45 protein-coding genes and 2 pseudogenes (1 of these 47 running past the window's edge) are annotated in these 57,671 nt (G+C 32.6%); 18 read left to right on the forward strand and 29 right to left on the reverse strand.

What is annotated here, in order from left to right:
* A pseudogene (locus ACJJV4_RS01160) lies at positions 1-1,388 on the reverse strand (hypothetical protein); the annotation flags it as partial.
* A gap of 325 nt (positions 1,389-1,713) precedes the next feature.
* Here ACJJV4_RS01160 and ACJJV4_RS01165 point away from each other — a divergent pair.
* A complete protein-coding gene (locus ACJJV4_RS01165) occupies positions 1,714-2,760 on the forward strand; it encodes a pentapeptide repeat-containing protein (protein ID WP_405291274.1) in 1,047 nt (348 codons plus the stop codon).
* Positions 2,761-2,823: 63 nt separating this feature from the next.
* Here the strand turns inward: ACJJV4_RS01165 and ACJJV4_RS01170 are convergent, their stop codons facing one another.
* The 4 genes from ACJJV4_RS01170 to ACJJV4_RS01185 all read right to left on the reverse strand — a co-directional run bounded on the left by ACJJV4_RS01170 (position 2,824) and on the right by ACJJV4_RS01185 (position 6,142).
* Positions 2,824-3,735 carry a peptidoglycan DD-metalloendopeptidase family protein gene (locus ACJJV4_RS01170; protein WP_405291276.1) on the reverse strand — a complete coding sequence of 304 codons (912 nt, stop codon included), beginning with the start codon at positions 3,733-3,735 and terminating at the stop codon, positions 2,824-2,826.
* A 130-nt stretch (positions 3,736-3,865) separates the two neighbouring features.
* The gene (locus ACJJV4_RS01175; RefSeq protein ID WP_405291278.1) at positions 3,866-5,128 is read right to left on the reverse strand and encodes a mechanosensitive ion channel family protein; all 1,263 of its coding nucleotides are present in this window, start codon (positions 5,126-5,128) and stop codon (positions 3,866-3,868) included.
* Positions 5,128-5,418 carry a DUF3817 domain-containing protein gene (locus ACJJV4_RS01180; RefSeq protein ID WP_405291619.1) on the reverse strand — a complete coding sequence of 97 codons (291 nt, stop codon included), beginning with the start codon at positions 5,416-5,418 and terminating at the stop codon, positions 5,128-5,130. The genes ACJJV4_RS01175 and ACJJV4_RS01180 overlap by 1 nt, the downstream gene beginning before the upstream one ends.
* A gap of 106 nt (positions 5,419-5,524) precedes the next feature.
* On the reverse strand, positions 5,525-6,142 hold the full coding sequence (locus ACJJV4_RS01185) for a YqaA family protein (protein WP_405291280.1): 618 nt from the start codon (positions 6,140-6,142) through the stop codon (positions 5,525-5,527).
* A gap of 257 nt (positions 6,143-6,399) precedes the next feature.
* Between ACJJV4_RS01185 and ACJJV4_RS01190 the strand changes: the two genes are divergently transcribed.
* On the forward strand, positions 6,400-8,544 hold the full coding sequence (locus tag ACJJV4_RS01190; RefSeq protein WP_405291282.1) for an ATP-binding protein: 2,145 nt from the start codon (positions 6,400-6,402) through the stop codon (positions 8,542-8,544).
* A 291-nt stretch (positions 8,545-8,835) separates the two neighbouring features.
* Here ACJJV4_RS01190 and ACJJV4_RS01195 read toward each other — a convergent pair whose 3' ends face one another.
* The 6 genes from ACJJV4_RS01195 to ACJJV4_RS01220 all read right to left on the reverse strand — a co-directional run bounded on the left by ACJJV4_RS01195 (position 8,836) and on the right by ACJJV4_RS01220 (position 16,845).
* Complete coding sequence (locus ACJJV4_RS01195; protein ID WP_405291284.1) at positions 8,836-9,759, reverse strand: sugar kinase; 924 nt, start codon at positions 9,757-9,759, stop codon at positions 8,836-8,838.
* 8 nt (positions 9,760-9,767) lie between these two features.
* A complete protein-coding gene (locus ACJJV4_RS01200) occupies positions 9,768-10,778 on the reverse strand; it encodes an SPFH domain-containing protein (protein ID WP_405291286.1) in 1,011 nt (336 codons plus the stop codon).
* Between the two features lie 124 nt (positions 10,779-10,902).
* The gene (locus ACJJV4_RS01205) at positions 10,903-11,580 is read right to left on the reverse strand and encodes an NUDIX hydrolase (protein WP_405291288.1); all 678 of its coding nucleotides are present in this window, start codon (positions 11,578-11,580) and stop codon (positions 10,903-10,905) included.
* Positions 11,581-12,123: 543 nt separating this feature from the next.
* Entirely contained in the window at positions 12,124-13,380 is a 1,257-nt protein-coding gene (locus ACJJV4_RS01210) for a purine-cytosine permease family protein (RefSeq protein ID WP_405291290.1), read from the reverse strand.
* 1 nt (position 13,381) lies between these two features.
* Entirely contained in the window at positions 13,382-14,422 is a 1,041-nt protein-coding gene (locus ACJJV4_RS01215) for a hypothetical protein (protein WP_405291292.1), read from the reverse strand.
* An 83-nt stretch (positions 14,423-14,505) separates the two neighbouring features.
* Entirely contained in the window at positions 14,506-16,845 is a 2,340-nt protein-coding gene (locus ACJJV4_RS01220) for a TonB-dependent receptor (protein WP_405291294.1), read from the reverse strand.
* 193 nt (positions 16,846-17,038) lie between these two features.
* Here ACJJV4_RS01220 and ACJJV4_RS01225 point away from each other — a divergent pair, with 193 nt between their 5' ends.
* Positions 17,039-18,265, forward strand: coding sequence for a hypothetical protein (locus ACJJV4_RS01225; RefSeq protein ID WP_405291296.1), 1,227 nt, complete (start codon positions 17,039-17,041; stop codon positions 18,263-18,265).
* Between the two features lie 537 nt (positions 18,266-18,802).
* On the opposite strand, the gene ACJJV4_RS01230 is transcribed toward ACJJV4_RS01225, so the two are convergent.
* The 5 genes and pseudogenes from ACJJV4_RS01230 to ACJJV4_RS01250 form a co-directional block, all read right to left on the reverse strand.
* Positions 18,803-19,930: an alkene reductase gene (locus ACJJV4_RS01230; RefSeq protein WP_405291621.1), complete on the reverse strand. Its 1,128-nt coding sequence runs from the start codon at positions 19,928-19,930 to the stop codon at positions 18,803-18,805.
* 312 nt (positions 19,931-20,242) lie between these two features.
* Positions 20,243-20,842, reverse strand: coding sequence for a DUF6642 family protein (locus tag ACJJV4_RS01235; protein ID WP_405291298.1), 600 nt, complete (start codon positions 20,840-20,842; stop codon positions 20,243-20,245).
* A gap of 141 nt (positions 20,843-20,983) precedes the next feature.
* Entirely contained in the window at positions 20,984-21,211 is a 228-nt protein-coding gene (locus ACJJV4_RS01240) for a hypothetical protein (RefSeq protein WP_405291300.1), read from the reverse strand.
* A gap of 188 nt (positions 21,212-21,399) precedes the next feature.
* On the reverse strand, positions 21,400-21,810 hold the full coding sequence (gene lexA / locus ACJJV4_RS01245) for a transcriptional repressor LexA (RefSeq protein WP_405291623.1): 411 nt from the start codon (positions 21,808-21,810) through the stop codon (positions 21,400-21,402).
* 6 nt (positions 21,811-21,816) lie between these two features.
* Positions 21,817-21,999 (reverse strand): annotated as a pseudogene (locus ACJJV4_RS01250) (helix-turn-helix domain-containing protein); the annotation flags it as partial.
* Positions 22,000-22,157: 158 nt separating this feature from the next.
* On the opposite strand from ACJJV4_RS01250, the gene ACJJV4_RS01255 reads away from it, so the two are divergent.
* Both ACJJV4_RS01255 and ACJJV4_RS01260 read left to right on the forward strand, forming a co-directional pair.
* On the forward strand, positions 22,158-23,420 hold the full coding sequence (locus ACJJV4_RS01255; protein ID WP_405291302.1) for a putative DNA modification/repair radical SAM protein: 1,263 nt from the start codon (positions 22,158-22,160) through the stop codon (positions 23,418-23,420).
* A gap of 7 nt (positions 23,421-23,427) precedes the next feature.
* Positions 23,428-24,192 carry a TIGR03915 family putative DNA repair protein gene (locus tag ACJJV4_RS01260; protein ID WP_405291625.1) on the forward strand — a complete coding sequence of 255 codons (765 nt, stop codon included), beginning with the start codon at positions 23,428-23,430 and terminating at the stop codon, positions 24,190-24,192.
* A 512-nt stretch (positions 24,193-24,704) separates the two neighbouring features.
* Here ACJJV4_RS01260 and ACJJV4_RS01265 read toward each other — a convergent pair.
* Positions 24,705-27,197 carry an ABC transporter permease gene (locus ACJJV4_RS01265; RefSeq protein WP_405291627.1) on the reverse strand — a complete coding sequence of 831 codons (2,493 nt, stop codon included), beginning with the start codon at positions 27,195-27,197 and terminating at the stop codon, positions 24,705-24,707.
* A 44-nt stretch (positions 27,198-27,241) separates the two neighbouring features.
* The gene (locus tag ACJJV4_RS01270; RefSeq protein ID WP_405291304.1) at positions 27,242-27,931 is read right to left on the reverse strand and encodes an ABC transporter ATP-binding protein; all 690 of its coding nucleotides are present in this window, start codon (positions 27,929-27,931) and stop codon (positions 27,242-27,244) included.
* Positions 27,932-28,058: 127 nt separating this feature from the next.
* Between ACJJV4_RS01270 and ACJJV4_RS01275 the strand changes: the two genes are divergently transcribed.
* Entirely contained in the window at positions 28,059-28,700 is a 642-nt protein-coding gene (locus ACJJV4_RS01275) for an arylesterase (protein ID WP_405291306.1), read from the forward strand.
* Positions 28,701-28,770: 70 nt separating this feature from the next.
* Here ACJJV4_RS01275 and ACJJV4_RS01280 read toward each other — a convergent pair whose 3' ends face one another.
* Positions 28,771-28,947 (reverse strand): adenylosuccinate synthetase, encoded by a 177-nt coding sequence (locus ACJJV4_RS01280; protein ID WP_405291308.1) that lies wholly within the window; start codon positions 28,945-28,947, stop codon positions 28,771-28,773.
* Positions 28,948-29,183: 236 nt separating this feature from the next.
* Between ACJJV4_RS01280 and ACJJV4_RS01285 the strand changes: the two genes are divergently transcribed.
* Positions 29,184-29,564 carry a Fur family transcriptional regulator gene (locus tag ACJJV4_RS01285; protein ID WP_405291310.1) on the forward strand — a complete coding sequence of 127 codons (381 nt, stop codon included), beginning with the start codon at positions 29,184-29,186 and terminating at the stop codon, positions 29,562-29,564.
* Between the two features lie 72 nt (positions 29,565-29,636).
* Here the strand turns inward: ACJJV4_RS01285 and ACJJV4_RS01290 are convergent, their stop codons facing one another.
* The 3 genes from ACJJV4_RS01290 to ACJJV4_RS01300 form a co-directional block, all read right to left on the reverse strand.
* Entirely contained in the window at positions 29,637-30,782 is a 1,146-nt protein-coding gene (locus ACJJV4_RS01290; protein ID WP_405291312.1) for an efflux RND transporter periplasmic adaptor subunit, read from the reverse strand.
* Between the two features lie 10 nt (positions 30,783-30,792).
* Entirely contained in the window at positions 30,793-35,127 is a 4,335-nt protein-coding gene (locus tag ACJJV4_RS01295; protein WP_405291314.1) for a CusA/CzcA family heavy metal efflux RND transporter, read from the reverse strand.
* A gap of 77 nt (positions 35,128-35,204) precedes the next feature.
* Entirely contained in the window at positions 35,205-35,603 is a 399-nt protein-coding gene (locus ACJJV4_RS01300) for a hypothetical protein (protein WP_405291316.1), read from the reverse strand.
* 264 nt (positions 35,604-35,867) lie between these two features.
* On the opposite strand from ACJJV4_RS01300, the gene ACJJV4_RS01305 reads away from it, so the two are divergent.
* The 8 genes from ACJJV4_RS01305 to ACJJV4_RS01340 all read left to right on the forward strand — a co-directional run bounded on the left by ACJJV4_RS01305 (position 35,868) and on the right by ACJJV4_RS01340 (position 43,108).
* Positions 35,868-36,482: a TetR/AcrR family transcriptional regulator gene (locus tag ACJJV4_RS01305; RefSeq protein ID WP_405291318.1), complete on the forward strand. Its 615-nt coding sequence runs from the start codon at positions 35,868-35,870 to the stop codon at positions 36,480-36,482.
* 1 nt (position 36,483) lies between these two features.
* Positions 36,484-37,731, forward strand: coding sequence for a TolC family protein (locus tag ACJJV4_RS01310; RefSeq protein WP_405291320.1), 1,248 nt, complete (start codon positions 36,484-36,486; stop codon positions 37,729-37,731).
* Between the two features lie 13 nt (positions 37,732-37,744).
* Positions 37,745-38,647, forward strand: a complete 903-nt coding sequence (locus ACJJV4_RS01315) for an HlyD family secretion protein (RefSeq protein WP_405291322.1) — start codon at positions 37,745-37,747, stop codon at positions 38,645-38,647.
* A 34-nt stretch (positions 38,648-38,681) separates the two neighbouring features.
* Positions 38,682-39,140: an OsmC family protein gene (locus ACJJV4_RS01320; protein WP_405291324.1), complete on the forward strand. Its 459-nt coding sequence runs from the start codon at positions 38,682-38,684 to the stop codon at positions 39,138-39,140.
* Between the two features lie 6 nt (positions 39,141-39,146).
* Positions 39,147-40,049, forward strand: a complete 903-nt coding sequence (locus tag ACJJV4_RS01325) for an ABC transporter ATP-binding protein (protein ID WP_405291326.1) — start codon at positions 39,147-39,149, stop codon at positions 40,047-40,049.
* Complete coding sequence (locus ACJJV4_RS01330) at positions 40,049-40,777, forward strand: ABC transporter ATP-binding protein (protein WP_405291328.1); 729 nt, start codon at positions 40,049-40,051, stop codon at positions 40,775-40,777. Before ACJJV4_RS01325 ends, ACJJV4_RS01330 begins: the two co-directional genes overlap by 1 nt.
* The gene (locus ACJJV4_RS01335) at positions 40,774-41,880 is read left to right on the forward strand and encodes an ABC transporter permease (RefSeq protein ID WP_405291330.1); all 1,107 of its coding nucleotides are present in this window, start codon (positions 40,774-40,776) and stop codon (positions 41,878-41,880) included. The genes ACJJV4_RS01330 and ACJJV4_RS01335 overlap by 4 nt, the downstream gene beginning before the upstream one ends.
* Before the next feature lie 106 nt (positions 41,881-41,986).
* Positions 41,987-43,108, forward strand: coding sequence for an ABC transporter permease (locus tag ACJJV4_RS01340; RefSeq protein ID WP_405291332.1), 1,122 nt, complete (start codon positions 41,987-41,989; stop codon positions 43,106-43,108).
* Positions 43,109-43,286: 178 nt separating this feature from the next.
* Here ACJJV4_RS01340 and ACJJV4_RS01345 read toward each other — a convergent pair whose 3' ends face one another.
* Entirely contained in the window at positions 43,287-44,255 is a 969-nt protein-coding gene (locus ACJJV4_RS01345; protein ID WP_405291334.1) for a phosphotransferase, read from the reverse strand.
* A 3-nt stretch (positions 44,256-44,258) separates the two neighbouring features.
* On the reverse strand, positions 44,259-45,239 hold the full coding sequence (locus tag ACJJV4_RS01350; RefSeq protein WP_405291336.1) for a nucleoside hydrolase: 981 nt from the start codon (positions 45,237-45,239) through the stop codon (positions 44,259-44,261).
* Between the two features lie 445 nt (positions 45,240-45,684).
* Here ACJJV4_RS01350 and ACJJV4_RS01355 point away from each other — a divergent pair, with 445 nt between their 5' ends.
* The 3 genes from ACJJV4_RS01355 (at position 45,685) to ACJJV4_RS01365 (ending at position 49,098) form a co-directional block, all read left to right on the forward strand.
* Positions 45,685-46,545, forward strand: a complete 861-nt coding sequence (locus tag ACJJV4_RS01355) for an outer membrane beta-barrel protein (protein WP_405291338.1) — start codon at positions 45,685-45,687, stop codon at positions 46,543-46,545.
* 299 nt (positions 46,546-46,844) lie between these two features.
* On the forward strand, positions 46,845-47,261 hold the full coding sequence (locus ACJJV4_RS01360; RefSeq protein WP_405291340.1) for a DUF6789 family protein: 417 nt from the start codon (positions 46,845-46,847) through the stop codon (positions 47,259-47,261).
* A gap of 91 nt (positions 47,262-47,352) precedes the next feature.
* Positions 47,353-49,098 (forward strand): thiamine pyrophosphate-dependent enzyme, encoded by a 1,746-nt coding sequence (locus ACJJV4_RS01365; RefSeq protein WP_405291342.1) that lies wholly within the window; start codon positions 47,353-47,355, stop codon positions 49,096-49,098.
* 259 nt (positions 49,099-49,357) lie between these two features.
* Here the strand turns inward: ACJJV4_RS01365 and ACJJV4_RS01370 are convergent, their stop codons facing one another.
* The 5 genes from ACJJV4_RS01370 to ACJJV4_RS01390 all read right to left on the reverse strand — a co-directional run.
* The gene (locus tag ACJJV4_RS01370) at positions 49,358-50,695 is read right to left on the reverse strand and encodes an ATP-binding protein (protein ID WP_405291344.1); all 1,338 of its coding nucleotides are present in this window, start codon (positions 50,693-50,695) and stop codon (positions 49,358-49,360) included.
* A gap of 171 nt (positions 50,696-50,866) precedes the next feature.
* Positions 50,867-52,369: a phage tail sheath family protein gene (locus ACJJV4_RS01375; RefSeq protein WP_405291346.1), complete on the reverse strand. Its 1,503-nt coding sequence runs from the start codon at positions 52,367-52,369 to the stop codon at positions 50,867-50,869.
* A gap of 196 nt (positions 52,370-52,565) precedes the next feature.
* Positions 52,566-53,801, reverse strand: a complete 1,236-nt coding sequence (locus ACJJV4_RS01380; protein ID WP_405291348.1) for a hypothetical protein — start codon at positions 53,799-53,801, stop codon at positions 52,566-52,568.
* Positions 53,785-56,517, reverse strand: a complete 2,733-nt coding sequence (locus ACJJV4_RS01385) for a DUF2339 domain-containing protein (protein ID WP_405291350.1) — start codon at positions 56,515-56,517, stop codon at positions 53,785-53,787. Before ACJJV4_RS01385 ends, ACJJV4_RS01380 begins: the two co-directional genes overlap by 17 nt.
* Positions 56,518-56,761: 244 nt before the next feature.
* Positions 56,762-57,671, reverse strand: partial view of an LLM class flavin-dependent oxidoreductase gene (locus ACJJV4_RS01390; RefSeq protein ID WP_405291352.1) — the 3' portion only. Its footprint extends 98 nt past the window's final position; the window shows 910 of its 1,008 coding nt (coding positions 99-1,008); the start codon falls outside the window, past its right edge; the stop codon is at positions 56,762-56,764.

Genomic DNA, 57,671 nt, shown 5'->3' on the forward strand with positions numbered 1-57,671 from the left:
GAAGCATTAACTGAAAGACCTGCTGTAGATGAAAATGTTCCACCAGCTAAACCAGTAATTGTAGGCGTAGGGTCTGTGCTATCCACACAATAAGCTGCAGCGTCATAACTAAATGAAGCATCATCTAAAGTATTTATTGTAACAGAAGCCGTTTCTGATCCATTACATAAACCAGGAGTATTATAAGTTACAGTATAGGTTCCGGGTGTGGAAGCTGATACATCAATAGAACCAGTAGAAGCATTTAAAGATAATCCTCCTGAAGATGTAAAAGTTCCTCCAGAAACTCCAGTGATTGTAGGAGTAGGGTCAGAACTATCAGCACAATAAGCAGTAGCGCTATAATTAAAAGAAGCGTCTTCACGCGGCGTGGTTGTAATTGTTACAGTACCGCATGAGCCTGCAGTAGCGCAGCCACCTTCTCCTCTAACATAATAGGTTGTACTTGGTGGGGTTGGTGTTACAATAATATTTGAGCTTGTTGTTGTGCCAACTAGTGTGCCTCCACAAGACCCTGTATAGACATGCCATGTTGTGGCATCATTCAAATCACCAGAAATACTTAGTAAAGCACTATTTCCGTCACAAATAGTTCCCGGAGCATAATTAATGGTGGGTATATCTGGCTCTGTACAAGGTACTGTAACGTTGAATGTAGTTGAAGATATTAGAAAAGGCACAACATTATCAAACTCCCAATTTGAAAGATTCATTATAGCAGCTAGAATTGTAGCTTTATCACCTGTATGCAACGATGTAGGCCTATAACGTGCGTTATCAACTTCACTTTGAGCACCTCCATTTGGAAAAAGACCTAAAGCGTTTGTACCATTAGTTAAACCGCTTGGCAAAAGTGAGTTTGAGCTACTAGTACTAGTACTCCAAGCATTTCCGGGAGATCCCATTACACCCCAATTTGCATTTATACCAGCCACGAAATCAGTAGCTGTAGGTATTCCTGTAGATTGATAAATAAAAAGATTATCTCCTGCAGATCCCAACATATTTCCTCCTGCTGGGTTAATGGCTCCGGTGCTAGAAAGGGACGCTATTCCGTTGCCTGTAGTTGTGTAAGTTATTGATGAAGAAGGATCTACTGATATTTCTTCTCCAGCAACAAAAGGGGAAGTAACAGCAAATCGAATAGTTGATTCATATGGTTCTAATGAGCTTCCATTCCAAGCTTCGTCTGTAATGTAGAATTCTGTTCCCGTTGCTAGTTCTACTAAAGTTACAAAAGAAAAAGTTTCATCATCCATTTGGATTCTAGTAAAAGCTATATCACCTTCAGTTAGCACAGTTTGAGAAAATACCGGCAAACTTGTAAGTGACAAAGTAAAAAATAACAATGTTATTTGTAAAAACTTTAATGTGTAATTGTTTTTCATTATTTAAATTTGGTTATGGTTAATAAGCGACAAACATAATATATTTTTAAACATGATAACGGTAAATAATGTGTTTAGTCGATTAAATAAGTAGAAACACCTATGTAAAAGTGTATTTCATCGATTTTAATGTTGTTTTATGGATTTTGAATATTTTTGTAAAATAAAATCAACACAGTGGTTTGTTATAGCTATTCTCTAATGCTTTCAAGAAAAAATCAAGCAAAAAGATATAGGTTTTAATAAATTAGAATAAATTCCTATTTAAAATTAAAGCATTAAATTTGTTTTCAATCGGAAAAGAATAAAACCCCAAATTTATCGAATGAGTGAACATATTGATGATTTATTACGAGAAAACGCACGTCTTAAAGCAGAACTAGAAAAAATTAATAGTAAAAAAACACTATCTAATAAACGTGGTATTTTTAAGTTTGTTGGAACTCTAATTGCTGGAAAAAACTTAAAAAAAAGCATCTATAATTCTATAAACGAATTTAATGAACAGCGTAAAATATCAATAGATACCACATCTAACCTCATTGCTAGTTTAATAAGGCGCATTACCCGAATTGGTGTTATTGGTTTATTGGTAGCCATATTGCCAACTACTTTAATGTTTTACCAAAACAATTTATTAAAAATTCAGAATAGTAAAATAGAAACCCAAACACATTTAGCCGAAGCTTCTCGACGGTCTACTCAAATGTTTATTATGGGCGAAGTTTTAAGCGATGTTAACATTGAACTAAAAAACAGCGGATCTTCAAGACTATCTAATACTTTGGCTGGCAGAATTATAGGGTTAAGCCGTGCCATGAAACCTTATCGATACATGGTAGGCGATAAGCTTATTAATGAGCCTATAAGTCCTGAGCGTGGCCAATTGTTAATCTCGCTATGTAAAAGTAAAATTGCACCTTCATTTTTTGTAGACGAAATTCTACAGGAAAGTGATTTTACCAAATCGGAATTAATTGATGCGAAGTTAAGAGGTGCTACTTTAAGAGATATTAATTTGAATGATGCCAATTTATCAGGATCCGACTTAATGAATGTCGATTTGCAAAATGCAAGTTTAAAGAACACTAATTTATCGTATGCAGATTTGGATGATGCCAATTTAATTAATGCGAATTTAGAAGGCGCTAATTTAAAAGGAGCCTTTTTAATTAGAACCAATTTAAAAGGCGCAAACTTGAGTGGTACTATTTTAGATAGTGTAAAAGTTGATAGAGCCGATTGGCTTGTGTATATTAAAGATAAGCTTAAAATTAAAGGAGCTACAGATTTATTCGAAACTTATAAAATAGATAGTGTTTATTATTATAAAACGTCAAAGCTTAAAAAACCAATGGTATTAAGACGATAATAGGCTTTTTTCATATAAAACAAATCCGATATATTTACAAGAACAAGAATGGTTTGGAGTTTTTTAGAGACTCACAATTAGCTTTTGTCCAATTTTTAAAAGGCTTGTTTTTCTTATGGAATTGGTTTTACATAGTCTAGTAACCGAAATTCGATATTTACTAGAAATACCAGAAAGCGTATCACCACGACCTACAACATGTATTTTTTTTCTGTTATCTCGCTCTTGGCTTGCAACGGCTATAGATTGGGAGGTTAAAAGTTCTAATTCACTCTGTAACTTAGAAGTATGATAGCGAGACGTTACCCATTTTTTTGTAATCCATAAAGTTTTGTTTCTTACAGCATTGCTTTCCGAAAAGTCGAACAAATATTCTGGGTTTATGTAATTCCCTTTATAGCTTACAACTAGATGTAAATGGCTGCCTCTTGCATTACCAGATTTGCCGCCAATACCAATGGCATCACCGCTTTTTACCGTATCGTTTGCTTTAACGATATATTCCGATAAATGGGCGTATGCCGTTTCTAAACCATTAAAATGACGCACAATAACGGTTCGGCCATGCCCAGAACTGTATCTCGCAAACCTTACTATACCAGCAAACATAGTGCGCACTGTATCGCCAGTTACCAAATCGATATCAATACCTTTATGCGGTCTACCTCTTCGCCAGCCGTAGTGCGAGGTAATCACCTTTTTGCCATCGATAGGTGAGGTGTATGTGCTATCGGCAAATGTAACTTCAAAAGGTTGAATTTTAACATCATTTCTATAGGGATCAAAATTGATGGTGTCCCATTTTTCAGCAATAACAGTGGCTTCTAACTTAGCCTTTTGTCGTTTATTGTTTATTTTATATTCAGTATATACGTTGGCTAAAGAGTCTAATTTATGTTTTATTCCTGATGTGTTTTGAGCATTAATGGTATTAAAAACACAAAAGAAACATAGAAGAGAAAATACTTTTGTCATGAAATAATATTGACTTTTAAAGCGCTATTTAATATCTAATAGCGTTTTTTAATTTTTTAAATAGAAATAGCTTTTTAAGCGGTAACCTTCCTTTTAAACTAAAAATGATTGAAAGGCTTATTACTTTAAGTTATTTGGTTTCTGGTCGTTCTAGTTTAATAGAGCCATGACTAGGTAACTCAAAAATCTCTAAATCAAAATAGGGTAGAGCAGCAATAAGATGATCAAAAATATCCGACATAATATACTCGTAATTCTCCCAACGTTTATCACTACTAAACGCATAAATTTCTAATGGAATACCTTGAGTCGTTGGTGCCAATTGGCGCGCCATAATCATCATATCTTTATTTACCGCAGAGTGTTGTTTTAAATAGGTATCAATGTATTTTCTAAAAACACCTAAATTACTTAAGTTTCTTCCGTTGAGTAATAAGTTTTTGTCAACATTATTAGAACTATTGTAAGCTTTAATATCTGATTGTCTACCTTCTAGATACGAGGTTATAATATGAATGCCTTTTAGTTTTTCAACATCAGCATCGGTTAAATATTTAACACCGGTTTGTTTAATATATAAAGCACGTTTAATACGTCTTCCTTCAGAATTCGTCATACCACGCCAGTTTTTAAACGAATCGGAAATTAAAGCATAAGTTGGTATTGTTGTTATGGTTTTATCGAAGTTTTGCACTTTTACGGTGGCTAAGTTAATTTCAATAACATCACCATCTGCACCATATTTTTCAAAAGTAATCCAATCGCCAATGCGCACCATATCGTTAATAGATACTTGAATACTGGCAACAAAACCCATAATAGTATCTTTAAAAACAAGTATGATTACAGCAGAAATCGCACCTAAGCCCGTAAGGAATTTTATAAACTCAATACCGGTTATTATGGCAATGGCCGACATAATACCGCCTAGCCATGAAAAAATCATGAAAACCTGTATGTAACTATCAATAGGTTTGTCTTTAAAACGTGGTAAGGTTTTTAAATAGTCTTTAAGCGCATTTAGTGAGCTTCTAACAATCCATAGAATTAATATAATGGCAAATACCTCTAAGCCTCTTTCAAAAACATCTTCAAAACTTGGGAAATCGGCAAATACTTCAGGCACAAACCTAATGGCGATTAATAAAGGTATAATGTGTGCAATATTGCGAGGTACTTTATTGGCAACCAGTAAATCGTCGAAGTTAGATTTTGATACCGAAGCAAACTGAGCAAAGGTTTTTACTAGTATTTTTCGTGTAATATAATCTACAACAAACACCAAAATTAACAACGCAACCAACAAGGCTAGCATGTTTAAATACTTTGCAGAATTCTCAGAAAAACCATTTAATATTAAATAGTCAAATAGTTTATGTTTTAAACCATTCATTAAACAGATGGTTTTAAAAGTTTACTTTCCACGTAAAACGTTCCGAAAGGAATAATGGAAGCTACAAGAACAACCATAAAAGTTTTGTTTGTCCATTTCATCTCACTTTTAATCAAAAAAGCCAAAATAATATATAAAATAAAAAGCATACCATGTGGCATACCTAACATTTTTACATATTCAGGATTTCCGGAAATATATTTTATTGGAGTTGCAATAAACAATAAAAGAAGATACGATACACCTTCTAAAAAGGCTACAATTCTGAAAATATTTAAAAATGAAAACATACGATAAATTTTCCAGCAAAAATAAGGTACTAAACTTGTAATACCTTCATAATAATCGTTAAAAATAAGATACATTTCTTTAATTTAAAAGAAGGTAAGCAGTTGTTTATAGTGCACTAAAAATAATAATGCCATAGAGTGCAAAACGGATAAACCTAAGCGAACCAAAAAGCATAACATTTTTAAAAGGGAATTCAATAATACCAGCAGCTAAACAAGCTATGGAAAAGGGTAGAGGCAATACAGCACCAACCATAATTAAAAAACCACCCCATTTTTTTGAGTTTTTAAGTTGCTTTTCCATTTTAACCTCAATATAATTGTGTACCGAAGGTATTTTGGTAATGGTGCGTCCCATCCAATAAGAAACTAATCCACCACCATATGATAAAACGGCTAAAAGACTTAAATAAAACCACGGACTATACATTTTTCCGGCCCAGGCAATAAAAATTTCTGGAGGCACTAACCCCAAAAGGGTTTCGGACACAAAAAAGAAACTTAAAACACCATAAGCAGGTAAAATTTCTGTTAAATGCGTTAGTGTTTTATTAATATCAAAAAAATGATTTACCACATAAACCAAAACTACAATACCTATAATATAGGGCAAAGCCTTTTTAACAGCTTGCCATACAAAGCTGTAAAACCCTGTGTAAGAGTAGTATTGATGTAAAAGCTGAAATTTAGATTTCTTAGCTTTAGATTTTGGATCCGGTTTCATTTTTGATAAAATTTTGGGCTGACAAATATAAGGTTATTTTCTTAGTCGAAGTATAGTTGTGAACGTTACAAGCTATATTTAACATTTATTTTTTTTATTAATAAAGCTAAAATAATGCCAAAAGCACTTAAATATCGTTGAATAGATAATAAGCGTACAAAAACCGATAATTAATTGGTTCGTAAGATAATATGTCTGTATTTTTGCATTTTTAAATTTATATCAATATCTTAACAATTAAATTAAACTGGCCTAGCTTGAATAAAATTGTACTCGCCGTCCTTATAGTGTGTCATTCTTTTCTTGGCTATAGTCAGGAAAGCAGTTACGCAGAAAAAATTGTCGATAGTATTGATGTTCTAATCAAACTAGCCGAACAGCATAACTTTGGTTCTAACTTTGAAAAAGCCTTAGAGCATTCTATAGTTGCCGTAAAATTAGCTAATATTTCGGGTGTAAAAGAAGACCAGGCTGATGCTTACAATAGTTTAGCAACAACTTACCAGATGTTAGGCGATGATACGAGTTCGGAAAAATACTTTTTACTTACTTTAAAATTTGGAAGGGAATTAAATGATGATTTTATAATCTCTTCAGCATTAAATGGTTTAGGGAATATCTATTCTAAGGACGAAAAAACTTTAGATCTTGCCATTACATATTACGACGAAGCTTTTACATATGCTGAGAAAATTGGGGAGCCAACCAATATTTGTGCTTGGTATTTAAACATGGCTAGTTTGTTTTTAGATTTTAATAAAACGGACGACGCTTTACCTTATTTGAATAATGCCTCTGAAAATTTAGAAGCATATCATATTAATGAGTCTATTTATTTAGCAACTTTATATTATTTAAAAGGACTTTACAATAAACAGAAAAACGAATATTCTGAAGCACTCACAAATGCAGAACAAGGTATTAATATCTCTAAAAAAGCCCTGTTATACCCAGAATTGATTGATACTTACAATTTACAGTATGAAATATTTGAGCTGCAGCATAATTATACAGCAGCTATTGAGGCCTTAAAAAACAAGCAATTTTATAAGGATTTAAGTTTTAACACCGAAAAACGTCTAAAATTAGAAGAATTAAACGCACAATTTAAGTTTAGCGAATACCAAAAAGAAATTACGCAAGCCCAATTAGAAACTGAAACCTCTAATGCTAGAAATAACATTATTACAGCTATTGTGGTATCTTTTGTATTGTTTTTTCTTTTAATGCTTTTTCTTGTTCATTCCTTTAAAGAACGCCAAAGACGAAAAGATATTAACGATGCTAAATCTAAAACCGAACATTTAACCAATTTAAAATCGGAATTATTAACCAACATAAGTCACGAGTTACGAACACCGTTGTATGGAGTTATGGGCATAACGTCTATGCTTTCCGATGATGACACCTTGGGTGTTGAGCATAAAAATTTAATTAATTCTCTACAATTTTCGGGTAATAGATTACACGAACTGGTAAATAAAATATTAAGAATTACCGAAATAGAATCCGATAGGGTAGCGGAGAAAAAAACAATTATTAATTTACATGTTTTGATAAGCGACTTAGTAAAATCGCTTAATTATTCTGCCAAAGAAAAAGATAACGAGCTGGTTTTAAACATGCCTGCAGCTATCGATAATTTGTATTATATAGATAGCTTAAAACTCACCGAAATTTTAGATAATTTAATATCTAATGCTATAAAATTTACAGATAAAGGTCGCATCGATGTGAGTGTAGAGCTTTTAAATACCGATGGCGATGTCGATTATTTAGAATTTAAAATAGAAGATACGGGTATTGGTATTGCCAATGAAAACCATATGCTAATATTCGAGAATTTTAAACAAGCCATAGAAGAAAACACCTCGTTTGGTTCTGGTCTGGGCTTATCTATTGTAAAAAACCATGTAGAAACGCTAGGCGGAAGTATTAAAGTAGATAGCGCACTTGGTTTGGGTAGTGTGTTTTCGTTTGTTTTACCATGTGAAATTGCTACACCAGAGGTGATATCTAAAAGTACGCTAAATAATAAAAAGAAACCTTTAAAGGTTTTAGTTGTTGAAGACAATAGAATTAACCAAATGATAACTAATAAACTTATTGTATCTATTGGACATATTTGTATTATTTCTAATAATGGTTTAGAAGCTGTAGAACGTTGTAAAACGGACGATTTTGATTTGGTACTTATGGATATCAATATGCCATTAATGAATGGTTTTGAAGCTTCAAAAACTATAAAATCGTTTAAACCAAATACCAATATTGTGGCATTAACGGCATTAGAAATTAGTGAAGTTAAAGAACAATGTAGACAAGTAGGTATGACAGGCATTGTAAATAAACCTATTGGAAAAACCGAACTCAAAGATATTATACAAATGAACGTGGCTTAATTAAGAAGCGTTACTATCTAAATCTGTTGATTAAAAATTATAGTGATATGAAGATTTAGAGTATGAGTTTAAATATTCTATTTTACATAATATTAATTATAGTACAAATATAATATATGAGTAAAACAGCGAATAGAACTTTTCAACGCCAAAATAAAAGCTAACCTTTTTGCGCTGTTTTGAAAATCGCGTATTCGATAAAATACCAATACATTTTCAACTTCTTCTGTTTGTCCTTTGTATAAATATTTGTAGGAATAGTTTTGAGGGAAAACCGTAAATATTAAAACTTTATATAACTAAATTTGCTTTCTCATCTGCAATCCCAATTTCTACAATACTCCCAGAATTGAAGTTTAAAAAATCAGATTCAACACCATCACTAAAAATGATTCCTTTAGTAGGCATATTTGATTCAATTTTTAATTTTTTGTTACTTGTAATTATTCCATAACCAATATTGGTTTGTGACATTTTACTCATAAACGGTTCTCTTACTACAAAAACAAGTTTGTTATCGTTCCAATCTAGAGTAGTTCCGCAATCGTTTATATCACTATTATAATATTCACTTATATTATTTGCCATATTAAAAATAGAACTTAACCAACCTGTAGAACCCGCTCCAGTTGAAATTATTATTCCGCTAGAAGATTGTTGCTCTTTTTGACCATTAAACTCTATACTATATCTTGAAGAAACATGAGAATCTGCTCCAATATAAAAATCATTAAAAGCTAAAAGTACTTGACCATCGTTTAAGGTAGCTTTAGCCATAGTAACTTGTTTTATTTCATAACTATCTTTGATAACATTTTTCAAAATGCTATTTAAGTCTTTAGGAGAGTGTTTTAATAGAATTCCATCATAACGCTCGATATCTGGATTAATGCCAATAATTGGTAATCCATTTACGTATTTAGCTGTATTTGCAACCAATCCATCTTGACCAATAACTAAAACTAAATCATTTTCTGTAAAAATGTATGTTGGCAAAAACGAACGATTTATAACTTTATATTTAAGAATTCCATTTATAGAATTCTTAACCTTTGAAAGTGATTCATAAAAAGTGTTGTGTTCAAATTCAAAAAACTCGAAGTCTCCATCTGAACTCTCAATATAAAACTTGGCTTGAGCTTTGGAATTAAATCTTTCAATTAATTGCTCAAGTCTAGTTTTATCTCTTATTATTATAACTCTTTCAAATTTCATTTTTCTTATTATTTACTTTTAACAATAGACTCTAATAAATCTGGAGAAATATTAAGATTCCCAATTTTATCAGCATTTTCAGCCAGTTCTCTAAAAGCTAATGCGATATTATTACTTGGATCATTTCCGTTATTACTAATTGCCATTAGTGTTTTCCAGTCCAACTCTTTATATGGCTTTAGATTAGCATTCAATACATATTCCTTAACGTCAGCTTCTTTCTTTTCATTGGTAACTTGGATATCAATAAGTTCTTTCTTTTGTTCTTCTAAAGAAATACTTGATGTCATTTCCATTTCTTTTAGCTTTTGTCCATTTTCTTGCTTCACAACATCTGTTTCCATTTTCTTTTCTACAATTTGCTTTTGCTTCTCTTCTACTGCAATTTCAGTATTTAACTCACTTTCCTTTATTATTCTTTCTTGCTCTACAGCAAAATTTCTACGTTCGTATACAGCTTGATCAGCTTCTTTTTGTAAAGATTCTCTTGTTTGAGCTTCTAAAGCTCTAGCCATTTCAGGATTTGGTGTGACACCAAGTATATTTACACTTAACACTTCTAAACCTAACATCTGCACAGTTTTAGACTTTTGTACACTTGTGAAGATTTCTTTTTCAATCTCTTCTAATTGTCTTAAAGCTTCTTTTAGATTTAATCGTTGAATAATTGAAGCACTTGCAGTTTGAGCTTCATTAATTATTCGTTGTTGAATCTTCTCATAATCATTTTTTATATACTGTTTTTTCTTATTAACTGTAAAATCTAATGTTTCAGCAATCTGCTTTGGATTATCAATTTTATAAGTTATTTGTCCTTGCAATGTAACCTCTTGATAATCTTTGGTAGTTTCATTAAATACAAATTGAAAATCATTACTTGGAACAGGAATAGAGACAATTGATGAGTTTGGAGAAAAGTAAAAGAATGATAATCCTCTACCCTCCTTCTTTATCTTTCCGTTTTTGTAATGAATTACATAATTCATTGAGTCGAATTTGATATAGTTTATTCCTAACATAATATTGAGTTTTAATTAGTTATTTGCGTAATTATAACACAAATGTAAAATGAATAAAACTATCTACCAAATATATTTTGCGTTATTTTTACACAAATACATTTTTTATCTGTATATCAGTTGTTTATATTTCGAAAATTATTCCTTCCTTTTTGAGTTGGAAGTATCTTTTTTGATTAAACTGGAATAAATTGGCAGGTCTTCCAGAGCCTTTTGATACTTTTTCGTCAAGCTCATCTAATACATTTAAACCAACAATTTTCTTTCGGAAATTGCGTCTATCAATTTCTCTACCTAAAAGTGTAGTATATAATTTTTCTAAATCAGAAAACGGGAATTTTTTGTCAAGTAGTTCAAAACCTATAGGCTCATAGGTTATTTTTCCTTGTAATCTTTCTACAGCAGTTTTTAAAATTTCTTTATGGTCAAAAGATAATTTCGGTAAGTCATTAATATTAAACCATTGTGCTTGTTCAGCATCAGTTGAGGCATATAGTTTAAATGCATTTGGACGGACTAATCCAAAATAAGCTATTGACACTACTCTACCTCTTGGATCTCTATCAGGTTTTCCAAATGTGTAAAGTTGTTCAAGGTAATTAATCTTAATTCCTGTTTCTTCAAACAATTCTCTATCAACTGCATCTTCCAAAGATTCATCGTTTTCAACAAATCCACCTGGTATTGCCCATTGACCTTGGAATGGATCATACTTCCTTTTAATTAATAACACAGATATATTTCCTTCTTCATATCCAAATACAACTGCATCTACAGAAAGTTTAATTGATTGCTTACTCATTATGTGTAGTTTATACGCAAATATATAAAATAAAATGTATTATTAATCATTTCATTCCACACACATTTCACTACTCACCTATCGTCGTTTCGTAAAAAGCGTGTTCCATTAACATTGTAGAGAAAGTTTTTAGAAGAAAAAAATAAGAAAATGTAGTAGTAACAACTTTCGCTTTTAACCAAAGCTCAAGTTACATAACGCAGAACATTATAGTACAAATGTAATATATGAGTAAAACAGCGAATAGAACTTTTTCTGTTCTATTTTACATAAATGCAGATATAGCGCCTTTAGGTCTATATCGTCAGCATTTATGTAACAGCTGTTTTACGACCTAGATTTCTTTATTTGAATAAGCTATGCTTAAAAAAACAAAGGTTCTTTCATAAATTGAATATTTATTACAAATCATTAAGTAATTATTTTTTAAGCAATTCTCAGCGATTAGTATTTCTAGGAATATTTACAAAATTACCCAATTGTTTTGACCAAAATTATATTAGGCCGAGCAAAATAATGAAGTTTTATATACATAATAGTAGATTAGAAAATGCGCTTCCTTTCTAAAAGAACATAGATTAATCCACCAAGAAGAAATGAATCTATAAAATACGCATGCGTTAATTGAAAAACTTCTAAATATGTAAATAGCGTAATAATTGAACTTAAGACCCAACTAATTAAAGCAGAAGACTCCCATTTGTTTATATCCTCAAGATTATATTTTTGCTTTTTGATCCAAAAGAAATGAATAAAATATATTGAAGAAATTGATGGTGCTAATATGCCTAGGAATTCCAGAAAATCAAATAGATAGGTAGCAAACCCTAATAATGCCAATATTGTACCGAATATACTAGAAGCAATAGCAACTTTTTTGAAGGTCCAGCTTTTATTGATTGTACTAAACGTTAAGCTTGCGGAATATAAATTGGTAGCGTTTGTGCTCCAAGTCGCTATAAACAATAATAAAAAAGCAGGAATTACCAAATTGTACTGCTCCATAATTTTAATAATATCAACTTCGCCAGTTTGTATAGATGGTACAGCACTTAGAATATAGGCTAAAGGTGTACCTATAGTTAAACCCAATACTGAAAATAAACTTTGTTTATCTGTTTTTATAAATCTCGAAAAATCGGCCATTAACACAGGAAATAAAACAGCAGCACCTATTAAAATGGACGTTGCTTCAAAAAGTGTCATTGAATTTTCTTTTGGAACATAGTCGAAAAGTTGCGATAGACTCTCTAAATCTGCTACAGATAGATAAAATACATACCCTAAAAACGCTGTTAAAATTGGAATAGAGATATTGGCAAGCTTTTCAATACTGCGTAAGCCGAAAACTGTTGTAACGGTTATAAACAGACTGGTTACAATAATGATAAGCTCCTTTGATACAACAACATCAAAAGTACTTATTGAAGTATCATATATGGCAATTGCTAATAACTCTATGGCTACGGCAAACCAACCAATTAATGTAACACCGAAGATAAAATTGACAATTTTAGCTCCATATTCTCCAAAACTAAAATGAAGAATCATGTAAGTTGATAACCGAGATCGATTACCAATTAATGTGGTTGCCATACACATTAAAGTCAAAACAAATGTGGAAATACCAAATGCTATAAGCGCTTGCTTAAGACCTAGATTGAGTGCAATTTCTGAACCTAAAAATAATGTGGAAACTGATAACCCTGTACTCGCAATAATGAACCCAACAACCCAACCAGACACAAAGTCTTTTGGTTGTACTTTTGTGGTTGTGTATTGATTTTGGTCTTCTGCCATTTTAATTAGTTAATAAGTTATTTACCAAGGGTACCAAATCTGGATGACATACGACACCATTGTCAAAAATTTGAATGTCGTCTAAATATATAGAAACATTAGTAACCACACCATCAAAATGCGATTTTGCCTCTTGACCATAAGGTGGCATATCCATTGCACTAGTGTGACCAAACCCAAAGTCTACTCCACCCCAAATACGTTCGTCTTCACAAAGTTCGCCCGTTATGTTTTTTATTCCTGGATTTAAGCCAAACATATTATGAGATATTTTATACATGTTTTCATCATCAAATGATGCTAAATACGATTTAAAATCTTCGACTCCATTTTCTCCGTTTACATCTATAATTGAGCCATTTTTCATGGTAAACTGTATTTGACCATCTCTAGGCGCTCCTTCCAAAATATCAAAAGCGATGGTCCCGTTCATGCTGCCTAATTTAGGAACTATATTTATAAATCCAGGAGCTGTACCAAACTTTGGCATCGAAAAATCGCCGTCATCAATATCGAATGCATAATTAAGATCTATATCGTAAGATACATTTGTACCATTATTACTTGTAATATGAACCTTTTTACAAGCCATTGCCATGTCTCTAACTTTACTTAAAAGAGATTTAAGTAATTGGATATCAAAACCGGTAAACATTCTATCTAAGGATTCGATACTAGAGTCTGCGATAATTAAATATCTTAATTTATCGTTTTCTTTAAATGCTGTTTCCCAGATATCAGAGTATAATATTACAGTAGATTGTGCTTCAATCCATACATCTACTTTACAAAGCGCTGCTGTTAATGCTTCTGCTGGCCAATCTTTCATACCTGCTTGTCCGCTTTGCTCTGCTTTTGGCATCCACATTACTAATGGTATTCCGCCAGCGGCTGTGGTTGCTTCAGCTAATCCATCTATTGTTTCTCTGCTAGAACCAGTATCTGCGGTAATTGCTACAGTTTCACCTGGTTTTACTTGAAACATAGTTTCAATTAATATTTTTGAAAAACGTGTTATTAATAATTGTTTATCTGTTGTCATAAATATGTTAAAAAATGAGGGAATGATTCGGCATTCCCTCTAATATTAAAAACTTAAGTTTACTATTTATCGATTATAATATTTTAAAATGTAATAGAAATTGAGGTACCTACAGACAATGGTTGTCCTCTCCAAGCAACATCATCAGGGCTTCCAACAAATTCTCCTGGAGAAAATTCTTTATAATAAAGTTTATCTGTTAAATTTTTTCCCCAAATATCTAGTTTCCAGTTTTTATACGCTAATCCAATTCTTGCACCTAATAAAGAATATGCATCTGTAGTAAATGAATTTCTATTGCTTTCATGCCAATACGTTTTTCCAGTTGTGTCTAAGTTTAAAAATCCATTAAATTTTAATTCTTCGTTTATTTTAAAAGAAGATTCTAGACCAATACCAAAATTATCAACCGGTACAAAAGGAGTATGATTACCATTGTATACTGTGTTATCCGTTGTATCACCATTCTCACCACCAGCTTTACCTCCATCTATTATTTCCGTATTGGTGTATCCATAACTTGCAAAAACATCTAAATAGTTAGTAAGGCGTAAGCGAGATTCTAGCTCAAACCCAACAAATTTGCTATCATTATAATTGTAAACACCAGCAATAAAAGTATCTAAATCCAAAATATATTGTTGTTGATTATCCATTCTGGTAGTAAATATAGAACCGTTAAAAATAAAGCGATCATTCCACGATGTTGTTTTAAAACCTAACTCATAATTTTCTGAGATTTCATCATTAAACTCTCTATTAAAAAGCCCCGTTGCCTGTGCATTATAACCACCAGTTCTATAACCTTTGCCATAGTTGGCATAAAAAAGCACTTTTTTTGTAGCTTGATATGATAATGATACTTTTGGTTGAAATACGTTATTATCTCTAGAAGATGCTGTTTCAAATAGCGTATCGTCTTGACTAAATTTGTCTATATCGTATCTAAAACCAGCAGAGACAGTTAGTTTGTTTGTTAATTTATAATCTGCAAACCCGAAAAGTGCAATTGTTTCTATTGTATTTACATAGTCGGCAACAGGGTAAGGATCACTTTCAAAAGTTCCGTTTTCAACAAGGTCCTTTTCTGTGTTTTGATAAAAGCCTCCTAAACTCCAATCAAATTTTGAATTGGTGTTTTTATTATTTAATCTAATTTCTTGATTAAAAGTTTTTGTTTTAGTTACTCTATTCTGTGTAAATAAATCGAAATCTAAAAAGTCTAAATCTCCATTCATTGTCTTTTCAACTTTATTGAATGACGTAATACTTTGAATACTCATGTTTTCGAATGAATATTCCATTTTTATGTTTCCATAATTGTTGATCATATCCGATCGTCCTAATACATCTGCAACAATTATATTGTTATCTTCAGTAGGATTTGGATCCATAATACCTCCAGGAAATTCACCTTCAAAGCCAATTGGGTTTACAGAATAATAAGCAGCACCTCCATCTAAATCAAAATATTGATAAGTCCCGGTTATACTAAAATTATTAGAAATTCTTGCTTTAATTTGCCCTCTTAAATTAAGGTCTGTTCTAAAATCTACTTTTTCATTTAAAAAGTCGTTGGTTAATAAACCATCAAAATCTTTATATTGAGTAGAAAATCGATAAAATATTTTATCCTTTTTTAAAGCTCCAGAAGATATAAATTGAGCCTCTTTTTGGCCTCCATTTCCAAAGCCCAATTTTACTTTATTGGACATTTTATTTGTAGGCTCTTTTGTGTAGATATTTACAGCACCACCTATTGCATTTTTACCATACAAAGCACCTTGAGGTCCTTTAACCACTTCTATTAATGCTAAATCATATAATTCCTGACTTAATAAACTTGGGTCTGGAATAGTGACACCATCAATTACAAATGCTAAAGGAGCATCTCCTCCTCTAACCTGAGAAATACCTCTAATAGTTATAGTATTTAAACCTATTTCTTGTGAAGTATTAAACTTTAAATTGGGCACTAAAGCAGAAAAAGAACTAACATCGGATATTCCAGCACTTTCAATGCCTTCACCATTTAATGCTGTTACAGATTCTGGTGTTATTTGAATAGAAGCTGTTCGCTTTCTTGATTTACCCATAACACCTGTAAATCCTTTAATAGTAACCTCGTTTAAAGATTCTGCAGATTCATTAAGTTGAATATTTATTAGATATTTTTCTCCTGTTTTAATTTCCTGTGTTTCAAAACCTAGGTATGAAAACACTAAAACAGCCTCACTAGATTCTACTGAAAACTCGAAATTTCCATTAAAATCACTTATAACACCTCTTGTAGTGCCTTTTTCTAATATACTAACTCCGGGAAAGGGTTCTCCTCTTGTATCAGTTACTTTTCCAGATATGTTATTTTGTGCAAATCCGATACTTGCAACTAGTAATAATAACAATAAAATGCTTTTTTTCATGGTATGATTGAATTAATTAGTTTCACTAAATTAGTTTGATGTAAATTAATTCTTATTAATTTTAATTATTAAAAATATTTTTAATAATTTTAATATTATTTTAGGAATTTTTTAAAACATCTAAAAGAATGATAAAAATATAGCTGAAAGACACCAGTAAGCTGCATGAGATGCTAAAATCAAGTAAAGACATATGAAAACAAAATCAGGAGCACTAGTTCTAACTTCAGAGTATTTTAAAATTATTTTAGATGAAGTACATGTGAAATTTAAGAAAAAACATAAGTTAACTAAGCTTCCTAAAACATTTCAGCTATACGGTTATGGGGCTTTTGATGAAAACAAACCCAGTTTAAAACATGATTTCGAAGCTATTGGTTCTGAGTTTATTAACGGTAAATATTTATATGATAAATCTCGTGATTTAGAAAAAGGGAAAGCGACCATCAAATTAAATGAATACTATAAATCTATTATTCTATTGTATATAGGTTATGAAGATTTTGAATTTTTTCTAGATAAGTATAAATTATCTGAAGAAGAAGTTAAGAAACAGCTACTATTAATAAATGATGATTCAGCTAACTCAACTTATTATTATTTAAACTATTTTTTTGGTGAAGAAGATATCATTCTAAAAGGTCAAACTATTATTTCTAATAATTGGACTAAAATTCAACATGTATTTATGTATCCTCAAGAGGATGGTTCTTTAAAAGAACATTATAGTCATGGAACTATTGTTAGTCAAGGTGATACCATTTATATTAGAACAAAAACCCTATCTAGTGGTAGATATATTAATGGTTCGAGCGAAATATATTATATAGGACACCAAGAACCATCAAATATTAACTATTTGGTGGGAACCTATAGCAATTTTGATGTTTATTCCAATACGGTCGCTGGGCGCTCCATCTTAGAAAAATGTGAATCAAGACAGGCTATGGAAGAGAAATCGAAAGACTTCAACATTCCATCCTATATAGCCTTAGAAATTAGAAATAAGCGAATTATTAATAACAGTAAAGTTCCAAAACATTATTTAGAGTTATCTGATAAAAGTCCGTTTGCATCTATTTATGCAAAAATACCTGGAACATATGTACTAACATTCAATTTGGAAGATAATTTTACAGAAGTCATTAAATTTAAAGTTTTAGCTTCAAACTATAAGATAATTACGCTAACAGAAAATGTATATATAGAAAAAGATAGGATTGAACTTTTAAATAAGGGAACGGTTATTAATTTTAGGTTTAACTTTTCGGGCATTATTGCAATGGAAAGAGTCAATATCTATTTTAAAACCTTTTATCTAAAAAATGAAAAATTAATTCAAGACGGAGTTTTTAGTGGTATTGACAATGAAAATAGATTGGTAAATGGTACAGTAACTATTAATTATACAGGTAGCTAATTAATTCATTCCAGACACCTTACGCTTCCCTTCTGTGTCGTCGCATAAAAAGAGTGTTTATTCACAAGGTTAATATTGTTTTAGAGGATTTTATGCATCTCGTATTTCGATGTCATGAACATTGCAGAAGAAACTTTTAAAAATATTCTTTTTAAAGAAACTGTAGTAACAACTTGCACTTTTATCCAAAGCTCAAGTTACATTACGCAGAGCATTATAGTATATTTTGAATCAATTAGCATAAATACGCTTTTTAGGGATATTTACTATAATTACAGAAATATGTAAAGTTTGATAAAGCATTGCACTCAAGTGTAATAAACCAATAAAACAGTATCTATGCAACTACTGTTTTAGGAACGAGTTAAAATAAAAACAGGTATAAGCCTGTAGACTTGTACCTGTTTTTCTATGCAAAGCCATTTTAGCTTGCTTCATTAAATTATAAACAGAAATTTAATACCATAAGTTAATCTCAAATCTATAATATGCTGTAAAATTATGGACATCGCTAATTTGCGACTGCCATAATTTTTTCTAACTATTGCTTTCTATATTGTTTAATTCTGGAGTTACTCTCGGGTAGTCGGTATATCCTTTGGAGCCTGGAACATAAAAGGTATCGGTGTCCCAATCGGCCATTTCTTTATCGAGCGCAAAACGTTCTACCAAATCCGGATTTGAGATAAATAATTTACCAAAGGCTACTAAATCTGCATAACCTTCCTCTAAAACAGTATTGCCAGAAGCTTCATCAAAACCAGCATTAATCATTAATGTACCATGGTAAAGTGGTCTAAAATGTTCTGCAATATGTTCTACTGCATAAGACACATCCGAAACATCATTAAAGGGTTCCGATAAGTGGATATATGCTAAATTATAATCATTTAATTTTTTTATAATGTACTCGAATGTCGGTATCGTTTCTTCATCCATTTCCATTCCAAAAATACCGTGTAATGATGGGTTAAAACGCACGCCAATTTTCTTTTCTGCTATTACTTCTTTTATAGCGTCTAAAACTTCAAAGAAAAAGCGGGCTCTATTTTCAATACTTCCACCATATTCGTCTGTACGTGTGTTAGATGTTTTGTTAAAAAATTGGTGAAATAGATATCCGTTAGAAGAATGGATTTCTATACCGTCAAAATTCGCTTCTACAGCATTTAAAGCTGCATTTTTAAAATCTTCAATAGTTTGTTTAATATCTTCTGTAGTCATCGCCTTTGGAGTTACAGTATCTTTCTCTCCATTTGGTGTAAAAACTTTGGCGTTAGCATTAATGGCAGAGGGTGCCAAAGGTAATTTGCCATTATGAAAATCGGGATGTGAAATACGCCCAACGTGCCATAATTGAATAAAGATTTTACCTTGTTTTTTATGAACACGTGCTGTTACTTTTTTCCAACCTTCAACTTGTTCTTTGCTATATATACCAGGCGTATTTATATAACCTACGGCTTGTTTTGATACTTGAGATCCTTCGGTAATAATTAATCCTGCCGAGGCTCTTTGTTCGTAATATAGACCGTGTAAATCATCTGTTGGTACATTGCCCTCGTTGTTGGCACGGCTTCTGGTCATTGGAGCCATTACAACTCTATTTGCTAAGGGTAAATCTTTTATATTGTTAAAATTCTGTAGTAAATATTCTTTTGTCATCATCTTTTCTTAATATTTAAGTTTTGCTATTGGTATGTATAGTCGTTATGTTGAATAATAAATTTCTTGTGTAAAATTAAATATAATAAGAGCAACTATTTGCTGAAACGATTATTTTATGAACTCATATGGACATGTGAAGTTTATTTTTGTGGTTTTAAAATGCCCTTTTAAAAGCGTCTCTTTAAAACGATTTAGCAAAAGTTAAATAAAGTGAGTATGTTTTCGACCTATTCAAGATTTTAATAAATACGCGATTTTAAGTAAACTGCAGACCTATAAGTTTCTGCGATATTTAAAAACATAATCAGCTTAATAATACAATCTAAAATCAAGTAGTTTACAAAGTTTGTAATGTCTTTGGTGTAATTCTTCCACCACATCTAGCATGTTATCATCTTCGTTGAATAGGTTAAAAAAGGCTATATCTAGACTTGAGCTACTCATTCCGTTAGAAACATTACCGTATCCAGAAATACCTCTTGCTCCCGTAATGTCTAAAAAAAATTGAGCTTCTTCTTCGTCTAAATCTAAAACTTTTGCATTCGAAAAATGTAAAATCTTTCCATCTAATCGACCTTCAAAAATTTCAGCAATTTCTTGTAAACTGTAGTAGTAATCATTTAAACAAATACTATTAGCTTCACCCGTAATAACCAAGTAAATTATTTCGTAATCTTTAAAATTATGATCGCCCAAAACTAAGGCGTTTAAGTTATCTTCTAATCCTTCAATGGTGTCGCATGTATTATAAATACTAGCAACTCCATATTGCGTAGTTAATTGTTCTAGTTTTTTTTGAGCTTCAGTAACCTGATTTATTTCTACATCTTCTACTGCCTCTAAGCAGTAAATGAAATAATCTGTATCTATGAGTTGTTCTTGGGGTAATTGTTGTCTTTTTTCTAGCAAATTTCAGAATTTATCAAGGTAATTAAAGCACAAAATTAATATAAATTTTTTATGCTTTATATTATTAAACTAAAAACACCCTGTTGTAAAGATTCTACAACAGGGTATTTATTTTGTAACAGCTATATTAAATGCTTTAATCTAAAAAGCTGGTTCAGGTCTCCCTTTTAAACGCTTTTCAATTTTTTTCTTCTTTTCAGTTAAACGTTTCATGATATCCATTACGCTAGTGTCTTTAGATTTCTTGTAAACTTCATTCAACGCGAGTATTAAACGCTTAGCTTCTCTCGATGCCACTACTCTATCGCTAGTAGACATATTGCTCATTTTTGCGTTTTCAAACTCGAGTGCTTCGTTAATTAATTCCATAGTTTTTCTTTTTCTTTATAACTGAATAAATATAATTAAACAAAACATAGATTTAGAACATATCCAATTGATTATAATTATTTTGATATTGATTCAGGCTATAGTACAAAATTGGAGTCTATTTTAGTCCATATGTTCTGCAATCCAATTAATAGTGCATTCTACTTTTATATCACGCCTCTTCCCAATTATATTTTAATTACTTTTTCAACAATACCTTGTATTCTAAAATCTGTAGTTAAAATTATGGGTTGATGTTTTGGGTTTGTAGAATGTGGTTTTAGTACAATTGTATCGCCGTTATTTATAAACTCTTTTACCGTAGCATCATCATCTATTAAAGCAACCACCAGATCACCATGGTTAGCAGTTTGTTGTTGTTTTATTAAAAGTAAATCTCCACTAGTAATACCTTTTTTATTCATGGAATCACCAGAAGCCCTTAAAAGAAAATAATCACTCACATTTTTAACCAATTTTTTTGAGATAGAAATTTTAGCTTCAATATTTTCTTCGGCATAAATAGGTAATCCGCAGGCTACAGAACCAATCAACGGAATTTCCACAGTGTCACTGTCGCTAGATTCTCTTTTTATCAATGGGTTAGCCTCTAGTAACTCTCTCGCCTCAACTTGCAAAAGGCTTGCTATGTCGTAAAGCACTTCTAAACTTGGTTGCCTTCTGTTTTGCACGTAAGAATTCACCATATTATAGCTTTTGTTAAGCTTGGTAGCGAGCCAAGTTTGCTTGATACCTTTTAGTTCTAATACTTCTTTAATGCGGTTCATAATTAAATCATGGGTTTGAGACTACGAATTTAATCAATAAATATTTATATATCATATAATGAGATATAAATTATATTAAATATGAGATTTTTATTAGTATTTTTTCATTTTATATTTGATTAGATTGTATCTTTGAGCATCAAATTAAACCCCATCTCATGTCTTTTCAACGTGTACAAGAAAAATTAAATATCCTTGCAGATGCTGCAAAATATGATGTGTCTTGCTCCTCTAGCGGGAGTAATAGAACTAATAAAAACAAAGGATTAGGCGATGCTTCGGCCTCTGGAATTTGCCATACCTATACAGAAGATGGTCGATGCGTGTCGCTATTAAAAATATTGCTAACCAACCATTGTATTTTTGACTGTGCGTATTGTGTAACTCGTAAAAGTAACGACATTAAACGTGCTGCTTTTAAGGTTCAGGAAGTGGTGGATTTAACCATGAATTTTTATCGACGGAATTATATTGAAGGCTTATTTCTAAGCTCAGGAATCTTTAAAAGTGCGGATTATACCATGGAACGCTTAGTGGCTGTAGCTAAAAAGTTAAGATTGGATGAGAATTTTAATGGCTATATTCATTTAAAATCTATTCCTGGAGCGAGCGATGAATTAATGCGAGAAGCCGGTTTGTATGCCGATCGGTTAAGTGTTAATATTGAAATTCCGACTGAAAAAGGTCTTAAACTTTTAGCACCTGATAAAAATAGAGCCGATTTTATAAAACCCATGGAAAAGGTAAAAAATGAAATCATTCAATATAAAAGTGAAAAGAAAATAATACGTAGCACGCCCAAATATGCTCCTGCCGGACAAAGCACACAAATGATCGTTGGAGCAAGTGGTGAGAATGATATGCAAATTATGTACACGTCTAATTATTTTTATAAAAACTTTAATTTAAAACGGGTTTATTATTCTGGTTACGTACCCATTAGTTATGATACACGGTTACCACAAATTGGCACACCCGTACCTATGTTGCGAGAAAATAGGTTGTATCAAACCGATTGGCTTCTGCGTTTTTACGGATTTAATATAGAAGAAATTTTAAACGAACAGAACCAAAGTCTAGATCTAGATATCGATCCTAAATTGGGTTGGGCACTTCGTAATATGCATGAATTTCCGGTAGATATTAATAAAGCTGATAAGCGTATGCTTGCCAGAATTCCTGGTTTAGGCATGAAATCGGTTTTTAAAATTTTAAATGCAAGGCGCTACAGGCAGCTTAACTGGGATCATTTAAAATCTATTGGCGTTGCCTTCAATCGGGCGCAATATTTTATGGTATGTGCTTCAAATCAATTTGAAAAGCGTGATCTCACTCCAGAAAAAATTAAAGGATTAATACTGCAAAATTCTAAAAGCAAGTACACATCAATGCTTAGTAACCAATTAAACCTTTTTGGATAGTATTACTATGGAAACAACTTTAGTTTACGATGGTACGTTCGATGGTTTTTTATCCTGTGTTTTTTCGGCATACGAGATGAAATTAAAAAACGTTTCTATTGTAAAAGAAAAGCACTTTCAAGAGCCCATGTTTGGGACTTGGGACTTGGTTAGTACTGAGCCAGAAAAAGCAAACCGGGTTTGGGCAGGCCTAAAAAAGAAAATGTCTGCCAATGAGTTACAACGCTTTTATTATGCTTTTTTAAGCGAAAAACCAACTGTAGAAAACACCATATACCAAGCCATTCTATACGTATTTCAATCTAAAAATAACGTGGCCTCAGATTTTGGAAACGTTCACATTTTACAACTTTCAAAACTCACTAAAAATGTAAGCCGAGAAAAACATAGAATGGAAGCTTTTGTAAGGTTTAAGCTCACAAAAGACGGTGTTTATTTTGCAAATATAGAGCCCGATTTTAATGTTTTACCCTTAATAAAAAGGCATTTCGAAAAACGCTATGCAGATCAAAAATGGCTTATTTACGACTTAGGTAGAAAGTACGGCATCTATTACAATTTAGAATCCGTTGAACTTATTAGCCTCGAACTCGATCAAAATTTTGACCCTTCTAAAACATCAACAGAATTTTTCGCGCCTATTGAATTAGAATTTCAACAACTATGGCAAGATTATTTTAAAAGTACAAACATAAAGTCACGAAAAAACATGAAACTTCACATCCAACATGTACCCAAACGCTACTGGAAATATCTAAGCGAAAAACAATAAAAAAGGGTTGTATTAGAAGCTATTTCCTGCTATCCGCTATATCTTTTTTGTAGGTGATTTTAAAGTAGTTCTCCTTATTTAAACCTATTTCCTCAACCTCCGTTTAGTTTCATTTAATAGCACAAAAAGGATGCCGCTGCTATCAGGGCTAAACTATCTGCTAAGGTTATTTTATTCGAATATAACAATGTATTTCATTCTCTTGGTAAAGCAATAAACTTAAAATCATCAATTTGCCATAAGTAACCGTCGACACTTTTCAGTCACTCATCACATTTAAAACTCGACTTAGCGAAATGTAAATTTTAAGCTACAATTAAGCATTACTTTTATATCAGATAAGAAATTCCTGTCACTTTTAATGTACAGCAAATTACATTGAAATAACCAAGTTAAAAGTGATTCGTAGCAAAATGGAATACTAAATATAAATTTTGTATTCTACCGCTTCTCTCATGTTGTTGCTTTGTAAAAAGAGCGCAATAATACGGCGGTAGTTTACTTTTTTTAAATTAAACTTCCTTCCTCAGCACCTCCAAAGGTGGACTTCTTAAAACAGATTTTAAGTTACTTAATCCAACCAAAACAACTAAAAACGTAATACCTGGTAGAAAAATTAAAAACGGAATTACCGATGGTACAAACGGTTCTTTAAACAAAAACGTGGCTAATAATTGGCTACCTATGAAAGCCAATAAAATTCCTGTTAAGCTTCCTAAAATACCTAAATAAACATATTCTAGAGCCGTAATTTGTAAAATTTGTTTGCTTTTTGCTCCTAAAGTTCTCAATAACACACTTTCTTTTATACGTTGGTATTTGCTATTTCTAACAGAACCAATAAGTACAATAAAACCAGTTAGAATACTAAAGAAGGCCATAAAATTAATAATCCATGATATTTTATCTAGAATATCTTCAACAATAGTAAACACCTGTCGTAAATCTAAAATAGTAACATTTGGAAACTTCTGAACCAAATCGCTTTGCAAGGCAGCCGAACTTTCTTCATCTGGTACATACGTCGTCATGACATTAAAGGTTGGTGCATTTTCTAAAACACCCGTTGGAAATAAAATATTAAAATTTATTTTCATACTACTCCAATCCACTTTACGAATACTGCCAACTACAGTTTCCTTAAGCACACCCTGAATATTAAAAACAGCAGTATCCCCTATTTTTAAATTAGCATCTTTGGCAATGTTGTCTGTTATTGAGATATAGATGGGGTTTCCGGGTTCCATTTTACCTGTCCATTCACCTTCCAAAATTTCTTCGGTATCTACCAAAGCATCTCTATAAGTTACTCTAAGCTCTCGGTTTAAAATCCATTTACGCATTTTAATGGTGGTGTCTTGGCGAATTTCATTTACCGATTTACCACGAATACTATGCATACGCATTGTAATAATTGGAATATTATTAATCACTTCCAAGCCTTTACTTTTAAAAGTCTCTAAAAGTGCCGTTTCCTGTTCTTTTTGAACATCCATTAAAATGATATTGGCATCATTTTGCTTGTTTTCTATAGTAGTTTTTGCCAATAAAATATCTTTGGTAAAATACAGCGTGCTTATTAAAAATGTACCCAAACCAATCGCTAATACCAATACCATAGTTTGGTTGTTCGGTCGGAATAAGTTTAATAAACTTTGGCGTTTGGTATAACCCCAAGAACTCGGGAAGTATTTTTTAATTAATTTAATAAACATCTGTGCTATCCCGGCCATAATGGCAACTGTAATAAAAATTCCGACTGTAAAAAACAATCCGTTTAAGGCATCTTTTAGCATCCAAAATGCAAACAAAAATATAAAAGTAGCAATGGCGAACATAACTGCAATTCTTGCTTTTTTAGGTTTTTGAAGATTATCTTCCGAGCCTCTTAAAACCTCTAAAGGCGACACATACCATGTACCTAACAAGGGTAATAACGCAAATAAAACAGACATTAAAACACCTAAAGTAATCCCCATAATTATGGGCTGCGCCGAAATAGAAATTTCAACACTAAAAGGTAAAAAGTCTTGTAAAATATAAGGAAATGCATATTGTAATGCGGTGCCTATGGCCGAACCTATTAAACCTCCAATGAGTCCGATGCTAATAATTTGTAGCAGGTAAATTAAAAAAGTTTGTTTTCTAGAAGCGCCTAAACACTTTAAAACAGCAACACTTTTTAGTTTTTCTTTAATATAGATATGTACAGAACTCGCAATACCAATACAACCCAATAAAAGCGCTATAAAAGCGACTAAATTTAAAAACCGACTCACATTATCATAGCGTCTACCTAAGCGTTTACTCGTGCTAATATGTGTGTCAATATCTGCGTTTTGCGCTTCAAGAATGGGCTCTAATGTTTTCTTTAAATTTTCTAAATTGACTTTTGGATCTTTAAAAAAGTATTGATATTCTTTTCTACTTCCTAATTGTAATAATTCAGTTTCATCTAAAAAACGAAACGGAATTAAAACGGTTGGCGCCACAGAAGATGAAATAGCTGTACTACCTGGAATGGCTTTTAATTCACCAATTATAGGCAGCGTTAATTCTCCTATTTTAATAGAATCTCCAGGTGTAATCTTGTATTGCAAAAGTAGTGTAGCATCAACTAATGCGCCTCCTAGGTTCTGGTAAGTAGCACCTGCATCTTTTGGTATGGTTGTGATATTTCCATAAAAGGGAAAAGCACCTTCAATCGCTCTCACTTTTACTAATTTTGTACCGTTATTTTTAGGAAAAGCAGCCATAGACACAAAGTTAACTTCAGATGCATCGGCATCCAAAGAATCTATGATAGCTTGTGTTTTTTCGGTAGGTTTTTGTTTGCTATCAATAACAAAATCGGCACCCATTAAGGCTTTCGATTGTAGCTTTATATTTTGTTTTAAATTATCGCTAAATAACTGAATAGAAACCACCGCAGCAATCCCTAATATTATAGAAGCCATAAAAAGCAACAGTCTAGAAAGACTGGCTTTTCCATCTCTCCAAGCCATTTTTAAAAGCCATTGAAAATTCGGTTTTGAATAGATATTACTCATTAAATCGCGCTTGTTTTTTCGTTTGAAATAATCTTACCGCCTTTCAATCTTAAAATTTGTTGGGTACGGTTTGCCAAATCTAAATCGTGGGTAATAATCACCAAGGTGGTTCCGGCTTCTTTGTTAAGTTCGAAGAGTAACTTAATCACTTTTTCACCGGTTTCTTCGTCTAAATTCCCTGTAGGTTCATCGGCAAATAAAATAGACGGCTTGTTAGAGAAAGCACGAGCCAAAGCCACTCGCTGTTGTTCTCCACCCGATAATTGCGAGGGATAATGATGTAAACGATCTCCCAAACCTACTTTTTCCAATAAAGCAATTCCTGATTTAGAAGCGTTTTTTTCACCTTGCAATTCCAAAGGAACAATCACATTTTCTAATGCCGTTAAAGTGGGTAGTAATTGAAAATTTTGAAAAATAAAACCGACTTCTTTATTGCGTAAAGCGGCGCGTTCATCTTCATTTAAATCATGTAAAGCCGTGCTACATAATTCTATGCTTCCTGAGGTTGGATAATCTAAACCTGCACACAAACCTAAAAGCGTGGTTTTTCCGCTTCCTGAAGGTCCTACAATAGAGAAAACACTCCCCTGTTCTACTTCAAAAGAGATATTGCTAATTACTGTTAATTTTTTAGAACCACTGGTATAAGTTTTCTCTAAATCATTAATCTTTAATATATTTGACATGACGCTTATTTAATGTTTTTACTAAAAAATCCCGATGTTGAAAAATAGACAATTGATAATAAATATCAACAATAGAACTCAAAAGGTTTTCTTAAAATTTTGTTGTTTTTACGTACTACTATTCTTATTGTCTTGTAAACAAGATGGTTCAAAAAAAGCTGCAGATTCAACTGAAACTGCGTCAGAAACTGAAGTTGAAACCGCCAAAAGTACAAGCTCTAAAAAAATAGTGTTTTTTGGAGATAGCTTAACAGCTGGTTATGGTTTGGATGATGTTGATGATGCATTTCCTGGTATTATTCAAGATAAAATAGATGCTTTGGGTTTAGATTATAGCATTGTAAACTCTGGTGTTAGCGGTGAAACCACTTCTGGTGGAAAAAATAGAATTGACTGGGTTTTAAATGAAGAACCTAGCATTTTTATTCTAGAATTGGGCGCTAATGATGGTTTACGTGGTGTGCCTTTAGACCAATCTAAAGCCAACTTACAAACTATTATAGATGCAGTAAAGACCAAATATCCGGAGACTGTTATTTTGTTAGCTGGTATGCAAATTCCACCAAATATGGGACAAAGTTACACTACAGAATTTAAAAATATGTTTCCTGATTTAGCTAAAAAGAACGATTTGTATTTAATCCCTTTTTTATTAGAAGATGTTGGCGGTATTGAAGCATTAAATCAACCGGATGGTATTCATCCTACCAAAAAAGGTCATAAAATATTGGCTAAAAACGTTTGGGGTGTACTAAAACCTATACTTTAAGTTTTACTGTTTAATATGTTAAAAATGTGTTTTTTATATTTTTTGTAATACTGTTTTTATTCATCTAAAATCACTCTTTATTTTTGCGTTTCTTTCTCCAAAGTATGTAAAAGAAAACAGCTAAGATTGGTATAATAATGAACACAATTAACTCAAAAGGATCCGATAAATCTACTGGTTTGTTATCGTCAGGATTTGGTGTTCCCATGGGTAATTGTAAAAGCAATGTACTAAATATGGAGAGCATTATTTCATGAGTTTTAAGGGTTAAATCCAAATTTATGAATTTATAAATAGGTAACCAATGTGAAAGCGAAATACTACGCTATTCATTTAAAGGATTATTCATGAGCCAAAATTGATGATTTAAAAATGAAGCTGTTCCATGAGAATTTTTCTGTAACTATACTTGTTATCAAACTATGCAACTAAGTTGCATTAAATATTTTTGTTTTTACAACACAGTAGTACTACCTTTGCATTATGGGTGTTTTAAGAAAAACAAAATCGGTTGAAATAGTGCTTAAAGAATTTGATAAAAATTCGAGTGCTGTTTCCGTTATAACGTTAGTTGAACGTCTTCGTTCTGAAATGAATAAAACCACGGTTTATCGTATTTTGAATAAGCTTGAAGATGATGGTATTGTACATTCATTTTTAGGAAAAAACGGGCACAAATGGTATGCAAAGTGTCATAACTGTTCGTCAGTGGTTCATAAAGATATCCATCCACATTTTCAATGTTTAACCTGTGGAAAGGTAGATTGTATAGACGTAAATGTTGTTATTCCTGAGATTGCCAATCGTAAGGTAGAAATATCTCAAATATTACTCCAAGGTAAATGTGAATCATGTTATGATTAATTGTTTTTTGATTTTTCTATTTAATAATTTGAATCATTTCTTTTCCCTTCTTTTTTATAATATTTCTATAAATTATTCATCTGCGATAAGATTAAAGGCGCCACTTGTTAATATTTTATCTGTTGTCATAATATTATTCAATGCGGTTAATGCGGTGTTGCCATGATAACTATGGCCTACTTTAACTTCAACTTGATTAAAATAGTAACCTTCCTTGGTGGTTTCGTTTAGTTTTAAGACTAAAAAAGCATCTTCTAAAGTAACAATGGCTGTTTCGGGTAACGCTTCCGCGAAAACGGATTCTGTAATAATGGTAGCTTCTACAAACATACCAGGCAAAAAATTTGCAACAGACTCATCTAATAAATGTCCGTGTACCTTAATTGTTCTATTATCTTCAATAGCTGTACCGATTAAATGAATTTCTGCTTTGTACGTTTCGGTTGAGGCTTCGGGAATTCTAAAATCGATAGGCTGTCCCTTTTTTAGTTTCATAATATCCTTTTCAAAAACTGATAATTCCACGTGAATGTGGCTGTTATCAATAATTTCTAATATTGCAGTTGCAGGCGAAACATAGGTGCCTCGGGTAACATTCACCTTGGTAATGCTTCCAGAAATGGGCGCATAAATAGTGACAACAGAACTGATGGTTCCGGCTTCGACACGTGCTGGCGAAATATTGAGCATTTGCAATTGTTTTCGTAAGCCGTTGTAGTGAGCCATTGCCGTGTTATAGGCACTTTCGGCTTTTAAATAACTTTTTTGAGAAGTAATATTTTCGGCGACCATGGTTTTTTGACGTTCAAACTCAGATTTTAAGTAAGATAACTGACCATTAACTTCCATATAATTTTGCTGAATATTTATAAAATCTGGGTTTTCGATAGTAACAAGTGCCTGACCTTTACGTACGGTATCGCCAATTAACAAAGGCGTAGTTTTAATATATCCGCCCATGGTGGCATTTACGACCGCTCTGTTTTCTGGTGGCACGTCTATCATACCACTCGTTTTTACTGTTACTGGAAAGGATTTTTTTTCTACGCTTGCCAAAGTCATTTTATTGTGTTCAAACTGTGCTTTAGTAACAAAAATTCTTTGATCTGTTGATGTATTATTTTGGGTTTCGGCTGTTTCATTTTTTGTCGTGTTGCCACAGCTGAAAAGTGCAATTATGACACTTAAGATAGCGGTTCTGTATATTATATGTTGCATCTGGATTTATTTATAATGTTAAGTAATTGATATTGATTACAACCGTGTTGTATGCGTTGAGCTTATCGAGATATTCTAGTTTTACCTCGTAAGCACTTTCGAGACTTTGGATGTACTGATAAAAATCTATTTCTCCATTTCGGAAACTTCCATCGGCTGTTTTTAAAATTTCGGTTGATAACGTATCACCTTCTTCTTCGTAATATGTAAGAGCTTTATTTAATTGGATAAACTGCAAATGGAGGGCGTTAAATTTAGCATGAAGCTGAGTTTTATACTCATTAGATTCTTGGTTAGCAATTTGTTCTGCAAAACGAGCGGCTTTTATACGAGATGTTTGACCACCAAATAATAATGGAATTTTTAACCCCAATTGATAGCCGTATAAATTAGTATTGAGCCCTGAATTTGAACCTTGAAAGTAATTTAGGCTGATATCTGGCAAGAGCTGTTGTTTCTCAAAATTGCGTTGTGCTTGGGATAGAGATACTTTATTTTGATAATAACTTAATTCTACACTTTTATTAACCTCTAGAACCTCTAGCGGTAGTTTCAAAACGGAAGATTTAGCTATTACTAGCGTATCTTTAGATTGTACCACTTTTGCCAAATCGCTATAAGTGATATTTGAATGTTGCTTCGCTTCGAGATATTTTAAATGAATTTGCTTTTGCTTTGAAGCCGCAGTAATCTTCTCTAAATAGGTGGTTTCTCCTAATTCAAAGCGTCTAGTTGCAATATTCGAGAAGTTTTGATACAGACTATCTAACGTTTTTAAAACGCGCTGTTTTTCGCTTGCTATTTGGTAATTGTAATAGGCACTCGTTACTTGTCGTTCTATGGCTTTAACCTGAATACCATAACTACTAGCCATGACATTAGCATTGGCTTTATTAAGTTTCTTTTCAGAAAAGTAAACCGTTGGAAAACGAAAATCTTGCTGAACACCAAAAATCTTTAATGGCACATCGTTAGTAGCCAAATTGTTTTCATCGAAATTGTAATACACTTCGGTTTTATCGAAATTAAAGGCACTGTTGATAAGCACGTTAGATTGTTCTAGTTTTAATCGATTTGCATTAAGTCCGGCGTTATTTTTTATAGCCAGCGGTATTAAGGTATCTAAATTTAAAGGCGCTTTCTGTGCCGTTCCATTCATAGAAATTAGAAATAAAACGAGGCTTAAACTAGCTATGGTTTTACCATTATTATTTTTGTTTTTCTTCTTTGGATCATTGAAATAAGCGTATAACACAGGTAAAACGATTAAGGTTAATAGTGTGGCGGTAATTAAACCACCAATAACTACGGTGGCAAGTGGGCGTTGTACTTCGGCACCTGCATTGGTTGAAATAGCCATAGGTAAAAAACCAAGGGCGGCCGCTAGGGCTGTTAAAAGTACAGCACGCAATCTATCTTTTGTGCCTTGTTTTATCAGCTCATTGATATCGCTAAAACCTCCATGTTTTTTAAGTTCTTTAAAATGTTCTATAAGTACAATTCCGTTTAAAACGGCAATACCAAAAAGGGCTATAAATCCAACACCAGCCGAGATACTAAAGGGTAAATCTCGAAGCCATAATAAAAGCACGCCACCAACGGCTGCAAGCGGAATGGCCGAGTAAATAATCAGGGCTTCTTTTACAGATTTAAAGGCAAAGTATAGCAGTACAAATATGAGGATTAGTGCAATAGGTACAGCTACTAGCAGTCTCGCTTTTGCACTTTCTAGATTTTCAAATTGTCCGCCATAGGTTATGCTGTATCCTACAGGTAATTTGATGTTCTCGTTTATTAATTTCTGCACATCGTCTACAACAGATTGTAAATCGCGATTACGCACGTTTATGCCTACTACAATTCTACGGCGTGTATCGTCTCGCGATATTTTTGCAGCACCTTTTTGGTAGGTAATAGTTGCTAATTCACTTAATGGTACCTTTCCGCCATTAGGGATATCTATGTATAGATTTTTTAAATTATCAATATCTTGCCGTTTTTCTTTATCTAACCGAACCACGAGGTCGAAACGCTTTTCGCCTTCAAAAATACTACCTGTGCTTCTACCTGCAAAACTCATAGATACCATATCATTTACATCTTGGATATTGAGACCATAACGGGCAATTTTTATTCTATTGAAATCGATATTCATTTCTGGAAGTCCTGCAATTTTCTCAACAGAAATATCGGCCGCTCCTGGAACATGTTCTATTAAACTGCCTATTTCATTTCCTTTTTTAGCTAGAACGTCAAGATTATCTCCAAAAATTTTAATGGCAATATCTGCGCGAACACCTGTAATGAGTTCATTAAATCGCATTTCTATGGGTTGTGTAAATTCGACTTCCATACCCGGAATTATAGCAAGTGCTTCTTTAAACTTATCGGCTAGTTCGTCTTTAGATTTAGCAGATGTCCATTCGCTTTTAGGTTTTAAAACAATAATAACGTCGCTTTCTTCCATAGACATAGGGTCTGTTGGTACTTCGGCAGCACCTATACGTGTAACTACTTGTTTTACTTCTGTAAAGTTTTTAAGTAATATTTTTTCAATTTCTGTAGTTATTTTTACGGTATTACTTAATGAGGTTCCTGTTTTGAGTACAGGTTGTATTACAAAATCGCCTTCGTCCAATGTTGGTACAAATTCACCGCCCATAGATGTATATAAAAAAATAGATATTGCGAGTAGTGTTCCAGCCATAACAAGTACTAGTTTTTTACTCATTAATGCCCAATGTATCACGGGTTCATATACTTTATGAAGCCATTTTATTAAGCGAACAGATATATTCTTGTTGGATGGTTTAGATGGTTTTAGGAATAAGGATGCGGCTACAGGAACATAGGTAAAACATAATACCATTGCGCCAATTAAGGCAAAACTAAATGTTAATGCCATAGGTTTAAACATTTTGCCCTCCACGCCTGATAGCGATAAAATTGGGATGAATACAATTAAAATAATGAGTTGGCCAAAAACTGCAGAATTCATCATTTTTGATGCACCTGTAAAGGTTATTTTATCTTTAAAAGCTTGTTTTTCCACCTTAGCGAAATTGTTAATCTCATCGGCTTTTAGTGTTATTTGATATGCTATAAACTCCACAATAATAACGGCTCCGTCGATAATAATACCAAAATCTATTGCGCCAAGGCTCATGAGATTGGCATCAACTCCAAAAATGTACATTAAAGACAAGGCAAAAAGTAAACATAAAGGAATCACGGAGGCTACCACCAGCCCGGAGCGCAAGTTTCCTAATAAAAGTACCACAACAAAGATGACAATTAAACAGCCTAATATTAAGTTTTCTGAAACGGTAAAGGTTGTTTTTGCAATTAGTTCGCTACGATCTAGGAAGGCATTGATATATACACCCTCGGGTAGCGATTTTGATATGGATTCTACACGCGCTTTAACGGCTTCAATAACCTTTTTAGAGTTCGCATCTTTTAGCATCATCACTTGGCCAAGCACTTTTTCACCTTCGCCATTTCCGGTTATTGCTCCAAAGCGTGTGGCACTTCCGAAGTCCACTTTAGCAACATCTTTTATGTATATAGGGAAGTTATCGTCATTTTTGATAACGATGTTATTTATATCTTCAAAAGAAGAAATTAAACCTTCGCCACGAATAAAATAAGCTTGGTTTACTTTTTCAATATAACCACCTCCAGAGATGCTGTTGTTTCGTTCTAGCGCCGTAAATATTTCGCTAGCCGTTATATTCATGGCATTTAACTTATCTGTATTAATGGCAACCTCGTATTGTTTTAAAAAACCGCCCCAAGTATTAACTTCTACAACTCCAGGGATACCAGAAAGCTGACGCTTAACAACCCAATCTTGTATGGTTCGTAAATCTTCAGCATTATATTGGTCTTTAAATTCTGGTTTTACATCCAAAATATATTGGTAGATTTCACCTAGACCGGTAGTAATTGGTCCCATTTCTGGCGTGCCGAAACCTTCGGGAATTTTCTCCGAAGCCGATTTGATTTTTTCAGCTATAAGTTGGCGTGGTAAAAAGGTGCCCATATCGTCATCGAAAACAATGGTAACAACAGATAAACCAAATTTGGAGATGGACCGTATTTCTTGAACACCTGGTAAATTTGCCATTTCTAGTTCTACAGGATAGGTAATGAATTGCTCCATATCCTTAGTAGAAAGGTTTCGTGATGTAGTAATAACTTGTACTTGGTTGTTTGTAACATCGGGTACAGCACCAATAGGTATTTGCGATAAAGAATAAAGACCAAACCCCATTATAAAGGCGGTGAATAAAAAAACAATGAGTTTGTTTTTTAAACTAAAATGGATAATATATGATAGCATTTTTATATAAAATAATAAACGTTAACAGCCCTACTACACTGATGTGATATAGGAACTAAATATGATTTATAATTATTTTATAATTGCCTTGGCGGCTGAAACAAGCCTTCTTGATTAAATGAAGATGAAGGTTCTTGGTAGAAGAAATTATGAGTTCTGAACTCTAAAACCTCTGGAGTTTTAAAGTCGTTTTTTGTATGATTTAGGACGAAAGCAGTAATAGAAGCCATGTGCGAGTGATGCTGAAATGGTAGCTGTTCGTGGTCTTCTTTTTCTTCTTCATGTACTTTATTATGCTCGGCTTTAGACTGTCCGTAATGCTTTGCAATGAAGGTGAAGAAATTATCGCCGTATTCCTTGTTATGGAATTGAGCGTGTTCAATAAGCTCATCTATTTGAGTAAAGTCACTAAAACATAGGCCAATACTTTGTATTAGAATAACAAAAGAGAATGATATGGAAAATAGTTTAATCACAAATACAAAGATAGTTAAATAATCGAATTATTAACGAGCTCTTGATTTATACGAGTTAAAAATAGTTGTATGTAATATGATATTTAGTCCGTGTTTTGATGTTTAAGATTGCAATTGTTCGGGTTAACATCTTGTTTCAATCCATTAAAAATCAATTTTTTAACCCTCTACCTATTCCTAAAGCAAATTTTATCACGTTCATGCTGTTCATTAAATAATAATTATTTACTTTTGTTAACCAAATGGTTAAACTATATAGTTAATATGGCAAAAGCAAAAGATAAAAACACCGAAGAATTAATATTAAACGCTGCAAAAAACGTGTTTCAATCTAAAGGAATGGATGGTGCAAGAATGCAAGAAATTGCAGATCATGCAGGTATAAATAAAGCGATGCTTCATTATTATTATAGAAGTAAGCAGCTGTTATTTGAGGCTGTTTTTAAAAATGCTTTTTCCTTATTGGCTCCACAATTAAATGCGGTTTTGAATGATGATTCATCTATAGAGGATAAAGTGAGAAATTTTACGGCTAATTACATTTCATTTATTAGTCAGCATCCTTATTTACCAACTTTTGTTATTCAAGAACTTAATAGAAATCCTGAGTTTATTTTAAATATGAAAGATAGTCAAGGTTTTCCAAATCTAAAAAAGTTTAAAAATCAGGTTAAAAACGAGGTGGACATGGGGCTTATAAAACCAATTAGTGCAGAACAATTATTTATGAATATTATGTCATTAAACGTTTTTCCTTTTGTTGCCAGACCATTACTTATGGCATTTACAAGCACAGATAATGATACCTATCAACAACTTCTAGATAACCGTAAAACAGAGGTTGCCGACTTCATTATCAATGCTATAAAGATCTCTTAACATGAAACATTTTATAGTTATTTTATACATTTTAACATATTATGCTAGTGTAGCGCAAGAACGCATCACTCTCAATGATTGTTATAATTTGGTAGATAAAAATTATCCTTTGGCAAAGCAATCACAGTTATTTAAAGTGCAGAATCAATTGGATGCAAAAGTGGTTTCTAACTCAAAATTACCACAGTTTAGTTTAGATGCGCAGGCAACCTATCAATCTGATGTTATCGAAATTCCGATTCCGAGTTTAAATATTGAAGGTCAAAATAAAGATCAATATCGTGCTACATTTTCTGTTAATCAACTTATTTTTAATGGAGGTGCTACCGATGCTATTTTAAATGTAAAAGCAGCTGAGTTTAAAACGAAACAAAAACAAGTTGAAGTTAATTTATATCAATTGAAACAAAGGGTTAACCAATTGTATTTCTCCGTTTTATTATCGCAAGAAACTCATGTTTTACTAGAAGCTAAACAAACTCACTTATTGTCTAAATTGAATGAAGTGCAAGCGGGTATTAAATACGGTACTGTTTTACCAGCATCGGATCAAGTTCTTCAAGCGGAGTTATTAAAATTGAAACAGCAATTTAGAGAATTAGAAAGTAATAAAACTTTGTTGATAGAAACACTTTCGAGTATTATAGGCCAATCTTTAAGAACCGAAACAAGCTTTGAGAAACCATTAATAGAAACGGCTTTAAATACGAAATTGAACCGGCCAGAACTCGAGCTGTTTCAATTTAAGCAAGAAGAAATAAAAAATAACGAAGTATTAATATCAAAGCAAAATTCACCAAAGCTGCTTGGTTTTGCTACGGGTGGTTATGGTAATCCGGGATTAAATATGCTGGACAATTCGTTTCAGGCGTTTTATATTGTTGGTGTTAAATTAAACTGGAACGTATTCGATTGGAATTCTAATAAAAAACAACGCGAATCTTTAGCGCTTAACAAAGATATTTTGGATACAGAAACCCAAACATTTAAGTTAAAAACAAATATAGAATTGAATGAGCAACAACATGAAATAGATAAAATTGAATACTTTATTATTTCAGATTTAGAAATTATTAATCTTAGAAAAGCCGTGTTACAATCGGCCGATTCACAACTTAAAAATGGTGTAATAACAGCTTCGGCTTATTTAACAGAACTCACAAATTTATACGAAGATGAAAATACGTTGGCTAAGCATAAAATTCAATTGCAACTAGCAAAGGCAAATTACAACATTATAAAAGGATAATAAACATTTCGAAATGAAAAACTATAATGATATACTAGGCATAATGCTATTAGCTACTACCCTATTTTCTTGCGGAAATGATAACGGTAAAGCCGATGGATATGGAAATTTTGAAGCTACAGAAGTTATAATTTCTGCTGAAAATACAGGAAAATTAATGCAGTTTGACCTCAATGAAGGAAACAAGTTAGAAAAAGGACAATGGATTGGTTATATCGATACCATTCCACTCTCATTAAAACGCGATCAATTAATTGTTTCTAAAGCTGTAATTAGTTCAAAGTCTAAAGGTGTATTATCTCAAATAGCGGTACTAAATTCAAGATTAAAAACAGCAAAAACAAATAAAACTCGTGCTGAAAATTTATTAAAAGAAAATGCGGGTACGCTAAAACAACTAGATGATGTTACAGGTGAAATAGATGTGATTAGAAATCAAATTAGAAGTGTAGAAATTCAAAATGCACCAGTTGTTAATGAATTGAAATCGATTGATATTCAGCTGAAACAAATAGATGACCAAATTCTAAAAAGTAAAATTCTAAATCCGATAAATGGAACGGTTTTAACCAAATATGCCGAACCCAATGAGATTACCGCTTTTGGAAAACCGCTATACAAAATAGCTAATTTAAATACCATGGAATTACGCGTATATGTTAGTGAAACGCAGCTCGATAATTTAAGGATTGGTCAAGAAGTTACTATAAAAATAGATGATGCAGAAGTCATGAAGTCTTACAAAGGAACCATGAGTTGGATAGCTGATGAAGCAGAATTTACACCAAAAATTATTCAAACCAAAGAAGAACGTGTGGCTTTAGTATACGCTGTAAAAATTAAAGTTAATAATGATGGTGGCTTAAAAATTGGAATGCCTGCAGAGCTGTGGATCAATAACGAAAATAACAATTGAGATAATAGAATATTAATTATTTAAATAGAATAAAATGGATAAACATAATTATAACGTCAATTTAAATTGGACAGAAGGTCGAAAAGGACAAATATGCTCTCCAGAACTAAAAAATAACGAATCAAACAAAGTAAATTGTATAGAAGTTGCAACACCACCAGAATTCCCTGGAGGCGTTCCAAATATTTGGTCTCCAGAACATTTGTTTACAGCAGCCATTAGTAGCTGTTTAATGACCACTTTTTTGGCAATTGCAGAGTTTTCAAAACTTGATTTTGTAAGTTTTAAATGTGAAGCAAAGGGTGTTTTAGAAAAAATAGAAGGCAAATTTGTAATGAGTGAAGTTTTATTATTTCCAGAAGTTGTAATTACAGATGAATCAAAACGTGACCGCACAGAGCGTGTTGTGGAAAAAGCTGAAAAAGCCTGTTTAATTTCTAATTCTGTTAATTCAAAAATTACAATGAAGATTACAATAATTATTCAAAAATAATTCAAAGTGAGTATCACTGTTTCCAACATATCGAAAGCGTATAAGGGCATTAAAGCTTTAGAAAATATTTCTTTTGAGGTAAAATCAGGCGAAATTTTTGGGCTTATTGGCCCCGATGGTGCGGGTAAAACAACCTTATTTAGAATTTTAACCACGCTCCTATTTCCTGAACAAGGTGTAGCAAGTGTTGCTGGATATGATGTGATAACAGATTATAAAAAGATAAGACATAGTGTTGGTTACATGCCTGGCAAGTTTTCTTTATATCAAGATTTAACCATCGAAGAAAATTTAAACTTCTTTGCTACTATTTTCGGCACTACTATGGAAGCCAATTACGATTTGATAAAAGAAATTTATGTACAAATCGAACCTTTTAAAAAGCGTCGTGCTGGAAAACTTTCTGGTGGAATGAAACAAAAATTAGCGTTATGTTGTGCGCTCATCCATAAGCCAAAAGTGTTGTTTTTGGATGAACCCACCACTGGTGTAGATCCCGTTTCAAGAAAAGAATTCTGGGAAATGCTTAAACGTTTACAGCAAAAAGGTATTACCATTTTAGTGTCTACGCCTTACATGGATGAGGCTGAACTTTGTGATAGAATTGCACTTATTCAAGATGGTAAAATTTTACAAATCGATACACCTCAAGCCATTGTAAAGCACTATCCCAAACCAATTTTTAATGTGGGCGCAAATAATATGTATCAATTAATAGAGAGTTTAAATGCTTATAAATTTAGGCATAGTGTATATCCTTTCGGTGAGTTTGTACATTACACAGATAGTAGAACCGACTTTAATCCTGAAGATTTAAAAGCATATTTAGAATCTAAAAATCTAACTAACCTTTACATAAAAAAAACAGTAGCCACTATTGAAGATACCTTTATGGAATTAGCAAAATAATGAGTAATAACAAAGTAATACAAGTAGAAGGATTAACTAAAACGTTTGGCGATTTTACAGCTGTAAACACCATTACTTTTGAGGTTGAAAAAGGTGAGATATTCGGTTTTTTAGGTGCTAATGGCGCAGGAAAAACTACAGCCATGAAAATGCTTATAGGTATTTCTAAGCCAACATCTGGTAAAGCCAACGTTGCTGGTTTTGATGTTTTTACACAAGCAGAAAACATCAAAAAAAACATTGGTTACATGAGCCAGAAATTTGCTTTGTATGATGATTTAACGGTTAAGGAAAACATTACCTTCTTTGGCGGTATTTATGGATTGTCTAGAAAGCAAATTAAAGAAAAATCGAATGCGCTAATTATAGAATTAGGACTAGAAGATGTCGCTAACAAACTAGTTGGAGCATTACCATTGGGATGGAAGCAAAAACTATCGTTTTCGGTATCATTAATTCACAATCCAAAAATTGTGTTTTTAGATGAGCCAACGGGTGGTGTTGACCCTATTACAAGACGCCAATTTTGGGAACTTATTTACAAAGCTTCCCATAACGGCACTACAGTTTTTGTTACCACTCATTACATGGACGAAGCTGAATATTGTGATAGAGTATCTATTATGGTAAACGGAAAAATAGAAGCTTTAGATACGCCAAAGAAATTAAAAGCGCTATTTAATGTTTCTAATATGAACGATGTGTTTTTAAAACTGGCAAGAGGATGAAACGGTTTGTAGGTTTTATAAAAAAAGAATTCTATCATATCTTTAGAGATAAACGTTCGTTGTTTATTCTTTTTGGAATGCCTATTGCCCAAATTATGCTATTTGGTTTCGCTATAACTAATGAAATCAATAATGTAGATATTGCCATTCTAGATCATTCAAAAGATGCCACAACAGAGGAAATTATAAATAAAATAGCGGCATCTAAATATTTTAGTATAAAACAAATTATTGAAAAAGAATCTGATATTGAAACCATTTTTAAAAAAGGAAAAGTAAAAGCGGTTTTAAACTTCGAAAAAGATTTTAGTAGAAATCTAATTAAAGAGCGGCAAGCAACTATTCAAATTATTACAGATGCTACAGACCCCAATACGGCAAATACTATTAGTAATTTTGTGAATGCTATTCTTCAAAAATATCAAAAAGATTTAAATAAGGATATTGAAATAGCATATCAAATTGTACCCGAATCACGTATGGTTTATAATCCGGAATTAAAGAGCGTCTATATGTTTGTACCCGGTGTAATGACTATTATTTTAATGTTAGTTTCTGCCATGATGACGTCTATTTCCATAACAAGAGAAAAGGAATTAGGAACCATGGAAATTTTGTTGGTATCGCCAATAAAACCCATTCAGGTTATTGTAGGGAAAGTGTTTCCGTATATTTTTTTATCTATAATTAATGCCATAGTAATAGTTTTATTAAGTGTTTTTGTTTTTAACATGCCAATTCAAGGTAGCTTATTTTTATTAGCTACGGAGAGCATTTTATTCATTATTACGGCACTAGCTTTGGGTATTTTAATCTCAACAATTTCAGCAACACAGCAAACAGCCATGATGATTTCTTTAATGGGACTTATGCTGCCAGTAATTTTATTATCAGGTTTTATTTTTCCTATTTCAAGTATGCCTTTACCCCTTCAAATTATTAGTAACATTGTTCCCGCTAAGTGGTTTATTATTATTATTAAAGGCATTATGCTAAAAGGTGTCGGGCTTCAGTTTATATGGAAAGAAACCCTTATTTTATGCGGTATGACGGTATTTTTTATTGTATTGAGTGTAAAGAAATATAAAATTAGATTGGAGTAAAATAGTTTTCAGTTCATTTTACACATTCAGAAAATATTTGTGTATGTGTTGCTAAAAAACTTAAAGTTATAACTAAAAAGAGATTCTTGCTTTCGCAGGACGTTATATGAAAACAATATTATACATTATACAAAAAGAGTTTAAGCAAATCTTTAGGAATAAAGGCATGCTTCCTATCATTTTTGTATTACCATTAGTCCAATTAATTATTCTTTCTAATGCGGCAACATTTGAGGTTCAGCATATTAAATTCGGTTATATTGATAACGATCGCACATCAACATCACGAGCACTAATAGAGCGCTTTAATGCGTCGACATATTTTGATGTATTAACTCATTTTTCTTCTGAAAACATTGCAAGCTCCGAAATGCTTAAAGGAAACGTAGATGTTGTTTTAGAAATTCCCACCCATTTTGAACGCGATTTACAAAAAGAAAAACACAGCGCCTTAGGTGTTACTATTAATGCCATTGATGGTGCAGCTGCTGGAGTTGAAAATGTGTATGTTACTCAAATAATACAACGTTTTAATCAAGAGATAAAAGTAGATTTATCACAAGTATTCAATCAACAAGTTCGGCCAATAAGTATTGAAACTATACCTTTGTTTTGGTATAACGAAACGTTAAATTATAAAACCTTTATGGTTCCGGGTATATTGGTTTTACTTGTAACCATGATTACTTTATTTCTATCAGGAATGAATATTGTTAGAGAAAAAGAAATTGGTACTTTAGAACAAATTAATGTAACTCCCATTAAAAAAAGTCAGTTTATCATCGGTAAGCTTTTTCCTTTTTGGGTGATAGGCATGGGTTTATTAACCGTTGGCTTAACCATAGCTAAACTTATTTTTAATGTGCCAATGTTAGGAAGCTTACCCCTAATGTATTTGTACACCTCGGTTTATATTTTAGTTATTTTAGGAATAGGTTTATTTATTTCTAATTTTACAGACACGCAGCAACAAGCTATGTTTATTGCTTGGTTTTTTACGGTTATTTTTATTTTAATGAGTGGCTTATTTACGCCTATTGAAAGTATGCCAAAATGGGCTCAAATTGTTACAGAGTTCAACCCGATAAAATATTTTGTAGAAGTCATGCGCATGGTGATGTTAAAAGGCTCTGGATTTACGGATATTTTGCCACAACTATCAAAAACAATACTTTATGCTTTTATAATGAATGGTTTAGCGGTTTGGAGCTATAAAAAAACAAATTAATGCTATTGTTTATTTTAATGGGGAAACATAAGGCAAACAATTCTTGAGAGCGCGATTATTTTTTATGTTTGTCATAAATTGAATATACTGTAAAAGGACTAAAGTTTTTTCAAATACGCGATTCTCAGCGAACCTTAAAAATTGATGTTTTTATTAAAAAAATAAAACCTAGGAATCTTTATTTCAAAATAAGTGTTCGTGCCATTTTTAAAAGTAACTTTTTTTCTTCAATCGATCTTTTTAAAGGCAATTGAGCTAAACCAATTAATCTGCGCATAATTTCTATTCCGGCAACTTTGGCAAGCAAATTACCGTTCAAGAATTTTGGATATCTATTTTTTATGGTTTCTAAACAATCGATGTTCATGGTGATTATAATAGTATGTGCGGCCATAACGCCAATATCAAATTCGGCAAAACCCATAAAACTGAATTCTGGATCTATTACATACGTATGCTTTTCCTTCGTCATCCAACTTCCAGGATAATAATCGCCGTGTAAAAGTGTATCACCTTTAGATAAGTATTGCTCGCCAACTTTTGCAATCTCTGTTTTTAATGGGGTATCATTTCTGTAAATTAAAGCCAGTTCCTGAAGTCCGTTTTGAATGGTATCTAAATGAAAATCGCTATCCTTTAAAAAAGGCAAAACAAAAATGTGTTGATGGTTAAGTAAGCGCAAGTCCATATTTTCAGGATATGCTGTAGGTTTAGATTTATGAATTTCCACAGCAATATCTATAAGTTCATGCAATTGAGAGCTGTCCAAAGTTTTATCATCATAGAGATACGACATATCTTTGCAATCGCCTAAATCTTCCAAAATAAGCAAATAATTATCTGCATTATAAGCTAATATTTTAGGAATATGTGGCGCAATAACCTTATTAGTAACCGCTTTATAAAACTGAAATTCCACATCGATACGCTCAATAGGTGCCGTAATATCTTGATATTTTTGAACAAACGGACGCGATTGTTTTACAATAAAAGACCGCGTATTGGTACGGATTCTAAGCACTACATTCATGTTGCCCTCACCCGGTTTTTCTATAGAAAGAATGCGTTCTTGGTTTAGGTCTAAAAACTCCAAGGTATTTAAACACATTTCAAAATCTAAAATGGAACTATTAACATCTAAATACATAGGTTACTTTATATTTAAGCTTTGCCAGAAATCCTCTTTCATAAGGTCTACCTCTATTTTTGTATGGATGTTTATTAAGCGAGGCGTATTTTCTGGAGGCGTTAAAAAGGTCTCAATCTTCGATAATTCAGGATGTGCGAGTGCTTCTATAATAGCAACATCCCACATAATCCAGCTTTTCTTTTCCGGGTCGTCTTTGGTCCACCAACGCTCGTAAGTGTCCCAACGGTTTATTAAATAATCGGCAATACCGCCTTTGTTTTTTAATTGCTCATCTACTTCTGTTTTAGAAAACACCAAGTGTTGGCTGGTTGTTGCCGTCATGATGCTTAAATCTAGACCTTTGGTATTTAGTAGAATATCCACCGCTTTTGGGTCGTTGCCTGTATTGAATTCCTTTTTATTATACGTGTTGGTTTCCACGGTATGCCAAAAACCAAGATAGTGAACTTTTAGTTTTTCTATAATCGATGGATCTTCTAAAATAGCACTCGCCACATTGGTGCTCGATCCTAAAATAACGACGTTCAACTTTTCGCCAGCGGGTAATTTATGCGCCATTTTAACAATGAAGTTTGATGCTGGTGAACTCGCTGGTTCTGTAATTTTGGTTATCGGTACATTGCTTCCTAGTGGTAGCGGAATGCTGTAATTCCCCATTAAACTCAGTATCTTTTCGTTAATATCTTGGCTTTCTTGTACGGTATTTTCGGTTGCTAATGGCGATGTATGAAACTGTGCCGAAGTAATCCCCAAAACATTAAAACTCGGTTCTTTAATGGCTCTAACAATAGCATAAAGATCGTCTACTTCATTGGCGGTATCGGCATCTATAATGATGGGTAAACGCGTGTCTTTTATCTGTGCGCCTGCTGTAAACTGAGTAAAAACGGAAACTAGAAGTATTAATTGAAACAAAGAAACGTAAATCCCTTTATTGAAACTTACGCTCTCAAATATATTAAGTTTATTATGTTCTTGCATGTAGGCTTTCTATAATTGCTGAAATAATTTGTGTTTATATAATTACAAACTATACGATTGATGCTGCCTTTAGTCGTAGAAAGTGATGAAACATTACTTGGTTGGGGGGATTGGAATTGTATTGGGTAAACAACGACTTCTTAAACTGATATTTACATTATTGATAATAATAAAGTAATTATAATTTAGTCTAGGGTTCTTTAATTAAAACTGATATATCACTAAATGGTATGGCCTAATTATATTGCAATTTGTAGAAATTATTTTACGGAAACCCTTAATCGGATAATCATTACGTAAATATTTTCTAAAACTAATAAACCCCAGCAATTCTCAACTATTTTAAACCAAAAAAAGTATATTTGCCGGCGATTGAAATTAAAGGCAAAAACGTCTGATTTTTCAGTCTTTTTTTATTAAATTAATATTTAAAAATAAGAAGGTCATGAAACATAAAATTTTAGCACTTACAGCTGTCGTAATTAGCGGTTTGGCTTATGCCCAAGTTCAGGTTTCGGTAAGTACAGGTTACGCGTTTGCTAGTGCAGGAATGAAATTAGGAGAAACGGTAAACGTTTCGGAAACAGGAAACTCTTACGGGAGTTATGGCGAAGGTGCCAATGTGCAGGTAAGAGGAACTTACTTTTTTAACGAGTCTTTTGGTGTCGATTTAAGCTTTGGGTATCTACAAGGTACAGACCAAACGGTATCGGAGGTTAATACGCCTAATACCGATATAAATGCAGTGGCAAGAGCGCGTGCTTTTGGAGCATCGACATCTGTGGTGTATAAATTTACAAATAACATTTATGGTCGTTTTGGAGCTCTTTTAAAAGTAGGTGGAAAAACGGAGGCTGTGGTGTATAGAAAAGCGGTGTTTTCGGAAGCTGAAGCCGATGCTTTTGGTGTGCCAGAGGGATCGTATTCTGAAACGAATTATATCGAGGATTTTCACGGGCATTTTCCATTAGGTTTTGTTGGTGCGTTGGGTTATAAATTCGATTTAGATTCTAATTTTAGCTTGTTTGTAGAAGCCGAATATTACGGTATTAGTTTAAAGCGTAAAGACTCGGAACTTGCTGAGTTTAATACCAATATTGTTTTGCCTGATGGTACGGTAGCTGTAGAAGGCTTTTACTCGATGGATAATTTGCCAGATGGAACGGTTAAGAAAACAACTTATGTCGATAATTTATCGAATACGAACACCGATGCTTCTAAAAAGCTATCTCAAAAAGTGCCATATTCTTCCTTTGGAGTTAACTTCGGTATTACGTATAAGTTTAAAAAACGTGCCGAAAAATAATAGTCAGCACCTTTAAAACATCATAAAAAAACCTTGTTCTTAAGTTAGAACAAGGTTTTTTTTATGAGCATACTTTTAAGAATGTCCATACTTCATTCTTTTTAAATGGGGCAATAATGAAATGGTACGAGGTAATCTACATCTCGTACTTCGGCTACCTTGCGCCTTGTAAACAATGCTTTAATATTATAATCTGTTTGTTACCGGCTTTAGCTTCACCCAAAACTTACACTTCTCAATTATAGATTTATTAAAAACGCATTGAATAAAAAACATAAATTTTTAAAATAAGAACTACAATGAATCCAAATATTTCAAAATCAATATTCGCAGGAATTTTAGCAACCGTTGCCATGACCATTATTATGCTTATGGCTCCAAATATAGGGATGCCTGAAATGGCGCCTTGGAAACTATTATCGGGCGCCATGGGTGTTTCTATAATAGTGGGCTGGGTTTTACACTTTGTAATGGGAATTCTATTTGCTTTGGGCTATAGCTATGTTTTTGCACCCCATATTAATATACAAAATTCTTGGCTTAAAGGTGTTCTTTTTGGTATTGCAGCCGTTGTTATTGCCCAAATTGGTATGAAAATATTGGGTATGATTTTCGAAATGCCACCCATGGATGGCACGATGCCCATGCGATTAATAGCCATGCTAGTTGGGCATATTGTGTTTGGTTTGGTAACCGTAAAAACAATTGAAAAATAATAGCTTGGTTGCGTTATTTAATAAAATCAAGTTTGCGAATACCACAGTGGTATTTGTAAAAACAAAAATATAAACTTAAAAACATTAAATTATGTCTAAAAATGTATCAGAACAATTACTTGATATTTTATTAAGTGTTGGCGTAAAAAAAGTATATGGAGTTACTGGCGATGCCCTTAACTTTTTTGTAAAAGCAATAGAACAGAGCGATGGCGTAGATTGGATAGGAATGAAACATGAAGGTAATGCTTCTTTTGCTGCTTTTGGTGATAGCCAAACAACGGGAAACCTGGCTGTTTGTGCTGGAACTGTTGGTCCTGGAGCGCTGCACTTAATTAATGGACTGTATAATGCTAAAAAAGAACGTACGCCCGTTATTGCGATTACCGGACAAATAAATCAAAAACAACAGGGGACGAGCTTTTTTCAAGAAGTAGATTTAAAAAAGGTTTTTGATGATGTTTGCGATTATCAGGCTATTATTGAAACGCCCGAGCAGGCGCCTATGGTAATACAACGGGCTATTAAAATTGCTATAGCCAATAATGCAGTTTGTAGAATTGAATTAGCGGCTAATGTTGCTGAAATGAAAGCTGAAAATAAGCAATTTATACACCCAATTTTAAAATATAAATCGAATTTAGTTCCCGACGAAGCTGTTATTCTAGAAGCGGCACATTTGCTAAACAATGCCAAAACTGTTGGTATTTTGGCTGGTGATGGTTGCCGTGAAAGTCGCGAGGCTGTTATTGCTTTATCGAAAAAACTAAACGCACCTATTACACATAGTTTGCGTGCCAGTGACGTGTTTGATCATGATACCGAAAATGTGGTGGGACTTACAGGTTTAATTGGTAATCCATCGGGTTATAATGCTGTTATGAAGTGTGATTTATTGTTGATGTTGGGGACAGATTTCCCTTATATCGATTTTCTTCCGCATGATACAAAAACTATTCAAGTCGATATCAGACAAGAAAATATAGGAAATAGAACGGCTGTTACTTTGGGTGTTTGGAGTGATACGTCTTCATTTTTAGAGATGATTAATCCGAAAATCAATCAAAAGGAAGATTCTCGTTTTATGGATAAGCTAAAAGATAGTTTTAATAATTGGAGACAGAATATGAAAGATCAGGCCTCGCCTACTCGTGAAAACGAACCTTTACATCCACAAATATTTGCAGATTTAGTAAATGAACATGCTTCTAGAGACGCTATTTTTACTGTAGAAACTGGAACTTCTGCTATTTGGGCAGCACATCATATTTCGTTTAATAAACAGAGACGTTTAATTGGTTCTTTTAATCATGGTTCTATGGCAGTTGGTTTACCGTCGGCTATTGGAGCACAAATGGCGAATCCTGATAAAGAAATTTGGTGTTTAAGTGGTGATGGCGCTTTTAATATGGCAATGCAAGATTTTATAACTGCTGTTAGATATGAACTCCCTATAAAAGTATTAATTTTTAATAATTCCGAACTTAGTTTTGTTAAATTAGAGATGGAACAGGTTGGACTTGCTGCTAGTTTAGACGCTTTGCATGAAACCAATATGAACTTTGCTGAATATGCCAGACTTTGCGGTGGCGATGGTGTGCGCGTAGAACATGCTGAAGATATTGATGCGGCTATAATTCAGGCTAAACAAAGTAAAAAGCCTTTTATTATTGATGCCGTAGTTAGCAGTGGCGCGTTGTCTTTACCTCCACATATTGGTGTGAAAGAGGCTATTGGTTTTGGCACATCTAAATTAAAAGAAGTTGGACAAGTAATTACAGGAGATAAAGACCAGTGGCACAACTTGAAAAAGGAATTACAGTCTTATTTTGATTAAATAAAATAACACGTAAATAAAAAGCACCATATTTTTAAGAAATATGGTGCTTTTTTAGTTTATAATTGAATTATGACGTTTAACTGAACGTTTTTAAAAGTTTCACCCCTCTTCCATTCATTTTATCCATATCTGTTTTTGCTCTAAAAATCCACATAAAGAATGAATTTATTAATCCAGATTTGAGATTAACTCTATTTCATATCCGAATTAAAATTTTCTGACCTAAAAATATTTTCTAAAAAATGTGGTTGATTCATTATGCTTGCTCACTTTGAATATTTTTTGGTAATGTAAAGAAAAACGTAGTACCTACACCCTCTTCACTTTCTACCCAAATGTCTCCTTGGTAATGTGTAATAATTTTTTTCACAATAGAAAGACCAATTCCTGAAGATGCGCCGCTACTATCTAGTTTGGTGAATACTTTAAAAATTTTATCGAAATAATCAGAATTAATTCCCATACCATTGTCTTTTACAAAAAACTCAAAGTGTTCTGGTTTTTCTGTAAAACCAACGTCAATAATGCCATTTTCTTTATCACAATATTTAATAGCATTTTGAATTAAGTTTTGAAAAACTTGCTTAAATCGCCATGTATTTCCATACAAAGTTGGAAGATTTTCTTGAATGGTAATCTCTGTATCACTAGGCGTTAAAATAGTTTGAAGAATATCGTCGACCATTTCATTAAAATCGACAATTTTGTCTTCAGATTCTAATCTATCGACCGTTGAGTAGTCTAGAATTCCTTTTATCAAAAAATCCATTTTTTCTACATTAAATAATGCTTGATCTAAAGGTTTAAAATCTTCTTTAGATATTACATCTTTATGGTCGTGCATAAACCAACCCACCAAAGTATGAATGTTTATTAATGGGGCTTTTAAATCGTGTGAAACTACATGAGCATACTCATTTAATTCCACATTTTGTTGTGATAAATGTTTTAGTAGTTCTTCTTTTTTCTTTTCTTGTTCTTTTATTTGTTCTTCATTTTCTTTTCGCTGTATAACATTTACAAGCATGTTGGCAAAAACAAAAAGAATTTCTTTTTCCTTATCGTTGTATTTATTTATCTTTTTAACCGAGTCAAAACCTATAAAGCCAATTAATTCGTTGTTCTTAATTTTAGGAATTGTTATTAAACTTTTTATGCCCTGTGGTTCTAAAATGGCTTTTAAGCCGTACTCACCGTCGTCGGGTAATAAACTAACATCTTCAATAAAAAAAGCATCACCATTTTTGTGTGCTTCTAGCCATTGTGTAATGTATTCTGTTGGCACATCTTGGAGATTGTCTATTTCTGGGTCTATGCCTTCTGCGCACCATTCGTAGGTATTAGAGGCCGTTTGATTTATTAAATCATAAGAAAAGATATAACTTCTATCCGATTCTACAAATTCACCAATTTGTTTGAGTGATTTTCTAACAAGCTGGTCAATATCGGATAAATCGGAATTGATGTATGTAGTAGAAATATGTATCAATAAGTCTTGAAAACGCAATTGACGTTCAATAATTTTATCCTTTTCTTCCTGATTAAAATTAGTAATTGAAATTGCTTTTGGAGGGTTTTGTTGTTCTGATTTCATTCGGCTTATTAACAATTAATATAAAACATAGTTTATAATAGTTTGTCTAATATAATATATCCATTCTTCTTATTAAAATATATGTAAGCGTGAAATGGAATATTATATTAAAACTGTAAATTATAGACTAATTGACTCTTTTTCTGCGACGCGTATTAAAATGGATAAAACCTATTCTGTGCTCATTTGATGTTCTAATTTTATTACCATAAATTCAGCGGGTTTAATGAGTGCTACATAGCACTCAACAATTAGCTTGCCGTTTGAAATATCTGTTTGAGTCATGGTTTCATTCAGTCCAACAAGCACGTTATAGGCATCTTTGGGTTTTGCCCCACTAAATGTACCATTTCTCCAGTTAATGTGTAAATAGTTATCAATTACAAGTTTTACATTAGCCCAAGTTTTGGAGCTGTTAGGCTCAAAAGTAAATGCATTTAATGCCAATTTTATAGATTGCTCTAACATGATTAGAGTTCTGCTTACGGGTACATAACGGCTACCTGAGGCATTTCCGTCAAGAGTTCTTGCTCCCCAAACTAAAACTCCTATACCTGTAAAAGCCCTTATGGTATTAATAGATTTTCCAGATCTATCCACAGTTAAAGAATTTATCATTTTGGTATTTATATTAATAGATGGTTTTATAACGCCGCTAAGACTAACATTTGCAGGTGCTTTCCAAACACCTCTTGCATTATCTACCGTAGTGAAAACACCTGCAATAGCGCCTGATGGAGGCAATAAGTTTTCTATTTCTGTAATTTTGTCTAATAAATTTCTATACGTTGGACTTTCATTAAGTAAGCTTACATTCAAACGTTGCTTTTCAAGATCATTAAAATTTAGGTAGTCTACGTTAAATAGTAGTGCCTTGGCCGCTGGTTCTGGTAAAAGTGTCTCTAAATTTATAGAGATGTCTAAGTTTTCAAAATTAAACATTGTATTGGATACAGTCTTGGTATGTAACCATGGATAGTAAACTGCGCCGTAATTTAAGTTTTGATTTCCTGTTTTGTTTCTTAAAATGCTAATAACATCACCTTCTTCCGCAGTACCTTCTATGCGTTCGCCAAAACCATTATGAACATCAAAAATCGCAAATCTATTTCTTAATGTACCACACTGCCGAAGTACGTTAGTGTAAACATGATAGCAACTATCTGAACTTAGTAAAACTGCATCTGGAATAACAATAAGCGTAGGTTCTGGAGTATGTAAAAGAGTATCAAGACCGGTAAATATGGCTTCTTTTTCAACAGTTTCACCATCGGGTTTACTTCCATAAGTTCCTACGGAAATAATGTAACACGCTCCTCCTCCATTTTCAAAAAATAACTTTAAACTCTTATGGAGATAAAATTGATGGCCATCCATATAACTAATAGCCATGTCTACACCAGCAATAGTTATTACATGTTCTATAGATTCATCGCTATTTAAGGATGCCGGCTTTAAACTGTATTTTGGTTTAAATCCTTCGCCAAAAAGCATATTATACTCAAAAAACGAGCTGATTCTTGTTGGAGTGTTTATCAACGAAATGCCGTTATTCATTGCTTTTTCTGTATAACCAATAAATGCCGGTATGGCTGTGGCAACTTGGTTAACTTGAATTGGTAAGGCATTTAATTCTTCTATATAAACACCTGGTGAAAGATAATTTTTAGCCATAATTCTATTTTATAAGCCTGACGTTAAAGTTTATAAATCGTGCTAGTTTTCAATAGAATAAATACAAGTTAATTCAATAATTGAAAAAAATTAGAATCTTTAAAAGGGAAAATTAAATATAATAAAAAAATGCTAATATCTCTGGTAATCTAGTTTTTAGGTGTTTGTTTTTCAATATATAAGAAAATATTAATACCTATTTCTTATTTAAATCTTTTATTAAGTTAGACGCATAATATAGAATAATAAGTCCTGCTAACCCAATACAGCACCACATAAACCAAGGTTGTTGCCAAAAAGATGTTTCTGTGACGCTTTTGATATTTTGTTTTAAGGTGGTTACAGAACCTATAGTTGCAATAGGTAAGGTTTGTTTTGAAGTGTTTACAACTTCGGAAATATCGTAATCAGGAAAATTTAATGCTTTATTGCCTGCCGTAACCTTATAAGTTGTTTGCGGTTTTAAAGCGGCAACCATGTAAACAGGTTTTTGCATAAACGTGATGCTGCTAATTTGCAGTTTTGGGTTGTCTTTGTTATCAATCTCCAAATAGAGTTCACCTGCTAAAGCGGCTGGAATATCAAAAACAAAATCTTTATCGGAACGTAATGAAAACGAACTAATAACTTTTCTATATGTTTCCATGTTACGTTTTTCTTCGCGAGATTCTAAAGCATATAATGTCGCATCACGGCTGAAAAGTGCTGGTCCAGTAATATTTAGTTTTATTTGGTGCATCACTTCTGGTCTTTCAAAAGTGATATGTACTTTAGTTTTTTTGTCTTCTTCTAAAAAAGAAATTGTTTTTACAGGGATACCATCCATTTTTATTGGTGATATAGTTTCTTTCTCAGCGCTCACCTTTCCTATTTTTAAAAGATTTATTGGTAACGACTGTTTATCATTAAAAACTACTTTGAGATAACGATAAGCTCCTAAAGGAAAATTAATAACCTTATAAACTTGAGTATCTTCAGGATGACTTAAATTATCTAATTTTCCATTATTAACAATACCGAACCATTTTTTTTTATTGTTACTACCTTCTAGTTTGTAACTTTTAGAACCTTGATAATTTGCAATTAAAAACACTGCTTGTTTTATAGATTTATCTGGATTTTCAAATATATACGTAGAGCTACTATCGGTTTCTTGTGCGGTAGAAATAACAGTGAATTCTGTAAAATCTGAAACCTGAGTTGTTTTGAAAGCCGTTGCCGATTTTAAAAAATAAGGCACTTGATTGCCTTTATCGTCTAAAATTCTAAGGTCGCGTAAATTAGCTGTAGCATGTGTACGGAAATTATAAGGCACAGGAATGTGGTATAGGCCAGCTTCTGTTACAGGTTTTATCTCTCCTTCTACGGCATGTTTTTGACCAAAGGCCATAGTAACACAAAACATTAAAAGTAGTTTAATCGATGTTTTCATTCTTTGTTGTTTTCTCATCATCAATAACCAAAACTTTTATTTTTTGATATATAAATGAAATAATTAAAATAAGGATTCCTAATAGTATAAATGCGATAATTTTTCCGGTTTCAGAAACATTACTAATATCGTATGCAAACAATTTTACAATAGTAAGCCCTAAAAGTGCAAGCGCAATAATTCGTACAGATTTTTGTTGCTTTTTTATACCCCAAAGCAAAAAAACAAACGCTAAAACACCCCAGAGCACAGGAAGTCCTGTTTTTATTATTTTGTACTTTGCCGATGAGATTAACTGGTATTTATTGGTTAATTGATTTTGTGCAGCCGTGAAATCCATAATATGGAGTCCTTGCAAAATCACTTCCGTACTAGCAATAACGACTAAGGCAATCACAGCAATCCAAATGGTTAATTTGTTATTGAAAACTGAAAACACTTTTTGAACCTTATTACTATTATATACTAAATACCAGAAATATAAAACAAAGGCCAAACCTACGAAATGCATATAGTATGATATGTTGTAATTATAACCATACAATATGTTTTCTTCAAACTCTAACCTTGGTATTATGGCTATACCAAAAGTGAATATAGCTATATTAAAAATGGCTAAAACATTAATTATTTTATCAATAACCGCTGTTCTATGTCGATATAGAATAAAGCACAATATAGCTGAAAATAGAAAATGATACTGTAGTAAAATTGATATTATGCCGTTAAATTGATAGTATTGATCCGATTGATAAATGACTTCCATAAAACCAACAAAATAACCAACAATAACGGCAAGGATGCGTGTGAGTTTTTTATAAAAAACAGGATTAAAAACTAAACCAAATTTCTTAAGATTTTCAGTTTCCTTGCGTAATAGTAAATGCACCGCAACAAGAGATGCTACCACTAAAAGGCCTGAAATAAAAATAGGATTAAGCATCATGCTAAAAACCTCATCTTCTAAATAAAAGCCCCAATCTAGCACCAAGCTACCAATCATTAAAGCTTGTACAATAACAGATGCAAAGCGATAACTTTTAATTTGCGATTTTTGAGCTAACCACATAAGCATAACGGCTTCTATTGCCCAAAAAATAGTAATATTATTTCCTGAAAACTGTATAGGAATAGCTAAAGTTATAAACGTTAAACTTAAACCTATTAGTAAATAAATACCTTTTTTATCTAAACCGAATTTCTTGAATAACAATAGTGAATAGCCCATGTTCATTACAGCTAAAAAGGCTGTAAATAACCCTCTTAATTCTGGTTTGTACGCTCCTAATACAACCATCCCTATTCCATAAAAAACGAAGTTGTTAGTTGCCAACATAGCAAGTTGAATACCAGTAAAGCTACCTTTATTTCGTAAATTGTTAATGGTAGTCATTACTAGAAATATTAAATAGAAAATAAATGCAAATGCTAAGGCTCCGAAATAATGAGGTGTTTCACTAAACACATCTTGACTTATCCAACCGCCAAATAATAAAATGGTAAAAACAAAAGCTAGAATATGTAAAAGTTGCCACTTTTTAAAGTACGCGAGCGTTAAAATACCAATATCTAAAATTGCTATATATGTAAATAATACCAGGTAGTTACCACTGCCTGTACTAATCATGAACGGAACAGCGAAACCACCAATTAGTGATAATATGGCTAGTTCCATTCTGTTGTACGATAGCGAAATTAAGCAACTAAATGCCGTAATAACTACCATAATGGCAAAGGCTACTTCTTGTCCAAACAATTTGTATTCATGAAAGGCAATAGCAATAGTAAAGTAAAAAATGGCAATAGCACCTGCAACAAGCACAGAGCTAAAAGGCGCATATTTTTTACGCAATTTATGTGCTATAAATAGCACTAAACTACCAGCAAGAATACCAATACCAACACGTGCAGGTTCGTTAATCCAATCTTTATCAATAGCGTATTTTACAAAATAGCTAATACCTAAAACAAGAATAAGAATACCAATTTTATTTATGAGGTTTTCTCCAATAAACTTTTCTAAATCTGGGTTTTTCTGCTTAAAACGTTCCCAAAGTGGCGGTTTTGGCTCCTTGTATTCTTTTTGTGCAGGAGCTGCAGACGCCGTATATGCGCTATCCGAATGTTCAATTACAGCTTCAGCATCTTTGCTATCAATAGCTTCGGTTTGTTTATTATCTATAACACCATGCGTATAAAAGTTGTAATCTTTCAATAAAGTGCTTATAAACTCTAAATTGCTTTGTTCTTTAACTTCATTAATTCCAAGAACGTCAACCATTTTATTTCGTAATCTCAGCAAGGTTTCATGATCTTGTGAAGCTTCTGCAGTAACTAAAATGTTTTTAATAATATCAACATCTTTAGCGTTCAACTTAGTAACACTAGCGTAGGTTGGTATATAGTTCTTTTCCGTTGAGTTCTCTGCAAAAGAAGGTGTTTCCGCAGGAATGTCTATTGGAGGAATAAAAGTTTCTGTTACAACCTCAGCAATAGGTTCTTCTTCTTCTTCAATATCTTGCTCCATGTTTGTTTTAAGAATAGTCTCAGGTGCATCAGACTGCTGAAATCGTTCTTTATTTAAGAGCTTATGAAGTCCGTTTAATTTGTCGGTTAATTCTTCAATGTCTTCTTTTAACCGATTACTTTCTTTGCTATATTTAGAATTCTGAAAGATTAGTAATAATATAATAACAACTGAAAGAATATATTCCATAGGGAGTTTGGATGTATTAAATGCTTCAAATAATAATACGCAATGTAATACTTATCTTTAAGATTATATATTCGATGGAAAAAAGAAGAAAAAAAAAGAAAAAAAAAGAAGAATTTAAGACTCTAGAATTGTTTTTTGCCGAGTAAATAATCAAAAAAAAGAAGGGAACACTTTGTTGTTTAGCAACAGCTTCCCTCCTAATCAGATTTTTTTTAAATCGCTTCTAACGAATATTCTTAAACTATTATTGATTCAACTCCTTCATGATTTCAGCAAATAATTTATAGGACCGTATTCTATCTTTTACATCATAAATATTAGTGACTGCAATAAGCTCGTCGGCTTGGGTTTGTTCCATAAAGGTTTTTACCTCTGCTTTTACTGTTGCTTTACTTCCTACGAAAGTATATTTAAGCATTTGATGAACTTGCGGGTTTTGTACAACTTCTTTTAGATCTGCCGTCATGTCTGTTGGTGGTTGTACAAAATCAGGTTTTCCTGTAAAAATGCCCACAATCATGCGTATTAATGATGTGTATAAACGTTGTGCTTCCTCATCGGTATCTGCAATAATAATATTAACGCCAACCATTACGTAAGGCTTATCTAATACTTTAGAAGGTTTAAACTCTTTTCGATAAATATCTATGGCATTCCATAAATGCGTAGTAGCAAAATGACTCGCAAAGGCATAAGGCAATCCTTCTTTAGCTGCCAAATGTGCACTATCTGTACTAGAGCCTAAAATATAAATAGGTACTTCTACGCCTTCTGCTACTGTTGCTCTTACTCTAGAACTTGCATTTTCCTTTGTAAAGTAGGTTTGTATTTTTTCTAACTCCTTTGGAAATGCATGTGCGGCATCCATAAAATCAGAGCGTATGGCTTGTGCTGTTTCTCTATCCGTTCCTGGTGCTCTACCTAACCCCAAATCAATACGGTTTGGATATAAAGATGCCAAAGTGCCAAATTGCTCAGCAATAATTAATGGTGAATGGTTGGGCAGCATAATACCGCCCGAACCTACTTTTATAGTTTTTGTGCCTTGAGCCACGTAACCAATTAAAACCGATGTGGCACTACTGCCAATATTTGGCGCATTATGGTGTTCAGCCAACCAATAGCGGGTATAGCCATAGGTTTCGGCATGCTGT

The organism is Algibacter sp. Ld11 (genome assembly GCF_045066735.1).
Classification (GTDB): Bacteria; Bacteroidota; Bacteroidia; order Flavobacteriales; family Flavobacteriaceae; genus Algibacter.

Coding starts and splice junctions, on each gene's coding strand:
- ACJJV4_RS01165 (WP_405291274.1), top strand. CDS start 1,714: ATGAGTGAACATATTGATGATTTATTACGAGAAAACGCACGTCTTAAA.
- ACJJV4_RS01170 (WP_405291276.1), bottom strand. CDS start 3,735: ATGACAAAAGTATTTTCTCTTCTATGTTTCTTTTGTGTTTTTAATACC.
- ACJJV4_RS01175 (WP_405291278.1), bottom strand. CDS start 5,128: ATGAATGGTTTAAAACATAAACTATTTGACTATTTAATATTAAATGGT.
- ACJJV4_RS01180 (WP_405291619.1), bottom strand. CDS start 5,418: ATGTTTTCATTTTTAAATATTTTCAGAATTGTAGCCTTTTTAGAAGGT.
- ACJJV4_RS01185 (WP_405291280.1), bottom strand. CDS start 6,142: ATGAAACCGGATCCAAAATCTAAAGCTAAGAAATCTAAATTTCAGCTT.
- ACJJV4_RS01195 (WP_405291284.1), bottom strand. CDS start 9,759: ATGAAATTTGAAAGAGTTATAATAATAAGAGATAAAACTAGACTTGAG.
- ACJJV4_RS01200 (WP_405291286.1), bottom strand. CDS start 10,778: ATGTTAGGAATAAACTATATCAAATTCGACTCAATGAATTATGTAATT.
- ACJJV4_RS01205 (WP_405291288.1), bottom strand. CDS start 11,580: ATGAGTAAGCAATCAATTAAACTTTCTGTAGATGCAGTTGTATTTGGA.
- ACJJV4_RS01210 (WP_405291290.1), bottom strand. CDS start 13,380: ATGGCAGAAGACCAAAATCAATACACAACCACAAAAGTACAACCAAAA.
- ACJJV4_RS01215 (WP_405291292.1), bottom strand. CDS start 14,422: ATGACAACAGATAAACAATTATTAATAACACGTTTTTCAAAAATATTA.
- ACJJV4_RS01220 (WP_405291294.1), bottom strand. CDS start 16,845: ATGAAAAAAAGCATTTTATTGTTATTATTACTAGTTGCAAGTATCGGA.
- ACJJV4_RS01225 (WP_405291296.1), top strand. CDS start 17,039: ATGAAAACAAAATCAGGAGCACTAGTTCTAACTTCAGAGTATTTTAAA.
- ACJJV4_RS01230 (WP_405291621.1), bottom strand. CDS start 19,930: ATGACAAAAGAATATTTACTACAGAATTTTAACAATATAAAAGATTTA.
- ACJJV4_RS01240 (WP_405291300.1), bottom strand. CDS start 21,211: ATGGAATTAATTAACGAAGCACTCGAGTTTGAAAACGCAAAAATGAGC.
- ACJJV4_RS01255 (WP_405291302.1), top strand. CDS start 22,158: ATGTCTTTTCAACGTGTACAAGAAAAATTAAATATCCTTGCAGATGCT.
- ACJJV4_RS01260 (WP_405291625.1), top strand. CDS start 23,428: ATGGAAACAACTTTAGTTTACGATGGTACGTTCGATGGTTTTTTATCC.
- ACJJV4_RS01265 (WP_405291627.1), bottom strand. CDS start 27,197: ATGGCTTGGAGAGATGGAAAAGCCAGTCTTTCTAGACTGTTGCTTTTT.
- ACJJV4_RS01270 (WP_405291304.1), bottom strand. CDS start 27,931: ATGTCAAATATATTAAAGATTAATGATTTAGAGAAAACTTATACCAGT.
- ACJJV4_RS01280 (WP_405291308.1), bottom strand. CDS start 28,947: ATGCTCTCCATATTTAGTACATTGCTTTTACAATTACCCATGGGAACA.
- ACJJV4_RS01285 (WP_405291310.1), top strand. CDS start 29,184: ATGGGTGTTTTAAGAAAAACAAAATCGGTTGAAATAGTGCTTAAAGAA.
- ACJJV4_RS01290 (WP_405291312.1), bottom strand. CDS start 30,782: ATGCAACATATAATATACAGAACCGCTATCTTAAGTGTCATAATTGCA.
- ACJJV4_RS01295 (WP_405291314.1), bottom strand. CDS start 35,127: ATGCTATCATATATTATCCATTTTAGTTTAAAAAACAAACTCATTGTT.
- ACJJV4_RS01305 (WP_405291318.1), top strand. CDS start 35,868: ATGGCAAAAGCAAAAGATAAAAACACCGAAGAATTAATATTAAACGCT.
- ACJJV4_RS01310 (WP_405291320.1), top strand. CDS start 36,484: ATGAAACATTTTATAGTTATTTTATACATTTTAACATATTATGCTAGT.
- ACJJV4_RS01315 (WP_405291322.1), top strand. CDS start 37,745: ATGAAAAACTATAATGATATACTAGGCATAATGCTATTAGCTACTACC.
- ACJJV4_RS01320 (WP_405291324.1), top strand. CDS start 38,682: ATGGATAAACATAATTATAACGTCAATTTAAATTGGACAGAAGGTCGA.
- ACJJV4_RS01330 (WP_405291328.1), top strand. CDS start 40,049: ATGAGTAATAACAAAGTAATACAAGTAGAAGGATTAACTAAAACGTTT.
- ACJJV4_RS01335 (WP_405291330.1), top strand. CDS start 40,774: ATGAAACGGTTTGTAGGTTTTATAAAAAAAGAATTCTATCATATCTTT.
- ACJJV4_RS01340 (WP_405291332.1), top strand. CDS start 41,987: ATGAAAACAATATTATACATTATACAAAAAGAGTTTAAGCAAATCTTT.
- ACJJV4_RS01345 (WP_405291334.1), bottom strand. CDS start 44,255: ATGTATTTAGATGTTAATAGTTCCATTTTAGATTTTGAAATGTGTTTA.
- ACJJV4_RS01350 (WP_405291336.1), bottom strand. CDS start 45,239: ATGCAAGAACATAATAAACTTAATATATTTGAGAGCGTAAGTTTCAAT.
- ACJJV4_RS01355 (WP_405291338.1), top strand. CDS start 45,685: ATGAAACATAAAATTTTAGCACTTACAGCTGTCGTAATTAGCGGTTTG.
- ACJJV4_RS01360 (WP_405291340.1), top strand. CDS start 46,845: ATGAATCCAAATATTTCAAAATCAATATTCGCAGGAATTTTAGCAACC.
- ACJJV4_RS01365 (WP_405291342.1), top strand. CDS start 47,353: ATGTCTAAAAATGTATCAGAACAATTACTTGATATTTTATTAAGTGTT.
- ACJJV4_RS01370 (WP_405291344.1), bottom strand. CDS start 50,695: ATGAAATCAGAACAACAAAACCCTCCAAAAGCAATTTCAATTACTAAT.
- ACJJV4_RS01375 (WP_405291346.1), bottom strand. CDS start 52,369: ATGGCTAAAAATTATCTTTCACCAGGTGTTTATATAGAAGAATTAAAT.
- ACJJV4_RS01380 (WP_405291348.1), bottom strand. CDS start 53,801: ATGAAAACATCGATTAAACTACTTTTAATGTTTTGTGTTACTATGGCC.
- ACJJV4_RS01385 (WP_405291350.1), bottom strand. CDS start 56,517: ATGGAATATATTCTTTCAGTTGTTATTATATTATTACTAATCTTTCAG.